The sequence below is a fragment of the Streptosporangium sp. H13245 genome, from assembly GCF_055690525.1.
The window spans coordinates 1-56,413 of the sequence record NZ_JBSZKT010000030.1 but is presented as its reverse complement, the minus strand read 5'-3'; the positions used below and the strand labels follow the sequence as shown (position 1 = coordinate 56,413).

Below are 56,413 nucleotides of genomic sequence, written 5' to 3'. Positions count from 1 at the left end.
ACGCCCGCGGCGTTGGAGGCCACGGTGACGATCGTCCCGCGGCCTCGGGGGATCATGCGGCGGGCGACGGCGCGGACGGTGTGGAAGACCCCGCCGGCGTTCACCGCGAACACGTGGGCCCAGTCGTCGAGGCCCGTCTCCGTCATCGCGCCGACGTGCAGCACGCCCGCGACGTTGACCAGGACCCCGATCGGTCCCAGCTCGTCCTCGATCCTTCCGACGACCGCGTCCACCTGTCCGGGGTCGGTGACGTCGGTGTGGTGGCGGGCCACCGGCTCCCCGAGGTCCTCCCAGGGCCCGTCGCGCACGTCGACTCCGGCCACGACCGCCCCGGCGCGGGCGAGGGTCGCCGCGACGGCGGCTCCGATGCCCCCGGCGGCGCCCGTGACGAGAGCCACCGTCCCGGGAAGCCCGGGATGGTCCTGCCTATCGATCACACGCACCTCACCATTAAAATTAGGTTAGCCTTACCTCACTTACCCTGACTGTCGACGGTGCGACGGGTAAGAGTCAAAGGTGATCTAGTCCCTGATGATCAGGCATCTTGACATTGCCGTCAATGGGGTGGATCTTAGGCTAGGCTTACCTAATAAGACGCCCTGTCCCAGTGGTCCCTCAGGCCACTCCCACAACGCCGTGACCAGGCACTTCATCGAGGTGCACGCAGTTATGCCATTTTCATCTGCCTTATTCCATGCCCGGATCTGTGGGAAAGCGACGCCCCCGCGCGCCGGTGGGAGAGCCCGTGCCGACCGTCGGAATCCATCGACCCGGGTCCGCCGCCCGGTCCACCCATGCTGGAGGTAACCGATGACCAACCCCTTCGACGACGAGGACGCGTCCTTCCTGGTGCTGGTGAACGCCGAGGGGCAGCACTCGCTGTGGCCCGCGTTCGCCGACGTCCCCGCGGGCTGGGAGACCGTCCACGGTGAGGACTCCCGCGCCGGTTGCCTGGCCTACGTCGAGAGCTCCTGGACCGACATGCGCCCCGGAAGCCTCGTCGCCGGGATGGGCGGCTGACCGCCCTTCCCCGGGCTTCTACGGGCCTTCTCAGGCCTTCTCAGACCTTCGAGGGCCGGTACGGGGCCGTCTCGCCCCGGTTCCCGTACCGGGGCCCTCGGGGAGGGGCGCTCCGCGCTCCTGCCGGTCCCTCCGGGGGGCACTCCCCGCCGGGGCCGGAACACGGCGAAGGGCGCCGTCGCGGACCGGGAGGTCTCGCGGCGGCGCCCTTCGAAGCCCTTCGAACGGGCCGGGACGAAGGTCAGCTGGCCCAGTCGAGCAGCGGACGGGTGTTGCTGGGGTGGCGGAGCTTGGAGAGCGACTCCTTCTCCAGCTGGCGGATGCGCTCGCGCGTCAGGCCGAGGTGCTTGCCGATCTCGTCGAGGGTGTGGGGCTTGCCGTCGACGAGGCCGAAGCGCAGGGCCATGATCTTGGCCTCCCTGGGGGAGAGGTTGCCGAGCACGCCGCGCAGCTGCTCGCCGAGCAGCTGGCGGTCGACGACCTCCGACGCCTCGGGCGAGTCGACGTCCTCGATGAGGTCGCCGATGGTGGTCTCGCCGTCCTCGCCGATGGTGGCGTTGAGGCTGATCGGCTGGCGGCTGGTGCGCAGCAGCTCCTCGATCTGGTCGGGGGTCTTGTCCAGCTCGACGCCCAGCTCCTCCGGCGTGGGCTCGCGGCCCAGGCGCTGGTGCATGTCACGCTCGACGCGCGACAGCTTGGAGAGCATCTCCAGCACGTGCACCGGCAGCCTGATCGTGCGGGCCGAGTCGGCGAAGCCACGCTGGATGGCCTGGCGGATCCACCACATGGCGTAGGTGGAGAACTTGTAGCCCTTGGTGTAGTCGAACTTCTCCACCGCGCGGATCAGGCCCAGGTTGCCCTCCTGGACCACGTCGAGCAGGGCCATGCCCCGGTCGGTGTACTTCTTCGCCACGGAGACGACCAGGCGGAGGTTGGCCTCCAGCATGTGGTCCTTGGCCCGGCGGCCGTCCTCGGCGATCCACTCCAGGTCGTCGCGCGCGACCGCGGACAGGCCGGGACCGGCCTCCAGCTTGGACTCGGCGTACAGACCGGCCTCGATGCGCTTGGCCAGCTCGACCTCCTGCGCGGCGGTGAGCAGGGTGCGGCGGCCGATCGACTTCAGGTAGGTGTGCACCGAGTCGCCCATGACGGAGGACTGGTCGTCGAGGTCGAGGGTCGGCTCGGCCTCCACCTCGGGCTCCTCCGGCGGGTTCCACTCGTCGTCGAGCTCGGCCGCGGCGTCCTTCGCGTCCTTCGCGGTGGTCTTGGCGGCGGCCTTGGTGGTCTTGGTGGTCCCGACGGTCTTGGCGGTCTTGAGGCCGCCCGGGGACTCCTCCCCGGTCGCGGCGGGCTCGGTCCTCGTCGTGGTCTTCCTCGCGGGGGTGGCCTTCGCCTTGCGCGCGGGGGTCTTGCGGGTGCTCTTGGCGCCGGACGCGGAGAGCGCGGGCTCGTTCTCGGCCGCCAGGCTGACACCGGCCTCGGTGAGCTCGCGCAGGATCGACCGGCCCTCGGCGGGGCTGATGCCCGTCTCGGCGAAGGCGTGGCGCAGCTCCGCGAGTGAAAGGTGGCCCTGGACTCGCCCTCGGTCAAGGAGCTGGTCGAGGGTCGTCGGGGCCTCAGATGAGGTCGCCACGGCGGTTGGGGGCATGAGGACACCTCCTCCATCACGGAGTCGTCTGAATTCACGGTCTGCTGGTCTTGGGGTGGGGCGGTCTGGGGGCCGCTCAGCGCACCAGTACCAATAACCCCGGTCAAGAACTTTCTGTTCCCGACTTGACTCGGAAAATATGATGGGTGGATCGCCGTCTCGGCGATCCACCCATCACGCGGGCGCCCGAGAGGGCCTATTCGATCACTTCCACGGGGCCCTCTTCCGGGTCCCCCTGCGCCGGGCCCGAGGAGCCGTCGAGCGGGCCGTCGACCACGGGCATCGGGTAGGGCTCGGCCTCTTCCAGCCGGTTCTTGCTCCAGTATTCGAGGACCTCGCCGGGGTCGGGGTTGACGTCCCTGGAGACCACGTAGTCCTCCGCGGGGGGAGCGGACGCGGTCGGCGACGGCTCCTGCGAGGATCGTCCGGGCTCGTGCGGGGCCACCGGCACCGGCTCGCCCGACGGTTTTTCCGCCCTCCCGATCCCGCCCGACGCGGCGGCCGCCGTGACGGAGATGCCGCCGGCGAGGACCAGGCTCACGATTCCGGCCGAGACCCATGTCTTCCGGGTGACGTTCATCGGGCTTGTCCTTCCTGCTTCGGCTATCTGTTGGACGTGTGGGAGCGCCTTCACGGTTCCCGGTCACGACCATAACGGAGAGCTTCGAGGTCCGGCTTGCCATTGGCCAAAAGCGGTATTTCGGTCACAACGATCAGCTCGGCGGGGGCCGCGTAGGCGGGCAGCCGCTCCTTGGCGAAGGCGCGCACCTCGGCCAGGGACGGCGGGGAGGGCGAGACGACGAAGGCCACCACCCGCTCGCCCCACTCGGGGTCGGGACGGCCGACCACCGCGGCGTCGGTGATCGCGGGATGCTCGGCCACCACGGCGGCCACCGCCGCGGCGACGACCTTCTCGCCCCCGGTGTTGATGACGTCGTCGGCCCGCCCCAGCACGCGCAGCCGCCCGCCCTCCAGGGCGCCCAGGTCCGAGGTGAGGAACCAGCCGCCGTCGCGGACCGCCTCGGTGAGGTCGGGACGGAGCCGGTAGCCGGAGAACAATACGGGCCCGCTCAGGCGGATCCGGCAGTCGTCGCCGACGGCGAGCCCCACCCCGTCGAGGGGCTCGCCGTCGTAGACGCACCCGCCGCAGGTCTCGCTCATGCCGTACGTGGTGACCACCCGGGCCCCGGCCGCGCGGGCCGCGGCGAGCAGCGCGGGGGGAGCGGCGGCACCGCCGAGCAGGATCGTCCCGAACATCGATAGGCGCGGCAGATCCCCCCGATCCACCTGGAGCAGGCGGCGCAGCTGGGTCGGCACCAGCGAGACGTGGTCGGCGCCGGCGGAGAGCACGGCCTCGGGGGAGAACCCGTCGTGCACGATCGGCTCGGTCCCGCCCAGCAGCGACCTGACCAGGACCTGCAGGCCGGACACGTGGGAGGGCGGCAGGCAGCACAGCCAGCGCTCGCCCGCCCCGGCCCCCAGGCGCCGCAGCGAGGCCGACGCGGAGGCGAGCAGCGCCCCGGCGGACAGCTGCGCGCCCTTCGGGGCGCCGGTCGAGCCGCTGGTGGCGATGACCACCGCCACCTCGGCGGGCACCCCGACGCCACCCTCGCGGCGTACCCCGTTCACGTGGGTCGGGCGCAGCGCGTCGAGCGTCGCCCGCAGCGCGGCGGCGGGCAGCGCGGGGGAGAGGGGCAGCACGGCGGGACCGCTGCCGTCCAGTGCCGCGGCCACGGCCCGGAACAGCTCCGGGCCCGCCGGAGACACCACTGCGTGCAATTCCCGTTGCACGGAAAGCCATACCTCGTGCACAGGAATGGTCATCACGGTCGTAAGGTTAGTGCCGGAAGCCGGACAACGGCCGGGGCGGCCCCGGCGCAGCGGAGAGGGTGAAGCCATCGTGGGCACGGAGCGGGTCGAGCCGGGCGTGGACGAGCGGGCGGCGGAGAAGTCCCCCGAGCGCGACGGCGCGGTCGACTGGAAGAGGTCCGGGCAGTACGAGGACATCATCTACGAGACGGGCGACGGCATCGCCAAGATCACGATCAACCGTCCCGAGCGGCACAACGCGTTCCGCCCGACGACGCTCTTCGAGCTCAAGGACGCCTTCAACGTCGCCCAGGAGGACGCGGAGGTCGGTGTGATCATCTTCACCGGCGCGGGCGAGCGGGCCTTCTGCTCCGGCGGTGACCAGAAGATCCGCGGCGACGACGGCTACGTCGACAAGTCCACCCCGCACGTCGGCCGGCTCAACGTGCTCGACCTGCAGGTCCAGATCCGCCGCTGCCCCAAGCCGGTCATCGCGATGATCGCCGGTTACGCCATCGGCGGCGGCCACGTGCTGCACGTGTGCTGCGACCTGTCCATCGCCGCCGACAACGCGGTCTTCGGCCAGACCGGCCCCAAGGTCGGCTCCTTCGACGGCGGCTACGGCTCCTGGCTGCTGGCCGAGACCGTCGGCCTGAAGCGGGCCCGCGAGATCTGGTACCTCTGCCGTCAGTACGACGCGCAGAAGGCCCTCGACTGGGGTCTGGTCAACGCGGTCGTGCCGCTCGCCGAGCTTGAGACCGAAACGGTCAAATGGGCCAGGGAGATGCTGGAGAAGTCGCCGCTGGCGCTGCGCATGCTCAAGGGCGCGCTGAACGCGGTGACCGACGGCGCCGCGGGGATGCAGCAGTTCGCCGGTGACGCCACCCTGCTCTACTACATGAGCGAGGAGGCGCAGGAGGGCCGCGACGCGTTCAAGGAGAAGCGCGCCCCCGACTTCGGCAGGTTCCCGCGCCGTCCCTAGGGACGGCGGAAGGCCTGCTCCAGCGCGGCCCCGGGCGGCGAGGACAGGTTCCCCCGCCGCCCCCACGGGCAGCGAGGATCCGAACGGGTTCGGTCCCGAGGCGTGCCGTCCCGCGTAGACGAGGTCGTTCTCGCGCGCCTCACGACGAACTCACCCCCGGGTGCGGAGTTAAGGAGGCGGTGCGGTGAACCCCGCGACCGCGCTCGCGACGGTGCTGGTCGACGAGCTCGCCCGCTGCGGTCTCACGGACGTGGTGCTCGCGCCCGGGTCGCGCTCGGCGCCGCTCGCCCTCGCCGTGCACGCCGACAGCCGCATCCGGCTGCACGTGCGGGTGGACGAGCGCTCGGCCTCCTTCCTGGCGGTGGGCCTCGCCCGCCGCAGCGGGCGCCCGGTCGTCCTGATCTGCACCTCCGGCACCGCGGCGGCCAACTTCCACCCGGCCGTCATCGAGGCGCACGAGTCGGGGGTGCCGCTGCTGGTGCTCACCGCCGACCGCCCGCCCGAGCTGCGCGACACCGGCGCCAGCCAGACCGTCGACCAGGTCAAGCTGTACGGCACGGCCGTCCGCTGGTTCAGCGAGGTCGGCGTGCCCGAGGACCGCCCCGGCCAGGTCGCCTACTGGCGGTCGACGGTCTGCCGGGCCTACCAGCGCGCGCTGGGCCCGTACGACCCCGGTCCCGTCCACCTCAACGTGGCCTTCCGCGAGCCGCTGATCCCGGACGGCGACCCGTCCTGGTGCGAGTCCCTGGAGGGCGACGCCGGAGGCCCGTGGGTCCGTGCCAGGGTGGCCTCCCCGCCGGTGGCGCTGCACCTGCCGCCGACCCGGCGGGGCGTGCTGGTCGTCGGCGACGGCGCGACCAACACGCGCAGATACGTGGCGGCGGCGGGCATGGCCGGGTGGCCGGTGTTGTCGGAGCCCAACGGGGGCGCCCGCTACGGCGACCACGCGATGTCGGCCTACCACTTCCTCCTCGGCACCCCCGAGTTCGCCGACCGGCACCGACCCGACGTCGTGGTCACCCTGGGCCGCCCCGGCCTGTCCCGGCCGCTGCTCAACTGGCTGAGGCACGCGGGCGAGCACATCGTGGTCGCCGCCGACATGACCCGCTGGCCCGACCCGACCCGCTCGGCCACCCAGGTCGCCCAGGTGGTGGAGATCCCGGTCGCGGCGGGCGACGACGCGTGGCTGCACTCCTGGCGCCGCGCCGAGACGGCGGCCAGGACCGCGATCGACGAGGTGCTGGACGGGACGGGGCTGAGCGAGCCGCGCCTGGCCCGCGACCTGGTGGACGCGCTGCCCAACGGGTCGCTGCTGTTCTCCGGCTCCTCCATGCCGATCCGCGACCTGGACCAGGCGATGCGTCCCCGGCGGGGCCTGCGGATCCTGGCCAACCGGGGAGCGGCGGGGATCGACGGCGTGGTGTCGTCCGCGATGGGCGCAGCCCTCGCCCACAACGGCCCCTCCTACGCCCTGATGGGCGACCTGACCTTCCTGCACGACCAGAACGGGTTGCTCCTCGGCTCCCGCGAGCCCCGCCCCGACCTCTGCCTGGTCGTGGTGAACAACGACGGCGGCGGGATCTTCTCGCTGCTTCCCCAGGCCGCGCTGCGCGACCCCTTCGAGCGGGTCTTCGGCACCTCGCACGGGGTGGACCTGGGCTACGTGGCCGCCGCCACCGGCACGCCGTACACCTTCGTGGACGAGCCCGGCCAGCTGGTCAAGGCGCTGCGCGGCGACGGGCTGCGCATGGTCGAGGTGCGAAGCGACCGGGAGTCCAACGCGATGCTGCACTCCATGATGCGCGACGCCGCCCACGCCGCCGTCCGCGACGCCATGGCGTGACGCGCCCCCACGGGGTCACGTCATGGCGTGCGAATCCGGGACCTCGCCGTACGACGCCGCCGTGACGTGACGTGGTTCGTACGGGTTCGTACTGATTCGTACGGAGAGGTCAGGTGATGTCGCGGCGGAGCGTCAGCGCGCGGGCGGTGAGCACGGTCGCCGCGACGTAGGCCGCGAACAGCAGTCCGCCCGCCCAGACGGGTAGCAGCTCGCCGCCCAGGGGCATGCCGCTCAGCGAGCGGGCCGCCCCGGTCGGCAGCCATCTGCCCAGGTCGGGCAGGAAACTGACGAGCAGGTAGTCGGCGTACATGAACCAGACCAGGGCCACCGCCACCGCCGCGACCTGGTTGCGGATCAGGGCCCCCAGCCCCACCCCGAGCAGGCCGTACAGGGCGACCGCGAGCGCCGAGCCGAGCAGGACCCCGGGCACCGCGGGGGTCCAGGCGGGGTAGCCGGCCAGGCCGAGCATGACCAGGCCCGCCACCAGCGTGACCAGCGCCGAGACCGCCGCGATCAGCAGGCCGACGATCCCGTACGCGGCGAGTTTGGCCGTCACCACCCGGCTCCGCCTCGGGCTGACCAGGAACTGCCAGGTGATCGTCTGGTGGCGGTTCTCCCCGGCCATGCCGAGCACGCCGAGCAGCAGGGTGAAGATGTAGGCCTGCTGGGTCATGCTGTAGACGTTCTCGATCTGCGGGCCGAGCGGCATCTCACCGCCCTGTCCCATCAGGAAGACCATCAGCCCCGCCCAGGCCACGCACAGCGGGGGCGCCAGGGCGGCCAGGATCCAGGTGGTGCGGTTCGCGCGTGCCTTGAGCAGTTCGGCGCGGATCAGGTTGTTCACGTGGTCACCTCCATGTAGAGGTCCTCCACGTCGGTCTCCGGGGTGAGCGGGCCCTGCCAGGCGAGGCGCCCGGCCCGCAGGACGACCATGTGGTCGGCGTGCCGGATCTCGGCGAGCACGTGGGTGGAGACCAGGACCGTGCGCCCCTGGTGGGTGTAGGCCCGCAGGAAGCCCCGCAGCCAGCGCATGCCCTCCGGGTCCAGGCCGTTGGCGGGCTCGTCGAGGATGAGGATCTCCGGGTCCCCCAGGAGGGCGGAGGCCAGGGCGAGCCGCTGGCGCATGCCCAGGGAGAAGCCGCCCACCTTGCGGCCGGCCGAGGCGGTGAGGTCGACCTGTTCCAGCACGTGCTCCACGCGCCCGGGATCCAGCCCGGCGGCGAGGCGGAGCGCCTCCAGGTGCGTGCGGGCGCTCAGGCCCGGGTGGAAGGCCGTGGCCTCCAGGATCGCGCCGACCGTGGAGACGGGGTTCTTCAGGTCACGGTAGGGCTCGCCGCCGATCGTCGCGGTGCCCTCGGTGGGCGTGACCAGGCCGAGGATCATGCGCAGGGTGGTGGTCTTGCCCGCGCCGTTGGGCCCGATGAAGGCCGTGAGTGTTCCCCGTTCCACGGTGAACGACAGGTCGTCGACGGCTCGTACCCCGCCGAACGACTTGCCGAGGTGGGTGACGCTGATTGCTGACATGGCCTCGACGATGCCCCCCGGGCGGGTGGGAGCGCACGGTCCCGGGGGTGGAGTCCGCGGGTTCCACCCGGAGAGGAGGCCGAGGCGGCCCGGGGTGGAGGCGATCTCCACCTCTGGGCCCATGGCTCGCCGCCGGGGGGTACGGATAGCTTGGCGTCGTGACGTTCCTCCGCCACCCCCTGGTACGCCGGTTACTCACCGTCGTGCTGGTGGGCTACCTCGTCTCCGGCCCGGTGATCGGCGCGGTCGAGATGGGCTGGCCCGGGCTGCTGGGGCTGATCCCGTTCGGCGCCGTCGCCGTCGGCTGCTGCCTGTGGGTCCTGCTGGGCCGGGACAGGCGGCACGACACCCGGCTGCTCGCGGCCACCCTGGCCGGGGGACTGGCCCTGCACGCGATCAGCCCCTACAGCGGCATGGGCTTCCTGTACGTCGTGATCTTCGTCGCGCCGTTCAAGACCCGCCTCTGGCCCGCGGTCTACCTGGTCGCGGCGGACATCGTCGGCACGACGGCCCTGTCCTTCCTGCTCGGGCGGCCGGTCGCGGAGGTGCTGGGCAACACCTCCGGCCTCACCTACGTCGCCGTCTTCACCTTCCTGATGCGGCACGTGAGGACGACCAGGGAACAGGCCGTGGCGCTCGCCGAGGCGCGGGCGGGCGAGGCCGTGCTGGCCGAGCGGGCGCGGCTGGCCAGGGAGATCCACGACATCCTGGCGCACTCGCAGTCGGCGCAGATCGTCCACCTGGAGGGCGCGCGGCTGCTGCTCGAACGGGGCGAGGACCCGGCGGCGGCCCTCGACAGGGTCAACCGCGCCGTGCGGCTGGCGCGGGCGGGGCTGGAGGAGACCCGCAGGGCGCTCGACGCGCTGCGCGGGGAGGAGCTTCCGCTGGCCGAGCGGCTGGAGCGGCTGGCGGTGGAGTTCCGGTCGGTGACCGGCTCGCCCTGCGCGGTCTCGGTGGCGGGGAACCTCGACTCGCTGAAGGCGGGGGCCAGGCTGGCGGTCGCCAGGACCGCCCAGGAGGCGCTGACGAACGCGCGCAAGCACGCGCCGGGCGCCGCGGTGTCGGTGGCGCTGCGCCGCGTCGGCCGCTGGTGCGAGCTGGAGGTACGCGACACCGGCGGCCCGCCGGGCCTGCTGGCGTCGTCGGGAGGGGGATACGGGCTGGTGGGGATGCGCGAGCGGGCCGAGCTGATCGGCGGGTCGCTCGCGGTGCGGCCGGGCACGGAGGGCTTCGAGGTCCTCCTGCGGGTCCCGGCGTGAGCCGCCCGCGGCGCGGCGCCGGCGCGGGGGTGGGCGCCGCGCCGCGGACGGTTCACACCGGTGCCGTACGGTGTCTGCGGTGTCTGCGGTGCCGTATGGTGTCGCCGCACGGGGGAGCGGGCGGGGGTGGGTCCGAGGGACGCGGGAGACAGTGGTGACCGTACGGGTGCTGGTGGTCGACGACCAGACGGTGGTGCGCGAGGGGCTGGTGCTGCTGCTGGGACTGCTGCCCGGCATCGAGGTGGTCGGGGCGGCGGCCGACGGGCGGGAGGCGGTCGGGCTCGCCGACTCCCTCAGACCCGACGTGGTCCTGATGGACCTGCGGATGCCCCGCATGGACGGGGTGGAGGCGACCCGCAGGATCAGGGCGGCCCACCCGGAGATCCACGTGGTGGTCCTGACCACGTACTCCGACGACGAGTCGGTCTTCGCCGCGCTGGCCGCGGGGGCGCGGGGCTACCTGACCAAGGACACCGACGCCGAGTCCCTGGCCTCGGCCATCGCCACCGTCGTCGAGGGCGAGGCCCAGTTCGACCCCGGTGTCCAGCGGCGGCTGGCCGAGGCGGTGACCGGGAGCCGCCGCGCGCCCGAGCCGCCCGACGGGCTCACCCGCCGCGAGAGCGAGGTGCTGCGGCTGATAGCGGCGGGCCACTCCAACGCGGAGATCGCCGGGGCGCTGTTCATCTCCGAGGCGACGGTCAAGACGCACATCAACAACCTCTTCGCCAAGGCGGGACTGCGCGACCGGGCCCAGGCGGTGACGTACGCCTTCCGGCACGGCCTGGTCCCCGACTGACCGGACGGCCCGGCGGCGAGGACTGTCAGGTCTGGGGATGTGGGGAGGTCGTCCCGGGGCGAGGGTGGGTCGGGTACGGATTCATCTCGCGGGTGCCCGTCGAAGGGAAGTGCCATGCGACCTGACGTCAGTTTGACCGGTCACGAGACGGTGGCGAGTTTCGGCAACTACGCCGAGGCCCAGCGTGCCGTGGACCGGTTGTCGGACCAGAAGTTCCCGGTCGAGCACACGATGATCGTCGGAGTCGGTCTCCGGCTCGTCGAGCAGGTGCTCGGGCGGCTGACCTATCTTCGCGCCGCGGGGATGGGTGCGGCGACCGGAGCCTGGTTCGGACTGCTGATCGGCCTGTTCTTCGCGATCTTCACCCCCGGACGCTTCCCCTTCGTCCTGGTCCTGTGGGGCCTGATCTGGGGTGCCATCGCCGGAGCGATCTTCGGACTGGTCGGCCACGCGCTCACCGGGGGCAAGCGCGACTTCCTCTCGTCGAGCGCGATCGTCGCCGACCGCTACGAGGTGCTGGCCGCGACCCCGCACGCCGCCGAGGCGCGCAGGCTGCTCAACGTGGGCACGTCCCAGCAGATGCACCAACAGATCTGACCGCTCCCCCAGACAGAGCCCGCACTGACGGCGGCGCGGGTGGAATCGCCCGCGCCGCCGTCCCGCGCCCGCCGCCGGGGCCGCCCGGATCCACCCGGCCTGTTCGAGACGCCGGGCCTGTTCGAGACGCGGGGTTTTGACGCCGGGCTTGTTCGGAACGCGGGGTTTTTGTCGAGACGCGGAACCACCGGGCCGGGGGCGCCGGGAGGTCGCGGGTGGGACGGCGGTGCCGTCCGGCGAGCGCCGGTGCCACAGCGCATAGGAGGGCAGCATGGCTAAAGCAGTCGGAATCGACCTGGGCACCACCAACTCGGTGATCGCCACCATGGAGGGCGACAAGCCCACGGTGATCCCCAACGCCGAGGGGGCGCGAACGACGCCGTCGGTCGTGGCGTTCACCGACACCGGTGAGCGCCTGGTCGGGCAGCTGGCCCGCCGCCAGGCGATCCTGAACCCCAAAGGGACGATCTACTCGGCCAAGCGCTTCATCGGCCGCCGCCACGAGGAGGTCTCCAGCGAGCTGACCGCCGTCTCGTTCGACGTCGTCCCCGGCCCCGACGGAGCCGTCCGCTTCAAGATCAACGAGAAGCTGTACGCGCCCGAGGAGATCGCCGCGGCCGTCCTGCGCAAGCTCGTGGACGACGCCTCGAAGTTCCTGGGGGAGAAGGTCACCGAGGCGGTCATCACCGTGCCCGCGTACTTCAACGACTCCCAGCGCCAGGCCACCAAGGACGCCGGGAAGATCGCCGGTCTGGAGGTCCTGCGGATCATCAACGAGCCGACCGCGGCGGCCCTGGCCTACGGGCTCGACCGTCAGGAGAGCGAGACGGTGCTCGTCTTCGACCTGGGCGGCGGCACCTTCGACGTCAGCGTCCTCGCCATCGGGGACGGCGTCGTGGAGGTCCGGGCGACCGCGGGCGACTCCCACCTGGGTGGCGACGACTTCGACCGGCGCGTCGTCGACCATCTCGCCGACGAGTTCCAGCGGGACAACGGCATCGACCTGCGCCAGGACCCGCAGGCCCTGCAGCGGCTGTTCGAGGCCGCGGAGAAGGCCAAGGTCGAGCTGTCGGCGGTCACCCAGACGCAGATCAGCCTGCCCTTCATCACCGCCGACGCCTCGGGCCCCAAGCACCTGAACACCACGCTCAGGCGCTCGACCTTCGAGGAGATCACCGCCGACCTGCTCGAACGCTGCAGGGGGCCCGTACAGCAGGCCATGGCCGACGCCAAGCTCACCGCCGACGACATCGACGAGGTGATCCTGGTGGGCGGTTCGACCAGGATGCCCGCCGTGCAGAACCTGGTACGCCGCATGACGGGCGGCAAGGAACCGAACATGACGGTCAATCCGGACGAGGTCGTGGCGCTGGGCGCCGCGATCCAGGCCGCCGTCATCAAGGGCGAGCTGAAGGACGTCGTACTGCTCGACGTGACCCCGCTCTCCCTCGGCATCGAGACGCTCGGCGGGGTGATGACGAAGGTCATCGAGCGGAACACCACCATTCCGGCCCGCCGTTCCGAGACGTTCAGCACCGCCGAGGACAACCAGAGCGCCGTGGACGTCGTCGTGCTGCAGGGCGAGCGCGAGCGCGCCGCCGACAACCGCTCCCTGGGCCGGTTCCGGCTGGAGAACATCCGGCCCGCCCCGCGCGGCGTGCCGCAGGTCGACGTGACCTTCGACGTCGACGCCAACGGGATCCTGAACGTCTCCGCCAAGGACAAGGACACCGGCGCCGAGCAGCGCATCACGATCAGCGAGAGCTCGAACCTGGACATGAGCGAGGTCGAGCGGATGGTCGCCGACTCCGAGCGGCACCGCGAGGAGGACCAGCGGATGCGGCAGGTGGTGGACGCGCGCAACGAGCTCGACAGCGCCGCCTACCAGGTGGAGCGCCGCCTGGCGGAGCTGGGCGAGTCGGTACCCGTCCACGAGAAGGCGCGGGCCGAGATGCTGGTGAACGACGCCCGCGACGCGATCAAGCAGGAGGCCCCGCTCGACCGGGTCCGCTCGCTCACCTCCGAGCTCCAGCAGGTCCACCAGGGCCTCGGCGCGACGGGCTCCGGCGTCCCGGGCGGCGGCGCCCCGGGGGCCGAGGGTGGTCCGGGAGGCGCGGGGGCGTCCGGCTCGCGGGGCGGCCGGGACGACGACGTCATCGACGCGGAGTTCACGACCGATGAATGAGACACCCGGGCGCGACCGGCACTCCCCGCCCACCGGCAGGGATCCGCGCGGCGGCCACACCCCGCCGGACCGGGAGCCGTACGACCACCCGGAGCCGTACGACCGGGAGCGGGAGACCGGCAGGGGGGCGCGAGCCCGGCCCCAAAACCGGCACGGAACCCAGGGAACCCAGGGCTCCGGGGACCGGCACGGAGCCCACGGAGTCCAGGGGCCCCAAGGAGCTCAAGAAGCCCAGGGAACCCAGGGACCTCAGGGGGCTGAGACGCGGCGCGGTGGCCAGAGTGGACAGGGGGAGGCGCGTGACCGGGGGCCGGACGAGGACATCCAGGACGTTCAGGGCGCCCAGGACGCTCCGGGCGGTCTCCAGGAGCGTGTCGTGGAACTCCAGGCCCTGGTGACCGACCTCCAGGACCGCAGGCGGCGCGCTCTCGCCGACCTCGACAACCTGCGCAAGCGCGTCAGCAGGGACGCCGTGCGGACCCAGTCCGAGGAGCGGGCCCGTGCCGCCAGGGAGTGGCTGCCCGTGCTGGACAACCTGGACCGCGCGCTGGAGCACGCGGAGACCGATCCCGCCTCCGTCGCCGACGGGCTGCGGGTGATCCGCGACCAGGCACAGGAGGTGCTCTCCCGCCTCGGCTACGCGCGCCGCGACGACACCGGGACCGTGTTCGACCCGGCCAGGCACGAGGCGGTGGGTGTGCTCCCGCAGGAGGGCGTACCCGACGGCACGGTCGTGAAGGTGGTGCGGCCCGGCTACGGGGACGGCGAACAGCAGCTGCGGCCCGCGCTGGTCGTGGTGGCCAAGGGGGCATGATGCCCCCCGACCGGGACTTCTACGAGATCCTCGGCGTGCGGAGGGGCGCGAGCCAGGACGACATCCAGCGCGCCTACCGCAAGCTGGCGCGGGCCAACCACCCCGACGTCAACAAGGACCCGTCCGCCGAGGACCGCTTCAAGGACGTCTCCGAGGCCTACAGCGTGCTGTCCGACCCCGACACCCGGCGCCGCTACGACGCGTTCGGGCCGGAGTTCCGCCAGGTGCCCGAGGACGTGGACCCCGAGACGTGGGCCCGCGCCAGGAGCCGTGGGGCCGGTCCCCGCAGCGGAGGCGGAGGCGGGGGCTTCGGAGGCTTCGAGGAGGGGGTCGATCTCGGCGACCTCTTCGAAGGGCTGTTCTCCGGCAGGAGGGGCCGGTCCGGCGCGAGCTGGGGGCCGATCCCCGGTGCCGACCAGGAGGCCGAGATCGTCCTGACCGTCGAGGAGGCCTACCGGGGCGGGCGCCGCTCCATCACGGTCGGGTCGCGCGGGCTGCAGGTCGACATCCCGCCGGGCGTCATCGACGGGCAGCGCGTCAGGCTGGCCGGGCAGGGCGGCAGGGGCGGCGACGGGGCCGCCGCTGGCGACCTCTACCTGATCGTCAGGATCGCCCCGCACCCCCGCTACCGGCTCGACGGGCGCGACGTCCACGTCCTGCTCCCGGTCACCCCGTGGGAGGCGGCGCTCGGCGCCTCCGTCGCGGTCGACACCCCCGGGGGCGAGACCAAGGTCAAGGTGCCGCAGGGAACGTCCGGCGGCAGGCGGCTGCGGCTGCGCGGCCGGGGAATGCCCAGTCGCCGCGACACGCCGGGCGACCTGTACGCCGAGGTGCGGATCATGGTCCCGGAGCGGCTGTCTGAGGAGGAGCGGCGGCTGTTCGAGCAGCTCGCCGCGGTCTCCACGTTCGACCCGAGGAGGCGGTGATGATCCACCCGTTCCCGGAGCGCGGGCCGTCCCATCCGGGCCCGCGCCCCGCCCAGCCGCGGGAGACCCGGCAGGAGGCCCCGCGACAGCCCTCGGGACAGACCCCGCGGCAGACCGCGCGGGAGGCGGGGAAGGCCTTTCAGCTGACCAGGCCCGCGCGCCTGGACCTGGAGACGTTCGCCAGGGCGACGGGAACCCACCCCGAGCTGGTGCGGCGCCTGGTCGCGCTGGGCGTGCTCGACGCCTGGGCCGACGCCGCCGGGCACCTGTGGTTCCCGCCCTCCCAGCTGCTCACCATGGCGCGGATCCGGCGGCTGCGGGCCGGGCTCTCGATCAACTACGCGGCGCTCGGCCTCGTCATGGACCTGCTGGACCGCATCGCCGACCTGGAGGCCGCCCAGCGCGGCCGTTCCCGACCCACCGGAGGCCCGCCGTGGACATGAACCTGCTGACGCAGAAGTCACAGGAGGCGCTGCACGACGCGCAGACCAAGGCCCTGCGCTTCGGGCACACCGAGGTGGACGGCGAGCACCTGCTGCTGGCGCTGCTCGACCAGCCCGAGGGGCTCATCCCCCGCCTGCTCTCGTACGCGAACGCCGACACCGACCGGCTCAGGGCCGAGCTGGAGGCCGAGCTGGGCCGCCGCCCCCGGGTGGGCGGCCCCGGTGCCGCGCCCGGCCAGGTCTACGTGACGCAGCGGCTCTCCCGCCTGCTGGACACGGCCAAGCGGGAGGCCGACCGGCTCAGGGACGAGTACGTGTCGGTGGAGCACCTGCTCATCGCCCTGCTGGAGGAGGGCAGCTCGACCGCCTCCGGGCGGCTGCTGCACGAGCAGGGGCTGACCAGGGACGGCTTCCTCAAGGCGCTCACCGCGATCCGAGGCAACCAGCGGGTGACGTCCGCGATGCCCGAGGTGGCGTACGAGGCGCTGGAGAAGTACGGCCGCGACCTGGTGGCGGACGCCGTGTCCGGCAAGCTCGACCCGGTCGTCGGGCGAGACGCCGAGATCCGCCGCGTCATCCAGATCCTGTCCCGCAAGACGAAGAACAACCCCGTCCTCGTCGGGGACCCCGGTGTGGGCAAGACCGCCATCGTGGAGGGACTCGCCCTGCGGATCAGCCACGGGGACGTGCCGGAGGGGCTCAAGGGCAAGACGGTCTTCAGCCTCGACATGGGCTCGCTGGTGGCCGGGGCCAAGTACCGGGGCGAGTTCGAGGAGCGGCTCAAGGCGGTGCTCAACGAGGTCAAGGCCGCCGAGGGGCGGATCCTGCTCTTCGTCGACGAGATGCACACCGTGGTGGGCGCCGGAGCCGCCGAGGGCGCCATGGACGCGGGCAACATGCTCAAGCCCATGCTGGCCCGCGGCGAGCTGCACATGATCGGGGCGACGACCCTCGTCGAGTACCGCAAACACGTCGAGAAGGACGCCGCCCTGGAGCGACGGTTCCAGCCGGTGATGGTCGACGAGCCCTCGGTCGAGGACGCCGTGTCGATCCTGCGCGGCCTGCGCGAACGCCTGGAGATCTTCCACGGGGTGAAGATCCAGGACAGCGCGCTGGTGGCGGCCGTCGTGCTGAGCCACCGCTACATCTCCGACCGCTTCCTGCCGGACAAGGCCATCGACCTGGTGGACGAGGCGTGCGCGATGCTGCGTACGGAGATCGACTCGATGCCCGCCGAGCTCGACGAGCTCACCCGCAGGGTGACGCGCCTGGAGATCGAGGAGGCCGCGCTCGCCAAGGAGGAGGACTCCGCGAGCGGGGCCCGGCTGGAGGAGCTGCGCAGGGAGCTCGCCGACCTGCGCGCCCAGGCCGACGCCATGCGGGCGCAGTGGGAGGCCGAGCGGCACGCCCTGCGCGCCGTCCAGGCCCTGCGCGTGGAGATCGAGCAGGTACGCGCGGAGGCCGAGCGGGCCGAACGCGACTACGACCTCAACCGCGCCGCGGAGCTGCGGCACGGCAGGCTGCCCGAGCTGCTGCGGCGGCTGGAGGCCGAGGAGGAGCGGCTGTACTCCAAGCAGGGGACGTCACGCCTGCTGCGCGAGGTCGTCACCGACGAGGAGATCTCGATGATCGTCTCCCGGTGGACGGGCATCCCGGTGAGCCGGCTGCGCGAGGGCGAGCGCGAGAAGCTCCTGCGGCTCGACCAGATCCTGCACGAGCGGGTGATCGGCCAGGACGAGGCGGTACGGCTGGTGGCCGACGCCGTCATCCGGGCCCGCTCCGGCATCAAGGACCCGCGCCGCCCGATCGGGTCGTTCGTCTTCCTGGGGCCGACGGGCGTCGGCAAGACGGAACTGGCCAAGGCGCTCGCGGAGGCGCTCTTCGACACCGAGGACAACATGATCCGCATCGACATGAGCGAGTACCAGGAGCGGCACACGGTCAGCCGCCTCGTCGGCGCGCCCCCCGGCTACGTCGGGTACGAGGAGGGCGGCCAGCTGACCGAGGCCGTGCGGCGCAAGCCGTACTCCGTGGTGCTCTTCGACGAGGTGGAGAAGGCGCACGCCGACGTCTTCAACACGCTGCTGCAGGTGCTCGACGACGGGCGGCTCACCGACGCGCAGGGCCGGACCGTCGACTTCCGCAACACCGTTTTGATCATGACCTCCAACCTCGGCTCCGTCTACCTCCTCGACGGTGTCACGTCGACCGGGGAGATCAAGCCCGAGGCCCAGCAGCGGATCATGGCCGAGCTGCGCTCCCACTTCCGCCCCGAGTTCCTCAACCGCGTCGACGACATCGTGATCTTCAAGCCGCTCACCCCCGAGGAGATCGAGCGCATCGTCGGCCTGATGTTCGTCGAGCTACGCGACCGCCTCGACCAGCGGGGCATCCGGCTGGAGGTCACCGAGGCGGCGCTGCGGCACATCGCCGAGCGGGGCTACGACCCCGTGTACGGCGCCCGCCCGCTGCGCCGGTTCATCGCCAGGGAGGTCGAGACGCGCATCGGCCGCGCGCTCCTGTCGGGGGAGGCGGACGAGGGAGCCGTGGTCCGGGTTGACCTCGCCGGGGACGAGCTCGCCGTGACCTGCGGGTGAGCCGTCATCGATGTGAGACGGCCTGTTCCAGGCATCGGCGAGACTTGGTCCCGGGCTTGTTTCAGGCCCAGGGGGCGGCCTCGTCCCTGGTTTCGGGCTCGGGCCCGGGTTCAGCCCCAGCCTCGGTTTTGGCCCGGGCCCCTGGCTGTACTGCCCACACTGGTTGGGGACGTGGCGACACGGATCGATGATCTTGTAATAGGTGAGGGCCTTCGGGCTCGGGCTCGTTTACGGACTCGGTTTTGGACTTGGGCTCGGGGTCGGGCTCGTTTCCGTTCCCGTGCTCGGCCCCAGACTCGTCTGCGGTCCCGGCTTCGAGCTTGGCCCCGGCCCAGGATCGGCCTCGTCTACGGCCCCGGCTCCGGGCTCGGGCTCGTTTCCGTGCTTGGCCCCGGCCTCGTCCGCAGGCTCGGTTCCGGGCTCGGTTTCGGCCCAGGCCGCAGGCTCGGGGCCGGTGAGCCTCAGAGGGAATGCCGGTGGCCGTGTTCCTCGGCCGCGAGCCTGGCCAGTTCGACCCGCGAGTGGATGCCCAGCTTGCGGAAGACCTGCCGCAGGTGGAAGGCGACGGTGTGCTCGCTGATGAACATCTGCTCGGCGGTGTGCCGGTTCGTCAGCCCCTGGGAGACCAGGTCGCAGACGGCCTGCTCGGTACCGGTCAGGCTGGCCCATCCCGACACGGGATGGTCGGTCCTGACCCAGTGGCGGCACCGCTCGCCCAGCAGCCGCAGCCTGCCCCGTACCCGTGCCGCGTCCCGGACGGCTCCCACGGACCCGTAGCAGGCCAGGGCGGTCTTCAGGTTCTCCACGGCCAGGTCCCTGCGCCCGCCGCCCGCGCCGAGCAGTACGCCGAGATCCTCCGCCGCCGAGGCCCTGGCCCAGGGGTCGGTGTGCCCGGCCACCGCGCGGACCAGTGCCTCGGCGTCGCGTTCCCGCAGGCCGCGCGCGTGGTCGGCGGACACCGACGGACTGGGCAGGCCCGGATTGCGCCGGGCGATGTCCTCGGCCGCGCCGACCACGGTGTCGGCCCTGCGCCGGTCGTCCACCGCCATCGCCACCCGTACCAGCCACGCGGCGGCGGTGGGTTCACCGGCCAGTGCCCCGATGTGGCGGGGCAGCGCGTCGTAGACGCCGCCGAGCGAGCTCATGCCGCCCGCCGCGCCGTCGCGCGCCTCGCTGATCCGCCCGGCCGCCAGCTCCGACCGCAGCCGCGTGCACGGCGGCATGCCCGGTGCCGACCTGACCAGGTCCCTCTTCATGTACCTGATGGCCCCCGGCAGGTCGCCGGAGCGCAGCGACGCGGTACCGAGGACCGACAGGGCGGAGGAGGCCAGGAGCGGGGCGTCCAGGGTCCCGGCGGCGGCCAGACCGGCCTCCGCGTGCTCGATCGCGCCGCCGAGCCGTCCCGCGGCCAGGTCCAGCCGGGCGCGCAGGACGGGGATCTCGGCGGCCCAGGCGTGATCCCCCTCGGCGTCGGCCTCCTCGGCGGCGCTCTCCGTCGCCAGTCCCGCCTCGTCCAGCAGCCAGAGGTCGATGAGCATCGAGGCCAGTACCGCCCGAGGCTGCCGGTGCGGGCCGCGGGCCGGTCGCTCCACGGCCTCCCGCGCCAGGTCCAGCCCGCGCGCGAGGCCGCCCTCGTCCCACGCGCGCAGGGCCAGGTCAACGAGCCTCCCGTCCCCGTCCTCACCATGCCGGAATGAGGAAGAGCGCGAGAAGTGAAGGTCAACGAGCCTCCCGTCCCCGCCCCCGGGCAGGTCGGCCCAGGCTCGCGGCGGCGCGGCCCTCCCGGCCCCGCCGTCGTCCCGGGGGGTTCCGGCGGAGCGCTCGACCTGCTCCCGCAGGGCCCGCCGCACCGGTGACGGCACCCCGTCGACGACCGACCGCCACACCAGTTCGTGACGGAACGCCAGCTCGTCGCGGGTGGCCACGAGCACCCCGGCCGCCAGCGCCTCCTTCAGCGGGGGAAGCAGCGCGGCCGGGGTCTCACCGAGCATCTCGGCCGCGTACGCCGGTGTGACCGAGCGTCCGAGCACCGCGATGGCCTCCAGCAGGTAGCGGGTCCTGGTGCCCAGCTCGTCCAGGCGCCGACGGACGGCGGCGTGCAGGCGCGGGGGCAGCACCGCCCCGGCGGGGGTGAGCCCGGCCAGCCGGGCGACGCCGTCCTCGACCAGGACGGCGTCCTCCTCGCGCAGCCCGGTGAGAAGCTCGCAGAGCAGGAGCGGGTTGCCGCCCGCCTGGGCGGCCAGCGCCGCCAGCTCCTCCCCGGGGGCCGCGCCCAGGATGTCGGCGGAGACCTCGGCCACCGCGTCCTCGCCGAGGGGGCGCAGGACGATCCGGGTGGCCCCCTCCTCCTCCAGCAGGTCGAACAGCCGTCCCGCGTCGCCGCGCGCCGGGGTGCTACGGCGGGCCAGCAGCCACGCCACCGGGTACGAGGCCAGCCGCGAGGGCATCGTCCGCAGGGCCATGACCGTGGCGGGGTCGGCCCACTGGAGATCGTCCAGCACCACCAGCAGCGGTCCCGAGGTGAGTCTTCTCTCCAGCGAGGTACGGACCTGCTCGGCCAGCCACAGCAGCAGTTCCGGCCCGTCGGGGGAGGAGTTCCTGGCCATGAGCGTCGGGGCCGTCGGCGCAGGCGACTCCTCAAGCGCGGACAGCAGCGGCCCCAGCGGGGTCAGCCGCCCCAGCTCGTCGGCCCGGCCGCTCGCCACCGGCGTCCCCCGCGCGGTCGCGGCCTTCGCGGCCTCGGCGAGCAGCAGCGACCTGCCTGTCCCCGGTTCGCCCTCGACGAGCATGACGTTCCCGGTCGTGGACGCGACGCCGCCCAGCAGGGCGAGGACCGCCGCCCACTCATCTCTCCGGCCGCGCATAGTCTTGTCTCGGATCTGGGGTCATACGGCGGGCTTCCTGAGCGGTGATTACGCATAGGACATCCCCAGGGGACGAATCATCACGCGTCGGGCACCCTCGTACGCGGGCGGTTTGGCCCAGATTTGACCTCGCAGACCCCCATCGCCCTCTGTTGTCCTTTGTCGCCCGGTCAGCGCTCGATGAGCGTGACCTCCAGGGAGTAGTGCGAGGCCCGGTAGACGTGGGAGCCGTGCTCGACGGCCCTGCCCTGGTCGTCGTAGGTGGTGCGGATCATCGTGAGCAGCGGTGCCCCGCGCCGCTCGCCGAGCAGCCTGGCCTCGGCCGCGGTGGCCGCCCGCGCCCCCATGCGCTGGTTCGCCACGCGCATCCGCACCCCGGAGGCGCGGAGCACCTCGTACAGCCCGCGTTCCTGGAGGTCCTCGGCGGTCAGCGGGGCGAGGCCGGAGGGCAGCCAGTTGTGCAGCAGGGCCAGCGGCTCCCCGGCGGCGTAGCGGATCCGCTCCAGGCGGAGCATCTCGGTGCCGGGCGCGACGCCGAGGACCCCGGCGACCTCCTCCCCCACCGGGGCCGGGGCCAGGAGCAGCACCCTGGTGGCCGGTTCCTGGCCGGCCCTGCGCAGGTCGTCGTAGAGGCTGGTCAGCTCGACGGAGCGCTTGACCTGGCCGTGTACCACCTGGGTGCCGACGCCTCGCTTGCGCACCAGCAGGCCCTTGTCGACCAAATACTGGATCGCCTGACGGACGGTCGGCCGCGACAGGCCCAGCCGGTCGGCGAGCAGGATCTCGTTGTCGAGACGCGACCCCGGGGGCAGGTCACCCCGGCGGATGGCCTCGGAGATCTGCTCGGCCACCTGGAAGTAGAGCGGGACCGGGCTGGACCGGTCGAGATCGATGGCGAACCGCGCCGTCATTCGACCTCCCGGTTGACACGCCGCGCCGTCAGGCTAGCGGACATCAGAATGTCCTGACAAAAACCGGCCAGGGCCGATGGGGGCCCGGTGCGCGCGTACGGGGCCGGTGTCCTCGTACAGGATGGGAGGGGGAGCGGGGGCGTCGCGGGCCCGCCTTCCGGCGACCGGAGCCACCTCGGCGCAGCCCGGACGCCGTCGGCGACCGGCGCTGTCGGATTCGGGCCGCCGAGGCTTGTGCCGCCGGGTTCGGGTCACTGTTCGCGCCACTGGAGGAAAGATGGATCAGAGCACCGCAGCAGAGCTCTCCGCCGTCGCGGTCGAGGCCGCCCGCGCGGTGGGCGACCGGCTCCGCGAGGCGTTCAGGTCGCGTCCCGTGGTCGAGACCAAGAGTGACTTCCACGATCCGGTGACCGAGCACGACCGCGCCGCGGAGGAGACCATCCGGGAGGTCATCGGCAGGCGCGTACCGGAGAGCACGATCATCGGCGAGGAGGGCGGCAGCACGGGCTCCGGCGAGATCCGCTGGTACGTCGACCCGATCGACGGGACCGCGAACTTCGCCGCCGGGCTGCCGTTCTTCTGCGTGTCGATCGCCGCCGCCGTCGGGGACGAGGTGGTCGCCGGGGTGGTGTACGACCCGGTGCGCGACGACGAGTTCCGGGCCGACCTGGGCGGATCCTGGTGCAACGGCGTGCGGCTGCGCAGCGCCGGTGCCGCGCGCGACCGGGAGGGGGTGCTGCTGACCAGCTATCCCACCCCCTGGGAGCTGGCCGAGGTCGGGGAGGAGGCGCTGCGCCGGTTCGGCAGGATGGTGGAGGCGTTCGCCTCCACGCGCCGTCCCGGCAGCACCGCGCTCAAGCTGGCACACGTCGCGGGCGGGTGGGCGGACGTCGCCTACGGCAGTAGGGTCAGTCCGTGGGACATGGCGGCGGGGTCGCTGCTGATCCGTCAGGCGGGAGGCGTCTTCATCCCGCTGGACGGATCGATCTTCGAGGCCGGCGGCTATCTCGCCCACGTCGGAGGCTTCGACCTCGCGGGGTCGGTCATGAGCGACCTCCTCCTCCGCGACCGCCCGGCCTGAGGGCCGGTGATCCAGGTGGGAGCGGTGGAAAAGCTCGCATGGAAGACCCTCTTCGCGGGCAGGTCCCGCGTGTCGGTCACCGCATTACCTATTGATCCTGTAGGAAATATAGGTAAAATGATTGTCTCGCCGTACGAAGGAGCCGCCATGAGCCTGGAGCCGGAGGCCGAGAGCCCGCTGGCCGCCGCGGTCGGGGCCGCGCGCTGGATCCGTTCCGCGGCCGTGGACGACGAGCGGGGGCGGCACTGGCTGGCCAACCCCGACCCCCGGGGCCGGGCCGCGATGCCCGACCACCCCCTGTCGCTGTACTCGGGGGCGGCCGGGATCATCCTGTTCTTCCTGGAGCTCGCCGCCGCCACCGGTGACGACGGCTACCTGGAGGACGCCGCGGGCGGGGCCCGCTACCTCGCCGCCACCTGGCGGGAGCAGGCCGACCTCTCCCTCCATCACGGGCTGTCCGGGGTGATGTTCGCCCTCGCCGAGGCCGGATGGGCCACCGGCGAGGGGGACTTCGAGGTCGAGGCCGCCGCCGTCGCCGACCGCGTCGTGCGCAGCGCCCGTCTCATCGACGGCGGCCTGGGCTGGACCGGAGACCCGGCGCAGCGAGGCGACGGCGGGATCATCCTCGGCCTGCTGCACGCCGCGGGCATCCTGGGGGTGCCCGCCTACCAGGAGGTCGCCGTCGAGGCGGGCGCCCGCATCGCCACGCTCGTCGTCCCCGGCCACCGCTTCGGCGAGGGCGCCTGCGCCGACCTGCCGCTGGACGCCGTCACCCCGGGCTTCCTGTCCGGCACCGCAGGGACCGCCTTCCTGCTCGCCCGCCTGTACGGCGTGACCGGCGAGAACGACTTCCTGGGCGCCTCCCGCAGGGGGGCCGACTTCGTCCGCGCGGTCAGCGCCGTGACCGAGCGGTGCGCGCTGGTACCGCATCACATCCCGCAGGGCCGCGACCTGCACTACCTGGGCTTCTGCTCAGGCTCCGCCGGGGTCGCCCGGATGTTCTACGAGCTGCACCGGGTGTCGGGCGACGCCGGGGACCTCGACTGGGCCGAGCGGCTGGCCAGGGGGATCGTCCGCAGCGGCGCCCCCGCCAACCAGAGCGGCGGCTCCTGGAACTCGGCCTGCCAGTGCTGCGGCACCGCCGGTCTGGTGGAGCTGTTCGTCGGGCTCTGGGCGGCGACCGGCCACGGCAGACACCTGGAGTTCGCCCGCACGCTGGGACAGAACCTGGTCGGCCGGGCCACCGGCCACGACGGCAAGGGCACCCGCTGGTACCAGGCCTACCGGCGGCTGCGCCCCTGGGAGGTCACCGCCGACACCGGCTACATGGTCGGCGCGGCGGGGGTCGGGGCCGCCCTCCTGCACCTGGACGCCACCGCCCGCCCCCAGGAGGCCCGGCGGCTCATCCTGCCGCCGGACAATCCGTTCCCCGCCATCCCGCTGCCGAGTGCGACGCTCCGCCGGTCCTGACGGTCCCGAACGATCGTGAAAGGCACGTCGCCGACGAACCGGCCGGTCATCGCGGGCGAACGTGACGAGCGGCCGTCGCGGCGAGACGGCACCTGGGGCGCAGTACGGGTGCCGCTGCCGCCGGACGGTGCGGAAGATCGCGGCGAGACGGCGCCGGGGCGTGGCACGGGTGCCGCTATCACCGGACGGTGCGAAAGATCGCGGCGAGGGGCCGCCGTGGCGAGACGGCGCCGGGGGCGCAGTACGGGTGCCGCTATCACCGGACGGTGCGAAAGATCGCGGCGAGCGGCCGTCGCGGCGAGACGGTGTCGCCGCCGGGCGGTGTGGGGGAGCGGGACGCGCGGGTCACCGCGACCCGCCGCGCCCGCGCACGTCCCCCCACCCTGTACGGTCGGGCATCGAGGCCTCCACCGGGCCCGGCGCCACGGACACGTCCCCCGGCGCCGTCCCGGCACTCCGGACCGTGTCACCCCCGGTACGCCCGATCGTGCCGATCCGGTCTGGAGGAGCGGCGGCCACCGGTGCCCCTCGCGCCGGAGGAAGCAAGGACGATATGCCCTTTGGCCGTCAAGGGGTGACAAAGCTCGTGATGACGATTGGTGATTCTCCGTGAGTGCTACCCAGGGCTTGCCTAATCTCGGTGTCGTGACAATCGAGGATTTCCTTCCCGACCCCAACCGTTCCACCGTCGCGATCGAACCGGCGCAGCCGGGTGCCGGTCACTGGGCCGGCGCCCCGAGCGCCGTGGCGAGCGACGGACTGATCTACCTCGCCTACCGGCTGCGCCGCCCTGTCGGCGAGGGCCGAGGCTACGCCGTCGCCATCGCCCGTTCCGTCGACGGTGAGCGGTTCGAGACCCTGCTCACGATCGGCAGGGAGGAGATGGACACCGAGTCCCTGGAGCGGCCCACCCTGGTCCGCACGCCGGAGGGGCGCTGGAGGCTGTACCTCAGCTGCGCCACCTACGACACCAAGCACTGGCGGGTCGAGGTGCTGGAGGCCGACGACCCGTCCGGTTTCCGGGCCTCACAGCGGCGGGTCGTGCTGCCCGGCGACCCGAAGACCGGTGTCAAGGACCCGGTGATCGTGCTGCGAGACGACGTGTGGCACCTGTGGGCCTCCTGCCACCCGCTGGAGGAGGCCCACGAGGCCGACCAGATGGTGACCGACTACGCCACCAGCGCCGACGGCATCGAGTGGACCTGGCAGGGCACCGCGCTCAGCGGCCGTCCCGGCACCTGGGACGCCCGGGGCGCGCGGGTGGCGGCGGTCCGCTTCCTCGGCGACAGGGTGGTGGCCTTCTACGACGGCAGGGCCACCGCGGCGGAGAACTACGAGGAGAAGACCGGTGTCGCGATCGGCACCGACCCGGCGGAGCTGACCCCGCTCGGCACCGAACCCGTCGGGTTCTCCCCGTACGCGGGCGGTGGCCTGCGCTACATGGACATCGTGGACCTGCCGGGCGGCGGGCGGCGGCTCTACTACGAGTACACCCGCGAGGACGGGGCGCACGAGCTCCGCACCGAGCTGCGCTGACCACGGCACGGCCGCACCGCCGCGCACGGACCGTGCCCCTCGGGCGCCGGGCGATCCCCGGCCGCGTACGGGCACGGTGACGGGCGCTGTGCGGTGCCGCCGGTGTCCCGGGCGGATCACGTACCGGACGACCGGGGTGCCCGGCACCCCGGCCGTGCTCGGCGGCGGGCGTTCCGGCTATGCCTGGGGGCGGCCGTTGCGCGCCTGGCGCTGGCCGTCGGGGCGGGTGCCCACCAGGCCGCCCGAGCGCTCGCGGGGGCGGAGCCAGTCGCTGAAGTCCTCGCCGGTCACCTTCTGCAGCAGTGCCAGGTCCTCGGTGAAGTAGGAGATCAGCTTCTCCCGCTGGTCCCAGGTCAGCGGCTGGCGGGAGCGGGCCCGCTCCTGCAGCCTGCGCTCCAGCGGGTCGGTCAGCGCCACGCTCACCCGCGACGGCAGGAACCGCCCCACGGACGATCCCACGCGCAGCGCCCGCGACAGCATCCGGTGTTCGAGGGTCGGCTCGGGGTGGGCGGTCACGTTCTCCCGGGGGACCTCGGTGACCACGCCGGTCTCCACGCCGAGGAAGCGGCAGATCCGGTCGAGGGTCTCGGCGGGGCGGTCGACCAGGTCGCGGTAGCGGTAGACGAGCACCTGCTCGCGGGGGAACAGGGTGAACAGGTGTTCGAGCTGCTCACCGTACTTGCCGAGCCCGAGATAGTGCCAGAACGGCGCCCAGCCCGCCCCGACCCGTCGTTCCTCCTCGGCGCAGGCCCGCACCACGTCGCCGATCGGCTCCAGCCCGGCCGACCACAGGTGGGTCCAGTTGGAGTGGGCGCGCTCCACCGGGTCGCGCAGCACCACGATGAGCCTGGCGTCGGGGATGGCCGCCCTGATGCGCCGCTGCGCCGCCAGGTCGTAGAGATAGAACGGGGTGGACTCGCCGGTGAGCGTGCCCGGAGGTGCCGCGCCGAACAGGGCCTCGTAGTCCTCGCGTCGCCAGACGTGCTCGCGGTAGGTCTGGGCGTCGCCAGGCCCTCCCTTCGTCGGTGGCGGGCCGTCGCTGAGGAAGAACTTCGGTTCCTTCACCGGGGACATGAACAGTCCCGGGTGCCGGGCCAGCGCGGCGTGCAGGGCGGTGGTCCCGGCTTTGGGAGCACCGATGGTGAGGAAGTTCGGCAGGGGCATCGCTATTACCCTTAATCCCTACTGTGATTATTGGTAAATATAGCCCCTTCTCGGGCGAAGGCAAGTCCCGGCCATGCGATCGCCGTGATCCAAGGGGCTTCCCGGTTGCGGGGATTTCGGTGGTCGACGCCTATCTCCAGGTCGTGGACGTGAAGGGTGTTGTCCCGTTCAGAGAACGCTGAGTTCTTTTCGGCTATTTCACTACCGCGGAGGAGTTTTGTTGCGCTGTGAATAAACAGGATACCTGTGCCGTATTCCGGATTCGATCTCGTCCGAGAGCGGTGTCCTCGCCGCCCTCGTTCTTCCACGATCCGGCCTGCATGCCCTTCCCCCTCAAAGCTGCCCCAAACGACTCCGGACGGCTCCAAGATGCTCCTCGCGGTGCGGTGACGTGCTACGTGGCGCCGGAGGGGGCGCCGCCGGGCCGTACGGTCACGTCGCGCCGACGACCGGTAAAAGCCCAGGCAACGGCGGGCGCGAATGTCATGGCACAAAGCTGAACCGGGGCCGGTAAGGGCCGTCGCCGCCGATTTCATAAGTCTTGATGTCACGACAAATCATTGACACACGAGTAATGGCTGGTTACAAACCAGGGATGAGGGAGATCCGGCGAGGCGACGCGCGGAGGTACCGATGAAGTGGACGACAGGGCTGGTCGCGGTGGCCGTGCTGGGCCTTTCCGCACTGACCGGCTGTTCGGCGGGGCAGCCCTCGGGAGACCCCTCGGGCGCGGCGAGCGGCCCCGCCCCGGCGGCCGGTGGCGGCACCTTCGCCGTCGTCACCCACGCGAGCGCGGGGGACGCCTTCTGGGACGTGGTCAAGAACGGCGCGGAGGCGGCCGGGAAGCGGTACGGCGTCACCGTGACCTACCAGGGCGACGGAGACCCGGCGAGGCAGTCCCAGCTCATCGACCAGGCCGTCAGCCAGAAGGTCGACGGCCTCGTGGTCTCCATGGCCAACCCGGACGCCCTGAAGGAGTCGGTCGGCAAGGCCGTGTCCGCCGGAATCCCGGTGATCACCATCAACTCCGGCGGCGACGTCTCCCGCGAGTTCGGCGCGATCACCCACGTCGGCCAGTCCGAGGACGTGGCGGGCCGGGGCGCCGGGGAGAAGCTCAGGGCCGAGGGCGTCACCAAGCTGCTCTGCGTGATCCACGAGGCCGGGAACGTCGGTCTCGACCAGCGCTGCAACGGCGCGACCCAGGGCCTGGGCGGCACCGTCGAGCGGCTCCAGGTGGACGTGGGAAACCTCGCCGACGCCACCTCCAAGATCAAGGCGAGGCTCCAGTCGGACACCTCGCTCAACGGCGTCCTCACCCTGAACCCCGCGGTGGCCGTCGCCGCCCGCGACGCCATCGCCGACGGCGGCTCCACGGCCAGGCTCGGCACCTTCGACCTGTCGGCCGACGTGGTCGCCGCGATCAAGGACGGCGAGATACTGTTCGCGGTCGACCAGCAGCAGTACCTCCAGGGATGGCTGCCGATCACGTTCCTGACCCTGCACCGGGAGAACCTCAACACCGTCGGCGGCGGGCTGCCGGTCAACACCGGCCCCGGCTTCGTCACCGGGGACAACGCGGAGAAGGTGGCCCAGCTGGCCGAGAGCGGCACCCGGTGACGGTGGCGGACGAGCGGCTGGCCGGGACCGGGGTCGCCCGCAGGCTGCTGATCCGGCCCGAACTCGGCGCCGTCGTCGGCGCCCTCGTGGTCTTCGCGTTCTTCGCCGGGCAGTCGGCGGTCTTCCGTTCGGCCGAGGGCGTGGCCAACTGGCTGGACCCGGCCTCCACCCTCGGGATCATGGCGGTGGCGATCGCGCTGCTGATGATCGGCGGGGAGTTCGACCTGTCGGCCGGGGTGCTCACCGGCACCGTCGGCCTGGTCACGGTGATCCTCGCCACCCGCTACGACCTGCCGGTGTGGGGCGCCATGCTCGCCGCCCTGGCCGTGGCGCTGCTGGTCGGCCTCCTCAACGGGCTGGTCGTGGTCCGTACCGGGCTGCCCAGCTTCATCGTCACCCTCGCCACGTTCCTGATGCTGCAAGGTGTCAACCTGGGCGTCACCAAGGCCCTCACCGGAACCGTGCAGGTCGGCGGCCTGCGCAGGGCCGAGGGGTACGAGGAGGTGCGGGCGGTGCTCGCCGGGACGATCCCGGTCGGCGGGACCGACTTCCGGGTGGCCATCCTGTGGTGGCTGGCCGTCACCGCCCTGGCCACCTGGGTGCTCACCAGGACCAGGGCCGGAAACTGGATCTTCGCGGTGGGCGGCGACGAGCGGGCCGCCCGCGCGGTCGGGGTTCCCGCCGAACGGACGAAGATCGCGCTCTTCGTGACCACCGCCGTGGCCGCCTGGCTGGTCGGCTCGATCATGGCGCTGCGCTTCACCTCGGTGCAGGCGGGCTCCGGCGTCGGCCAGGAGTTCGTCTACATCATCGCGGCGGTCATCGGCGGCTGCCTGCTGACCGGCGGCTACGGCTCCGCGATCGGCGCCTCCGTCGGCGCGGTGATCTTCGGCATGGCGGACAAGGGCATCGTCTTCGCCGGTTGGGACGCCGACTGGTTCACGTTCTTCCTCGGCGCGATGCTGCTGCTGGCCACACTCGCCAACCGGTTCGTCCGCCGGTACGCGGAGGAGGTGAAGCGGTGACGGGAGACGAGCCCCCGACAGGACGTGAGGCGACAATGGGAGACGAAGCCACGAGGGGCCGTGAGACGGTGACGGGGGACGAGACGGGCCGCGAGACGGGCCGTGCGGTGACGGCGGAGGGCGAGAAGGACGCGCCGCCCCTGCTGGAGGTCCGCGACGTGGGCAAGACGTTCGGCGGCGTGATCGCGCTGCGGGACGTCTCCATGCGGGTGCGCGCCGGGGAGGTGAGCTGCGTCCTCGGCGACAACGGCGCGGGCAAGTCCACGCTGATCAAGATCCTGTCGGGCATGCACGCCCCCGACTCCGGCTCGTACCTGGTGGACGGTGCTCCCGCCGCCTTCGCCAGCCCCCGCGACGCCCTCGACAAGGGCATCGCCACCGTCTACCAGGACCTGGCGATGATCCCGCTGATGTCGGTCTGGCGGAACTTCTTCCTGGGCTCCGAGCCCGTGCTCGGCCGGGGGCCGCTGCGCCGCTTCGACGTGGCGGGAGCGAAGCGTACGGTCCGCGAGGAGCTGCGCTCCATGGGCATCGACATCCGCGACGTCGACCAGCCCGTCGGCACCCTGTCCGGCGGCGAGCGCCAGTCCGTGGCCATCGCCCGCGCGGTCCACTTCGGCGCCCGCGTCCTCATCCTGGACGAGCCCACCTCCGCCCTGGGCGTCAAGCAGGCCGGAGTCGTCCTGCGCTACGTCGCCCAGGCCCGCGACCGGGGTTTGGGCGTCGTCCTCATCACCCACAACCCGCACCACGCCTACCCGATCGGTGACCGCTTCCTGCTGCTCAACCGGGGGGCGAGCCTCGGTGAGTACGCCAGGGCGGACATCACTCCCGAGGAGCTCACCTCCCTGATGGCGGGTGGCGCCGAGCTGGAGCGGCTCGCCCACGAGCTGGGCCGGGGCGGCCCCCCGCGGCAGCCGCCACCCCCGTGAACCCGCTCAGAAGTCGAACGACTCCACGTGGATGCGGCGGCTGGGCACGCCCGCGCGGCGCAGGGCGGAGCGCGCCGCGACGGTCATCCCGGCGGGGCCGCACAGGTAGACGTCGTGGACGGCCAGGCCGGGGATGAGGGTCCGCAGCGCGCGCCCGGTCAGCGGCACGTTCCGCTTACCGGACGATCCGGTCAGCTCGTCCACGGTGTAGTGGATCGTGGCACCGCGCGCGGCGGCGATGGCGTCCAGCTCGTCGCGGAGGATCAGCTCCTCGTCGCGGCGGGCCATGTAGACCAGGGTCACCTCGCCGGGCAGCGTCTCGAAGAGCGCGCGCAGCGGGCTGATCCCCACGCCGCCACCGACCAGCAGCACCTGCGGCCTGCGGCGCCGCGCGGCGGTGAGGGCCCCGTAGGGACCCTCGGCCCACACGCGGGTGCCGGGCCGCAGCCCGGCGAGCGCGCTGCTGTGGTCGCCGACGCCCTTGACGGTGATCCGCAGGAAGCGGTCGTTGGCGGGCGCCGACAGCGAGTACGGGTTGGCCGTCCACCACATGCCGGGGGCGAGGAACCGCCACCGGAAGAACTGGCCGGGTTCGGCGCCCAGCTCGTCCAGGTGCTCACCGGTCAGGTAGACCGACACCACGGCGGACGACTCCCTGCGGACCCCGGTGACCCGCAGCCGGTGGCGCAGCGCGCGGCGGACGGGGGTGAGGAAGCGGTACCAGACCAGCAGGGCGACGACCGACACGTACAGCGCGTACCAGAACACGCTCATGACGGCGCTCCCGGCGAAGTCCGGCCCGGTGAGCTGGTGGCCGAACCCGAGGAAGACGGCCCCGTAGGTGACGAAGTGCAGGTAGTGCCAGGTCTCGTACCGCATCCGGCGCCGCACCTCGCGCACCGAGACGACCGCGACGCCGGTCAGCAGCAGGAGGGCGGCCGTCGCCTCCAGCATGGCCGGTCCGTTCAGGATCAGCCCGGCGGTCCCCTCCAGCACGCCCGCGCCGGACCGCGCCACGTGGGCCGCGACGGCGAACAGCATGTGGGCCACCGACAGGACGATGGTGCACCGGCCGCCCATCGCGTGCCAGCGTGCCAGCCGGTCGGTTCCGACCCCGCGATCCAGCGCGGGAACGCGGGCCATCAACCCCAGCAGCACGGCGCAGGCGTAGCCCGCGAGCAGGCCGGTGAGCCTGCCCGCCCAGGACAGCAGCCCGGTGAACCCGGAGACCGAGGTCATGTCGGACCAGCACGTCGCGGTCGCCGCGACGGCTCCGGCGTAGATCAGGGCGAGGACCAGGGACGGCCGCGCCCGGCGCGCGGGCGGGCGGACCGGGGTCCTGCGCCGCCGCGCACGCGTGCCGGGGTGCGGGCGCGTCGCGGAATCGGGGGCGGGGGCGGCGCCTCTCACGGCTCCAGCCGGGGAAGCTGGCCGCTGTGGGTTTTCTCCAGGGCGGCGGCGAACGCCTTGGTCTCCTGGTCGGCGCCCGACTTCTGCTCGCTCTTCGCGACCAGGACGGACTGCGTGAGGTATTCGCGCGCGTCCTTGGTGAAGAGCCGGTCGAACGCGGCGCCGTCGGCCCGCTTCAGGGCCGCGAAGTCGTCGGGAATCACCATGCCCGGTATGTCATGCCCCTCGTGCTCGTTGCTCTCCGGCACCCCGGACCGCCGCAGCAGGTCGCGCAGCCCCTGGAGCGTCGTACGGCGATCGGCGACGTACTCCTCGGCGAACCGCTTGAGCTTCGGGTTCGAGGTCTTGCCGGGGGCCAGTTCCAGTAGGCGCACCGCCTGCTCGGTCATCGGGATCATCAGCTGCAGCCACGCGATGTCGGTGCCGTTGAAGGAGCCCGACGCGCTTCCGGTCGGTGTGGGAAGCGCGGCGGGACCGCTTCGCGACGGCGGGTGGTTCGCGGCCGAATGGGTCTGCGGCTCGGCGGCGACACATCGCGAGACCAGCAGCACGGTGAGTACGACGAGTACCGCCGCGCCGATCGTGGATGCCTTCATGTCGCTCCTCCGCTCGCCGGTGCCCTGGTGAGGCGAGGCCCGGTATGCCGGGCCTCGCCCCGTTCAGGGGAGACGGTACGCTTTCGCCCGAAGGCGGTCACCTGCCGTCTCAGGGGGTGCCGTCGGCCCCGCACTTGACGATCGGACGGATGCAGTCGCGCACGCGGCGCTCCATCTCGGCCTCGGGCCAGGCGTTGAAGAAGTCACCGTGCATGGTGAAGCCGGGACCCGACGAGAGCCGGAACTTGGCCGGGTCGCCGCTGACCGGGTAGCGCAGCACCTGGCGCAGCTTGGGCACGATCACCGGGTGCGAGGCGGGGCAGGCGCCGTTCACCGGGTAGGACATGTGGCTCTTGTGGTCGGGGGAGTCCAGGTCCTCGCCGTTCCAGCAGTGCGGGAAGTCCAGGTAGGACTCCAGCATCTTGCCTGCAGGGCAGTTGACGAAGTTCTTGGAGGAGCCCACCTCACCGGCGTGCAGGCACGACCAGCGCGCGTTGCTGGAGGCGTCGGGCTGGGTGGCCTTGGCGTTGCCCGCCACGATCCGCAGGCCCAGCGGCAGCGGCCGGGTCTGGGCCATCAGCTCGTCCTTGACGCCCTCACCCAGGTAGTAGAACGTGGTGCCGGTCGGCTCGACGGGCTTGTCGTCGCTGTAGAGGGTCGGCACCCAGTACGAGGAGATGTCGGTCTTCGGGCTGCAGCTGGTGCCGCCCTTCTGCAGGCTCTTCAGGTCGGAGTCGGCGTCCGTGGTGGTGTTGCCGAAGAAGCTGTGCATGTGCGATCCACCGGCGATGCCCGGCATCACGATCGGGTCGTCGGGCAGCCGGTGGGTGTAGGGGCACTCGGCGAGGAACTCCGCCACCCGCACCGCGCCGGGCGGGACCGGGCCCTTGGGCAGGTTGCCGCCGGGAGCCGGGGTGGTGCTCGGCTTCGGTGTGGTGCTGGGCTTGGGAGTGGTGCTCGGCTTCGGCGTGGCGGTGGGCGTGGCGCCGGGGGTGCCCGAGCCGGTGCCGTAGACCTCGAACTCCCACAGCGAGACCCCGTACTGGGAGGAGCGCTTGGTGGCGTTGAGCCGGACGTAGCGGCCGGTGGCCGAGACGTTCAGGGTCTGCACGCCGCCCTTGCCCGCGGTCGTGGTGTGGATCGTCTTCCACTGGCCGCCACCGGAGGAGGTCTGGATGGTGAAGGCCGTGGCGTAGGCGTTCTCCCAGTTCAGCACGATCTTCTCGATCGCCTTGGACGCGCCCAGGTCGACCTGGAACCACTGGGGGTCGCTGAAGGCGCTCGACCAGCGGGTGTTCTCCTTGCCGTCGATCGCCGCCGAGGCGGACAGACCGGCCCTCTCGGAGGAGGAGGCGGTGGCCGTGCCGCTCTGCGACAGCGGGACCTCGGCCGCGCTGGCCGGAAGGACGCCGTTCACCAGGGAGGCACCCAGGATGGTCGCGAGGGCACCGGCGAGTGCGAGGCGGTGGGCCCGCCCGCCCGATCTGCGACCGGGGGCCGTGGTGCTCGGAACGATCTCACTCATGTGGATGAGGTCCTTAGGGGGGTCGAGGTGTGGTGGACGTGATGCTCGACGGCGTCTCGGCCGGACCGGCTCGTGGCCCGGCGGGTCAGCGGACGGCGTCCCGCGGGGGAGGCGCTGGCACCGGGTGGCCGTGACCGCCCCGGCGAGGGCCGGGCGGGTGGGACTCGGGGTGGGGCCGGAGGCCGCCGACGGCGGCACGGGAGACGGCGAGGCCGTGCCGCTCGAACGAGGCGGGGGAGTGGGGGCGCGAACACCGCTGCCGTGCGGGGTGGTCCCACCCTGAACAGGACATATAGTCCTGTAACGGTGTCACCGTACGCCTCCCTGGTGCCATCGCCGCGAGCCTCCTTCGCCGTCACGCCCGGCGCCGGGCGTGTTCTGCTCCTGTACAGGAGACCGTCGCGAGGAGGGGCGACAACAAAAACTCGAAAAAAGGCGGGAGAAAATTTTCGTTGTCCATCTGACCTGCCGCCGGTCTCCGGAGAGGGGGCTCGTCGGTCTTCCGCTATGAGGAGTTATGGAGAGAATCATCCCTGCCCGGCGCGCGCGGACTGGTGCGGGGACGACGGACCGTGGACGACGACAGGAAGCGGAGTGCGATGCTCGGAACCGGCAGGGGCGGACCCGACACGGCGATGGTGACCGCCGCGCGTGACGGAGACCAGCGGGCGCTGGACGCCCTGGTGGCCGACTCCCTCCCACTCGTCTACAACATCGTCGGGCGAGCGCTGAACGGCCATACCGACGTCGACGACGTGGTCCAGGAGACGTTCCTCCGGGTCGTCCGCGCCCTGCCCGACCTGCGGGATCCGCAGGCGTACCGGTCCTGGCTGGTGGCCATCGCCGTCCGTCAGGTGCGCGACCACGAGCAGGACCGCAGGACCACCCAGCACCGCAGGGCCGACCTCGACAGCGCCGAGGAGGTGCCCGACCCCGCCTCCGACTTCGCCGCCGTGACCATCCTGCGGCTCGGGCTCACCGACCAGCGCCGCGAGGTCGCCGAGGCCACCCGCTGGCTGGACGGCGACGACCAGGCGCTTCTCGCCCTGTGGTGGCTTGAGGAGACCGGCGAGCTCGGCCGCGCCGACCTCGCCGGGGCGCTCGGCCTGTCGGGGCGCCACGCCGCCGTACGCGTCCAGCGGATGAAGGAGCAGGTCCAGACGGCGCGCACCATCGTGCGGGCGCTGCGCGCCGACTCCGGATGCTCCGAGCTGCACGCCCTCACCGCGAACTGGAACGGCGTCCCCAGCCCGCTGTGGCGCAAGCGCTTCGCCCGGCACATCCGCGACTGCGCCCGCTGCCAGGGGCGCACCGCGGGCCTGCTGCCCATCGACCGCCTGCTCAGCGGGCTGCCGCTGCTGCCCCTGCCGATCGGTTTCGCCCTGCACCACCTCCAGGCCGTTCCCCCCGCCGTCGAGGCGGTGGCGCACGCCACCTCCTGGGGCGCGGCCCACGGCGCGCACGCCCTTGAGCCGACGCGGCCGGGCCTGCTCGCCTCCCTGCCCCCCGCCCCGATCACGATCGGCGGCGCGGCGGCCGTCATCGTCACGGGCGTCCTGGTGTTCGGGCAGCTCACGGCCCCCGCCCCCGAGCCCGCCCCGCCGCTGGCCGTCCCCGCGCCGACGGCCTCGCCGTCCCCGTCGTCGTCCCCGTCCCCGTCGCGGACGCCCTCCTCGTCCCCGACCCCGAGCCGCAAGAAGGCCAGCCGCACGCCCACCCCCACGCCCAAGCCGACCCCGCCCCCCGCCGTCGCGACCTCCCCCAGGAAGGGCGTGGGCGTGTGGAAGATGCCCGGGGTCGGCTCGGCCTTAGCGAAGTCCGGCGCGAGCTGGTACTACACCTGGTCCACCCGCCGCGAGGGCGTCACCGGCCCCAAGGCGGACGGGTTCGTCCCGATGATCTGGGGATCGGGCAGCGTCACCCCGGAGAACCTCGCCCAGGCCAGGAGCGCCGGGCCCTACCTGCTCGCCTTCAACGAGCCCGACCTGCCCCAGCAGGCCAACATGAGCGTGGAGGAGGCGCTGTCGCTCTGGCCGAAGCTCATGTCCGCGGGCCGGGTGCTCAGCAGCCCCTCCGTCGCGTTCGGCGCCGACACCCCGGGCGGCTGGCTGGACCGCTTCATGTCCGGGGCGAAGGAGCGGGACTATCGCGTCGACTTCATCGCGCTGCACTGGTACGGGGCGGACTTCCGCACCCAGCCCGCGGTGAACCAGCTCAAGTCGTACATCCAGGCTGTCTATAAGCGCTACCGCAAGCCGATCTGGCTCACCGAGTACGCCCTGATCAGCTTCTCGAACGGCACCCGCTACGCCAGCGACGCCCAGCAGGCCGCGTTCGTCACCGCCTCCACCAGGATGCTGGCCTCCCTGCCGTACGTGCGGCGCTACGCCTGGTTCGGCCTGCCCTCCTCGGAGACCGAGCCCAACAGCGGGCTGTTCCGCAGCGACGGGACCGTCACCCGCGCGGGCCGCGCCTTCCAGGCGGCTCGCTGACCGTGCCCTCTGGATAACCTTGCCGGATGCCCGACCCGTACCTGACTCCGCAGGACACCACGGAACACGAGATCGAGATCAAGCGCTCCCGGTTCCTGTGCGCGGTCGGCCCGGCCCCCTCGGAGGAGGCGGCGAGGGAGTTCGTCGCCACCCGCAGGCGGCTGTACGGTGACGCCACGCACAACTGCTCGGCGTACGTGATCGGCGGCGACCGCCGGGTCCAGCGGGCCGACGACGACGGCGAGCCCGGCGGCACCGCCGGGACCCCGATGCTGGAGACGCTGCTGCGCCGGGGCGTCGCCGACGCGGTGGCGGTGGTCACCCGATACTTCGGCGGGGTGAAGCTCGGCGCCGGGGGCCTGGTCCGCGCGTACGGCTCGTCGGTCGGCAGGACGCTGGACCTCACGCCGCTGGTGGGGATGGTGCCCGCCAGGGTCATGACCGTGACCGTGGACCACGTCAGGGCCGGGCGGCTGGAGAACGACCTGCACACCTCGCCCTACGAGGTCAGGGAGGTCGTCTACGGCGCCGACGTCGGCTTCCGCGTCGCGGTGCGCGAGCGGGACCTGCCCGCCTTCCCCGGCTGGGTCGCCACGCTGACCGCGGGACGCGCCGAGATCGAGCCGGGCGAGGCGATCCACCTCAGGGACACCTGACCCCGCACCAGACTCGGCCGGGAGCCAGGAGCCAGGAGCCAGGAGCCAGGAGCCAGGAGCCAGGAGCCAGGAGCCAGGAGCCAGGAGCCGCAAAGGGTGGTCTTTCCCCTCGAAGGCCCCCGACACGCGTCGCCCCCGAAAATGACAAATGTGGGATGGGTCACACTCGATGCGGGGCGACGGCGCCGATCGGCGGCCACGCCCGCCCGTTCCCGAGCCGCGACGGGCCCGGCGGGCGCCGCCGCCATCCCCGCCCCGACCGCTCGATGTACCCGCTGACGTGCGGGGATCTCGGAAAACGCCCGGCCGTCACGGCCACGCGGCGGGCGGCTGTGGTTTTCCGCAGCCGCGCTCTGCGGCGCCCGCCAGGCGAAGCGGGGAGCGTTCCGCATCCACACCGTACGCAGCTCTCCGTAGCCTTGTCCCTATGAGTTCACCGAATGTCGACGGGATCGCCGGATGGGCGATCAACCTTATGGAAACCCTGGGCGCGCCCGGGGCGGGGCTGGCGATCGCACTCGAGAACCTGTTCCCGCCCCTGCCCAGCGAGGTGATCCTGCCGCTGGCCGGGTTCACCGCGAGCAAGGGGAACATGGGGCTGTTCGACGCCGTGCTCTGGACGACCCTGGGATCGGTGGTCGGCGCGCTGGCGCTGTACGGGGTCGGGGCCCTGCTGGGCCGGGAGCGCGTGGTGGCCATCGCCGCCAAGCTGCCGCTGGTCAGCGTCGCCGACATCGAGAGGACCGAGGCGTGGTTCGCCAGGCACGGCAGGAAGACCGTCTTCTTCGGCCGGATGATCCCCATCTTCCGCAGCCTCATCTCGATCCCCGCGGGGGTCGAGCGCATGCCGATCATGATCTTCACCCTCCTCACCACCCTGGGCAGCCTCATTTGGAACACGGCCTTCGTGATGGCGGGGTTCCTGCTCGGTGAGCAGTGGGACCTGGTCGAGCAGTACATGGGGGTCGTGTCGAAGGCGGTGCTGGGCATCGTGATCCTCGCCGTGATCGTCTTCATCGTGGTGAGGCTGTCCGACAGGCGCAAGGGCAGGCACCACGCGTAGTCGTGACCGCGCCGATCAGGGCCCGCCGGGCGCTGGAGGGCTCGCGCCCGGGGTCTCCCCGGCGCCCCCCTCTCCCGGCGGGCCCTTTTCGTTTGCCACACGCCCACCGGCGCCTTTTCACGCGGTACGGAGAATCCTCGCGGTACGGAGAACCGGGAAACGGCTCACGTACGCCGAAAGCCGGAAACCGTGCGGTGGATCAGGGCGATGTCGATCCGGCGCGTCGCAGGTAGCGTGAGCGGGCCAGATCGTGGGCCGTGCGCAGCAGTTCCCGGGCCGCCCGCTCCGTCCGCGGGCCCGGGTTCACCACGGCCAGCCAGCCCAGCGTGCCGTAGACGGGGTGCGCCATCACGGCGTCGGCCACGCTCGGGTCGGCCTCATCCGTGGCCGCGTCGCGCGGCTGCCGGCCGGTCCAGCTGACGAAGGCGTCCTTTCCCGCGGAGATGTTCAGGCGGAAGGTGCCCGGACGGTCCAGCCGCGACAGCTCGTCCTCCGGGTAGTTCTTCGTCACGATCGTCGCGAAGGGCTGGGTCGCCTTCGGGACCTCGCCGTCGGGGGCGTAGTAGAAGAACGCGTCACCCCAGCTGACCTCGGGCGAACCGTCGCCGGGGACCGGCCTGAGGGTCAGAACCCCGTCGAGGCCGGCGAGGAATTCGATGATCTCGTCGATACTCATGTGTTGTAGCGTGTCATTCATGTGGTTGTGGAGACTTTTCCCCAAGTATGCCCAGGTGGATGGGTGAGAAGTCGCAAGTCGGCGAACATGCGGACGGTCGATGTCGCGCGGCAGGCCGGGTGCTCCGTCCAGCAGGTGCGCAACCTGGAGCGTGACGGCGTGTTGCCCCCGGCGACACGCACCGGTACGGGATACCGGATCTACGACGAGGCGCATCTGCGCTCCGCGCTGGCCTACCGGGCTCTCGCCGACGGCACGGGGCCGGTCGAGGCCAGGAGGATCATGCGCGCGGCGCACACGCGTCCCGCCTCGGAGCTGTTCGCCCTGCTCGACGCGGCACACGCCCGGCTCGACGCGGAGCGGCGGGAGGTCAGGCTGGCCCGGGAGGCCGCCACGACGATCTCCGGGGAGTCGATCGACGACGTACGCCCCTCGGACGTCATGAGCGTCTCCGAACTCGCCGTCGCGCTCGGCGTGCGCCCCTCGACGCTGCGGCACTGGGACGCGGAAGGTCTCGTCGTGCCCCGGCGGGCCTCCCCGGGAGGGCCGCGGAGATACTTCCCGGACGATGTCAGGGACGCGCGGATCGTCTATCAGCTCCGCATGGCCGGTTACCGGATCGCCCCGCTCCAGGCCCTGGTGCCGGAGCTGAGACGCACCCGCCGCTGGGATGAGGTGATGGCCGCGCTGGCCGCCCGGGACGAGAGCATCGACGCCCGGTCGAGGGCCCTCCTCGACGGCGCCGCCGCGCTCAGCGCGCTGATCCCGCCGGGGGGCTGAGGCCGGTGGTGCGGTTTTCCGCACCCCCGGAACGGCCACGCGCCTCATTCCGCCCATGTCCCGAACGTCTATAACCTTTGGGGCATGTCAAATGGGCTGGTCAGGCCGATGGAAAGCCCCGGGACGCGAGGGCGTGCGGTCCCTCGTACCGCCGACGAGGGGTGGCATGCGTACCGTCGCTGAGGGGCTGCGGCTGCTGGGCGCGGTGGTCCTCGGGACGGTCACCGCCCTGCTCGACCTCGTGTTCCTGCTGCCCGCGCTGCCGTTCGCCGGTCATCCGGCCGTGCGGGGGGCGGCCCGGCGGCTGGCCGTGCTCGAAGCCCGCCGCCTGCGCCTCGATCCCGCCGCCCTCGGGCTCGACGCGGACCACGCGGACGGGCGGGAACTGCGCTACCTGGCGGCCAGGGTGCCGGTGGGCGTACTCGGCGGTCTGGTGGTCTTCCTGCTCGCCTGCGGCATCGGGGTGGCCGTCGCTCTCGCCTGGTCCTGGGGGTCGGGCCTGCCGTTCGACGGCATGACGCCGAGCGTGCCGCTGCTCGCCTACATCCTCCTGGGAGGTGTCGTCCTGCTGTTCCTGGCGCTGTCGGGCCTGGTGGGGGCGCACGCGCTGGAGCGGCGGCTGGCCGAACGCATGCTCGGCCCCGACCACACCGAGGCGCTGCGGCACCGCATCGCCGAGCTGGCCGAGAGCCGCGCGGGCGTGCTGGCGGCCGTCGACTCCGAGCGCCGCAGGATCGAGCGGGACCTGCACGACGGGCTGCAGCAGCGGCTGGTGGCCCTGTCCCTGCTGGTCGGACGGGCACGCAGAGGACGGTCGGAACTGCTCGCGCAGGCGCACGAGGAGGCGCAACAGGCACTGGCCGAGCTGCGCGAGGTGGCCTGGCGGGTCTACCCGTCGGGGCTGGACTCCCTCGGGCTCGCCAACGCGCTGGCCGGAGTGGCCGAGCGCTCCGGCGTACCGGTCAAGGTGGTCTGCGAGCTGCCCGTACGGCCGTCGATGGCGGTGGAGACGGCGTCGTACTTCGTGGTCAGCGAGGCGGTGACCAACGCGGCCAAGCACGCCCGCGCCACCGCGATCACCGTCGAGGTCCGCGCGCACGGCACAATGGTCGTCGTGCGCGTACGGGACGACGGTGTGGGCGGGGCGGACGCGGCGGGCGGAGGGCTGTCGGGGCTGGCCCGGAGGGTGGCCGCGCTGGACGGGCTGTTCCGCGTCGACAGCCCGCCCGGCGGGCCCACCACGATCACCGCGGAGCTCCCGTGCGGGTGATCCTGGCCGAGGACTCGACCCTGCTGCGCGAGGGGCTCGTCCGGCTGCTGCTGGAGGAGGGCCACGAGGTCCCGGCCGCGGTCGGCGACGGCGAGGCGCTCGTCGCCGCGGTCGCCGAGCACCGCCCCGACGTCGTGGTCGCCGACGTGCGGATGCCGCCGACCCACACCGACGAGGGGTTGCGGGCGGTGCTGGAGATCCGGCGCCGCCACCCGGGAACGCGCGTGCTGGTCCTGTCGCAGTACGTCGAGAAGCGCTACGCCGTCGAGCTGATGACCGGTGACGTGGACGGGGTGGGCTACCTGCTCAAGGACCGGGTGGCCCAGGTCGGCGACTTCCTCGACGCGCTCGATCGGGTCGGTGCCGGGGGAGCGGCCTTCGATCCCGAGGTGGTACGCCAGCTCCTGGCCAGGACCACCCACGCCGACCCGCTGAGCCGCCTCACCTCCCGCGAGCGCGAGGTGCTCGACCACATGGCCCAGGGCCTGACCAACGCCTCCACCGCCGAACGGCTGCACGTCTCCCAGAGCGCCGTCGAGAAGCACGTCAACGCCATCTTCGACAAGCTCGGCCTGCTGCACGCCACCGGCTACAGCCGCCGCGTCCTGGCCGTCCTGCGCTACCTCGGCTCCTGAGCCTCGGCCTCCGGCAGGTGGAAGATCGGTGGCGTCGTCGACCCGGCGCCCGTATGAACCTCCCTGGTCAGGCGACCCTGATGTCTGTCTGTTGTCGTGGGAGAGCGCTTGCCGGTAGGGAAACCTCACACCGGGGTCGGGTCTGGCGCCGAACATGAAGCCGAACCCGTACGTGCCGGACGGGGTGCGTCCGTCGCCCTCCCGTTTCTGGCCCGGCGGGGCGATGCCGTTCTCGCCGACGTGCGCCGTCCACGGCCCGTACGCCATCTTCCGGCCGAGCGCGGGAGAAGGGCGGACGCGTGCGTGGAAACCCGCGTCCGGTACCCATGCCGCGCGGCCGTCCGCTGGCGGGCATCCCCGCCAGCGGTGACCAGATCGTTCGTCGAGGCCCGGTGCGTGGTCACACCGGTTCGCCTTCGTGCCCCCGGATCTGCCCGGCCGGGGAAAGGGCGTTCCAGGCGGTCAGGTTGTGGTGGGGCAGGCGCCCGGTCCGGGCCAGCCGTCACACCAGTTCGCCCTCGGTCCCCAGATCTGCCCGACCGAGGCGACACCACCGGTGGTCAGGTCCTTCAGGGTGTAGCTGAGGAGATAAGGCACGTTACCGATTTTCCCCGGGTAGGACCCGCCGCCGATGGGTCCCTAGAACATCCAGCGCTCGTTCTTACCGGGGCTTGAGGGCTTGCCGGCGTCAACGTAATGATCGGCGACGAATATCCCCACGTTCTTCCTCTTGTAGTTGATGACCTGCAAGTGCATCGACACCGCGCACTTGGGGCCGACAAGATATCCGCGGGTTTCGAAGAAGGAGCCACCGATGGGCTCGCTGCCGGGCCTGGCGCCTTTCTGGCTCCAGTACCCCTGGAACCTGCATCTGCCGTTGCGGATGTCGACCAACCGCCCCGGATAGGTCACCGTGACCCACTGGTTCGCCGCCGCCGCCGCGATCGCCGCCTTCCCCACCGGGGCCGGGATCGCCGTGGCGCCTGTCACGGTGGCCGAGGATGTGGTGGTCATCGAGGTCGTGGCGTCCATCAGCGTGTCCACTCCCGGTGAGACGGTGGTGGCGGTCTGCAGGGTCCAGTCTTTCTCAGGGCTGTTGTCGGCCGCCCACTGGACCAGCTGGGCGCCGTCGGCGGTGCTGCCGCCGCCGGAAACGGACAGAAGCAGGGAGCTCTTGACGTTCATGAGATGGCTCTCCGCGCCCGCCGGGTCGGCCTGCAGGATCCACTGCTGCTCGGTGCCGGACCCACAGGGCATTTGGATGGCCTGCGCACCATTGGCGACGCTGCCGTCGCGGATCGCCAGGCACTTGCCGCTGCGGGTGTTCTTGAGCTGCCGCACTGTGGTCCCGTGCCAGGTCCACCGCTGTTCGGGACCGCTGCCACAGGTCTGCTGTACGGCACGGGCGGCGTCGGCGGTGCCGGCACCGTCGATCGCCACGCATTTGCCGCTCTTGATGTTGCGGATCTGGTAGCTGGGCGATGCGGGGTCGACAAGTTCCTGGTCACCGCCGCCGCAGCTGTCCGGGCCCAGCGGGACGAAGCCGTAGGTCTCGATGATCGCGGCGTTCTGGCAGATCAGCGAGGTGGCGCCGGTGAAGACCTCCCGCCACGGGCTGGTCCGCTGCTTGTCCACGGGGATCACGTTGTACAACCGGCGCACCAGCGGCTGGCTGTACTGCGTGTTGAGCACGAACGGCCGTTTCACCACCTTGTCGTCCTGGGCGATCCCGCCGAGCACGCGTCCATGGCGCTTGTCCGCGGCCACCCCGCTGTACCCGATCATCTGATGGATGTAGGCGTCGATGGAGTGGGGGATGACGTAGCTCAACCCCTGCGACGGCTCGTCATACAGCGGCTGCCCGTCATCGACCGGGATCGGGGAACCGTCACTCAGGGTGGTGCGGATACATGGGTACAGACCTGCGGTTATGTCGGCCTCGGTGATGTCCACACTCTTCAGCCACGCCGATCGTACCCAACTCGCCATCGGCAGCAGCGGCGTCGCCGGGATCCCGCGGACCTTCGTGATCCGGCACTGGTAAAGGTCCTTCACCTCACCGGAGGTCATATCCGGAAGGTTCGAGAGGGCATGGGTGGTGTAGCTGACCCCGTTGGGGAACGCCGTGGGGAATGCCGCGTTGTTGGGCAGCACGGGAGGTCCCCCATTTGGCTGGATACTCCCCATCCGGATGTCAGGCCACCCGTGCGCCACGAACTGCCCGATCGAGATCGGCATGATCGCGGCCTGGTCCGCCGCCACGAGCGAGACGTCGTTCTCGCGGTTCGGCACGCCCGCGATGGTGTCCCTGACGCACGGATACTTCCCGCCGCTCATGTCCTCCTCCCTGATGTCGAGAGCCGCCAGCCACTCACCGCGCAGTTGCGACCCCGATGCCGGCAGAAGAGGATGCCAGGTGGTCGCACCGGCACCACATGTGAAAACGTCACGCAGGAAATCCAGGCTCTTCCCGAGCAGGGCGCTCCTGCGGTTCGTCACGAATGTGATCCCGTCCAGCGCGTACGGCCGGTAGGTCACGTTGGCGATCGGGGAGATCGACTGCTTGGTCGGCTCGCCCGCCAGCCGGGCGAAATCCAGACACCCGTCCTGCACCCCTATCGAGTACCCCAGGGCGCTCTGCCCATCGGCGTCGCCCGCCGGGCGATTCAGCGTGCAGTCCGGATGCGTCGCGGGATTCTTGGTCGTGATCGTGCGCGACGCGCCCGGGTCGGCCTTGTACGAGGCCAGCACCTTCTGCCCGTTCACCGTCACCACATCCGACAACGCGTCCATCACATCCTGCGTCGTCGCCGACCCGACACCGGAGAGCGCTCGGTACACGGGCGCCCCGATTGGATCCGCCCGCGCGGGCTGGACGGGCAACCCGCTCAGCAGGCTCGCGAGCGTCGCCACGCCCAAGGAGGCGGCCAGCAATCCGAACCGGCCGGTCTTTCTGTCTTTTCGCCATAGGCCGTACAAGTGCTTTCCCATCTGCAGGATCCCCCGGAGCATCACGGCAGTGCCCGGTCAAGAGACGACCAGAGCACAGCCCACCGAAATGATCACTGGAGAACCAGTACGCTACGTGAACAGTTCGCCGGTTCCCGGAGAGCACTACCTGACATCCCGGTTACCATCCGCCCCCGAGTGAGGACCCAGGCGGGCACACCCACGTGGGCGGCTCGCCCTCGGTCTCACGATGTGAGAACGCGCTCAGCCCTGACACGCACGCGCCAACCCGGGCCGGACCCATCACACACAGTCACATGTCATGATCGTGAACGGTGATCAGGTGGCAGTACGACCCCGCTTGACTTTCAGGAACCGATCAGGTGGGGCGGGCCGTCGGCGTGCGCGCGCTCCAGCGCGGCCTTCAGTTCGGGTGCCCGATCTGTCGGGACATGAGGTCCTCCGCTCGGGTCGGTGTCATGGGACGCAAAGCAGGGGTGTATTTCGAGGTCAAGGCGTCGCGTCGGCATCTGTCGGAATCCACTCACCGAACCGTTCACCGACGTGGATTCTCGGCACGAGTTCTCGACGCTCACCACCTGCGACCTTGCGGCTTCCCGGCGGAGTGTCGACAGACGAGGGCCTGACAAACGGTTATACGGAGCTACTTCGCGCTTCATGGCGCCGACCCGAGCACCGGGTCATCGAGGCGGAAGCCGTGCCCGTCGAAGTGATCTCCGGGCGGAGGGCACCCTTTGATGCGCCTGCCACCGGTGCGCCTTACGCCGGCGATCGCAGCGGGCCCGTAGGCGGACATTGACCGGTTGCCGCACCTCGTCGACCTTGTCCTTGTGCATGTAGACGATCACGTGGTTCGGAGAGGAGAAGAGGCCGGTGATCTCGACTTTCAGGCCGGTCTCCTCCTCTGTCGCAGTACGTCGAGAAGCGCTACGCCACCGAGCCGATGCTCGTATGAGCCATCGCTCCTTGGTCAGGCGACTCTGATGTCTATCTGCGGGGAGTGCTTCGGGTCCATCCAGCGCAGCACCCGCAGCAGTTTGTCGACCGGCAGGCTGACGCAGCCGCTGGTGGGCCCGCCGGTGTTGACGTGGAGGAAGATCGCGCTACCCAGGCCGGGGGTGCGCTTCTCGGTGTTGTAGGCGATCACGGCGCCGTAGTCGTAGGCCGGGGGGTTCATCATGTCCTCGGGAGCCACCCCGGGATCGGCGTGGCGGGCGTCCACCCACGTGTTGTAGAGGGGGCTGGCGGAATCGTCGTTCCACTTGTCGTGGGAGAGCGCTTGCCGGTAGGGAAACCTCACACCGGGGTCGGGTCTGGCCCCGAACATGAAGTCGAACCCGTACGTGCCGGACGGGGTGCGCCCGTCGCCCTCCCGTTTCTGGCCCGGCGGGGCGATGCCGTTCTCGCCGACGCTCGCCGTCCACGGCCCGTACGCCTTCACCCAGCGGCCGTTCTCCGCGCTGTAGGCGACCAGCGTGGCGGTGCTCTTCTGGTAGGCGTCGGCCGTCACGGTGATGAGCTGCCGTCCCGGCGACGGGGGTGGCAGGGCGGCGGCCGTGGAGGCGGAGACGGCACGGGCCCCGAAGAGCCCGCTGAAAGCCATGACGAGCGCGAACAGGGCGGCGCCCACGAGGGAGGCCGTTCTCAAGCTCGCGGGCGCTCTCCGGTCAACGTTGTCCATACGTGCAGGTTAACCAGGTGGGAGGTGTGCTCGGCGCGGCCAAGGGCCAGGTCAGAGCCTCGCTCACGGTAGATACCCGGCTCGCGTACGCCGTACGGTGATGTCGGCCCCGGCTCGTATCCGGCCGGTGGTCCCAGGCCGCCGAAACGGCCGCCGGTGGCTCACGCCGCGAAGGTGTCACTGTCCGTTCTGGGAGAAGTGCTGGTAGTCCTTCGAGGTCGACCATGATCCACCCCAGACCCAGCCGATCTTCTTGAACGCGCGGACCACGTCGTCACCGGGGTTGATGACTCCCGGCCGGTCCAGGGGCCGCCGGACGTAGCTCTTCGCGTTCGGGGGATCGACGGTGCCACCCGGATAAGGGTGGATGTAGGGATTTTCCCGGGTGTTGATGTCGATCGCCAGGCCGTAGGCGTGCTGCGACCAGTTACTGGTGGTCCCGACGCGGCGGCAGTTGAAGGCCGAGGTGTTGTCCGCCGCCATGGAGGCGTCGTCGCTGCCCTTGTAGACCTCCACCGGCTCCATCCGCCGGATGGGAAAGCGCTGACCGTACAGCTTTCTGAAGACCGAGACGACCTGGTCGGCCACCGATTTGTTGATCACCATCTTCCCCGCGTGGGGCCTGCCGTCGAAACCCCAGTAGGTCATGCTGATCATCCTGAGGTCGTCGGGGTGCACCGGGCATCCCCGACGCCAAGAGTAGCGGAGCTGCCCCGGTGTCACCGGCGTCACCGTGGCGGTGAACGCCTGCGACGGGCCCGGGGCAGGGGTCACCGGCGGGGACGCCGCGACCGTCACAGTGGCGATGCCGGTCACGCTGAGCAGGGCGAGTGCCGCCGCGGCCGACCTGTGGCGTGGAATGAATGCCATCTCCCCAGACTATGACCCGCCATCTTCCTGTTCCCATCGATACCCCCACCTTGACGGCGCCCGCGAACACGCGGACGTGCCGAGCCCTTGCCGAGAACACTCACGTGGGCCGACACTTCCTTGGCTGAACCGGAACGGAAGGAGTCGACCTGTGGGAAGCAAAATGGTTCGTGTTGCGGGTGGTGCGCTGACCGCCGCGTTCACTTTCTTTCTGGGATTCGCGGTTCTGACGATTCTCCTGGGTGTGGTCGGTATCTACGCGGCGATGTGGGTGCTTCCCGGCCTCCTGATATGCGTTGGAATCATCATCGCGATGAAAGCGGAGCGGAGGATGTTCGCGGCGGGATGGGTGTTCTCTTCGGGCGTGGCCGCGCTTTATTTCGTGACCGCCTGGGGCTGACCAACGTGGCGACAGGTTTTCCTCCCAGACGGCGGTCTTCCTCGGCTCGGGTTTTTCGTGCCCCGGCCGCGCGCACCTCGAAACCGTGGCGAGTGGCCTGCGCGGGTAGCGGGTGCGGCAGCCCGGACCGGGGGCCGTGTTCTATGCTCCAGGGCCTATGAGCCGGTTGCCTACGCTGTCCGCCACGGAGATCTCCTCGGAACGACTCCTGCTTCGCAGAGCGTTGCGCGACGCCGACCGTGAGGGTTTTGTCGAGCTCTCGACCGATCCCGAGGTTCAGGCGTACATCGGTGGTCCCCAGCCTCGGAGTGACGTCGAGCGGCGCTTCGACGAGGCGATCGCAAACGCGACCTCCAGGCCCGGCAACTACGTCATCGCGGACACCGCGACGAACCGATTTGTCGGGACACTGATGCTCGCCCGCCGGTCGGCCGACGACCCCGGGCAGGTCACCGAGGACGGCGAGGAGCTCGAACTGGGCTACGCGCTCCGGCGCGGCGCATGGGGCGCGGGGTTCGCGTTCGAGGCCGCGACGGCCGCGTTGCGGGCCGCGGCCGACGAACTCCCCGACCAGCCGGTCCTGCTCGTGACCCAGACCGCGAACAAGCGATCCCTGAAACTCGCCGCCCGCCTGGGCTTCCGCCCCGTCGACACGTTCGAGGAGTACGGTGCCGAGCAGACCCTCTGCACGGTTCCCCTGTCCATGTTCCGAACCTGATCTCGGCAGTCGAACCCGCCGGGTGACAACGGGAACGCGACATGAGTACGCGCGACGGCACCGGCCGGGCCAGGCAGGTCCTCCCGGTGGCCGACGGCGTTCGGGCCGCACCGCCGGATCCGGGGTCCCGAGGAGGCCGTCACCTCCAGACGGTGAACCAGACGATCGTCGTGACGAAGAAGGGGAGCCCCAGTGCGCCCGTCCAGATGATCCCCTTCCTGGAGCGGTTCACGACGGCGGTGAGGAAGGCGATGAGGGCCACCGCGAACGGGAGCGCGATGAGCAGTCCGATCTGCCTCCACACGCCCCGCGCCCCCGTGGGCAGCGCCCGGTCCCCCTCGGGGGTCAACGCGGCCGGGAAGACCTCGCCCGCTTCCGTGTCCGGGATGGTGTCGACGACGATCGCCTCCTTCGACCGGTCGTCGAACACGAAGCGCGCGTCGCAGTCGTACTTCGCCCTGCCCAGGCGCACACACGACAGGACGGTCGCGGTGCCGGGCGTGCCCGTGTAGCCGAGCGCCACCCTCAGCTGCGGTATGACGCTGAGGACCACGAACGTCTGGAGGCAGGCGAACAGGACCGCCAGAAAGATCGCGAGCCGCGCCTCCTTGAGGAACACCTTGACCGTCAGACGCTCCGACGCCCCGGCGGAAGCCTGTCTCGGTACGCGCTCCGGCCCGGACCGCCGCCTGCGGGCCAGGGTCCTGCCGGAGGGCCGGTTGGCGATGCCCTTCGGGCGTCGTGTCTGTGTCAGGTTCCTTCGAGTACGGGCCACGCCACCCATGCTGGACACCGGCACTTGGAAGCCACCTGTGGCCGACTGCGCGGCGAGCGGAAGCCTCCACCAGGTCGCGCGCCACGGCTGTCCCACCTGTTCGCCGGTCCTTTGGCCTGCTTTGTTGCCGGGCGCCTGGGGCGGTTGCCGTTCGCGACCAATCAGCTCGACGTGGGAGGTTCGTGAGGGTATCCGTGTTTGGGGCAGGCGGAGACCGGCGAGCGGCGCGACGATGGGGTGGTGACCACCAACGGAGCGAACGATCTCGGCGGATTCCTGCGCAGCAGGCGTGAACGCCTGACCCCGGCCGAGGCGGGCATCCGGCCCGGCGTCACCCACCGGCGGGTCCCGGGGCTGCGCAGGGAGGAGCTGGCCGAGCTCGCCGGGGTCAGTGTCGGCTACTACACGCGGCTTGAGCAGGGCGTCGGCGACAGCGCCTCCGCCGCGGTCATCGACGCGCTGGCCACGGCGTTGCGGCTCGATCCCGCCGAGCACGAACATCTGCGGATCCTCGCCGCCCCGAGACGGCCGACCCGGCCTCGCGCCCGGCGGACCACGCTGCGGCCTTCGGTACGTGAGCTGCTCGCCGCGATGCCCGGGACCCCGGCGATCGTCGTCGACCACCGCGCCGACGTCCTCGCGTGGAACCGCCTCGGGCACGCCCTGCTGGCCGGTCACGTCGACTTCGACGCCCCGGACACGCGAGTCCGTCCGAACATCGCGCGAATGCTGTTCCTCGACCCGCACCACCGTGCGTTGTACCGCGACTGGACCGCCAAGGCGCAGGTCACCGTCGCGGCCCTGCATCAGGCGGGCGCACGGCACCCGGCCGACCCGGTGCTCGAACAGCTCGTCGGCCACCTCGCGGCGGGCAGCCCGGAGTTCGCGCGGATGTGGGCGCGACGCCCCGTCCGAACCTGCTCGTACTACCTGCGTGAACTCGACCATCCTGTCGTCGGGCGGTTGACCCTGGCGAACGAGACGGTCACCCTGCCCGACGACGACCAGCAGATGGGGCTGTTCTACGCGCCTGCGGGCACCCCTGACGCCGACGCGCTCACATTGCTGGCACGGACCCTCGATCGGCACCCCGCGCAGGAAACCCCGTCCCTGAGGGAGAACGCACGATGAGGATCATCGTCGTCGGCGGCGCCGGCACCATCGGACGGCGGCTGGTACCGGCACTGCGATCCAACGGCCACGACGTTGTCGTGGCCGGACGCGCCTCGGGTGACGTCCACGTCGACCTGCTCTCACCCGCGACCATCGAGGCCATGTACCGCGAGGTCGGGGCGGTCGACGGTGTCGTGAGCGTCGCGGCGCACGGCGCGCTCGACGAGTTCGGGACACTGACCTCGGAGGCGCTGTACGAGAACATGCGGGCCAAGTTCTTCGGGCAGGCCGATCTGGTTCTCACCGGCCAGCACCACTGCGCCGACGGCGCGTCCTTCACCCTGACGTCGGGAATCTTCGCCGACGAGGCCTGGCCGCACGTCACCGGCGGCGGCGTCATCAGCGGCGCGCTGCACAGCTTCGCCCTGTCGGCCGCGATCGAGCTGCCGAGGGGGATGCGGATCAACGTGGTCAGCCCCACGATGATCGGCGACTCAGTCACCACCTTCGACGAGCATTTCCCCGGAATGCGTCCGGTGGCGATGGACGAGCTCGTCGGCCACTATCTGCGCTGCGTCGAAGGCGACGGCACCGGCGGCGTCATCCGCGCGTACGGATGACCGTGCCACTCCTTTGAACGGGCACTTCGGACACGTCGTACACCGCCTCGGAACAGCGGCGCGGGCGGTTCACGGTGGCCGCCTTCGGCCGAAGGCCGGTGATGGGCGATGATGGTGGTTATGACGTTGTCGACGGCGTTCACGGAGTTGTTCGGTGTCCAGCACCCGATCGCACTGGCGCCGATGGGCGGGTCGGCCGGTGGTGCGCTGACGGCGGCCGTCTCTCGCGGCGGAGGGCTGGGGCTGCTGGGCTCGGGCGACGGGGATCGCGACTGGCTGGCCCGCGAGGTGCCGATCGTCACGGGTGGTACGGACAAGCCGTGGGGCATTGGTTTCCTGACCTGGGCGATAGACGTCGGCGCGGTCGAGCACGCGCTGGAGCACGACCCCGCGGCGGTGATGTTGTCCTTCGGTGACCCGAGCCCGTTCGCCGGACGCGTCCGCGAGGCGGGTGCGGCGCTGATCATTCAGGTCACCTCCCTGGACGAGGCCAGGCGCGCGGTGGACCTGGGCGCGGATGTCATCGTGGCGCAGGGCACGGAAAGCGGCGGGCACGGCGCCAGGTACGGGCGGTCCACCCTGCCGTTCGTGCCCGTGGTGGTGGATCTGGCGGCACCGGTGCCGGTGCTGGCGGCCGGGGGGATCGCCGATGGCCGAGGCGTGGCCGCGGCCCTGGCGCTCGGCGCCGCCGGGGCACTCATCGGCACCCGTTTCCACGTCACGACCGAGGCCCTCGTGGATCCCTCGACCACCAAGGCGATCATCGAGGGCGGCGGGGAGGACACCGAGCGCAGCAGCGTGCTGGATGTCGTCCGAGGCTCCCGGTGGCCGTCGGAGTACACCGCCCGCACGCTCGGCCACCCCTACCTCGACGAATGGCGGGGCCGGGAGGCCGAGCTCGCGGCCGACCCCGAGGCCAGGCGGGCCTATCGCGACGCCGTGGCGGGGGGCGAGGTGCCCCCGCTGCCGGTGTGGGCCGGTGAGGCCGTCGACCTCATCGGCGACCTGCCCTCCGCGGCCGATCTCGTCGCCGCTCTGGCCGCGCAGGCCGAGGACGCGCTGGCCAGGGCGGGAAGACGCTGAAGGGATCCGCCCCGCCCCGCTGAGAACGTGCCGACGCCTCCCCGGACGCCGCGCCATGGTCTACCCGCTCTGGGGAACGCGGTTCGGGGCGTTCCGGACACCGGCGGTGTGCCTGGCACGGCCCGCGGCGCCGAGGACCGGCAGGACGAGTACGGCGAGGCCGCCGCCGATCCACAGCACGCTGGCGGTGGCGATGTTGTCGACGGCCAGGCCGCCGAGAAGGGCGCCGAGCGCGATGGACAGGTTGAACATCGACACGTACAGCGAGGAGGCGGCCTCGGTGGCGTCGGGCGCGGCGTTGAGGATCCAGGTCTGGAAGGTGACCGGGACCGCTCCGTAGCCGAGACCCCACAGGGTGAGGATGGCTCCGGCGGAGAGGGCGTCGTTGTCGGTCACGGCGAGCAGCGTCATGGCCGCGGCGAGGATCACGGCGATGCCGAGGACGGTCTGCCGCAGCCGCCTGGTGACCAGGGCACCGGCGACGAAGTTGCCGCAGATGCCCGCGACGCCGAAGGTCAGCAGCAGGGCGCTGATCATGCCGTGGCCGACACCGTCGGCCAGCAGGATGGGACGGACGAAGGTGTAGGCCACGAAGTGACCGGTGATGACCAGGAAGGTCATCGCGATGCCCACTCGTACCGCCGTGTTGGAGCGGAAGACCTTCGGCAGGTCGGCGAAGGTGATCGTCTGCTCCGGTTCGACCTTCGGCATCAAAAGAACCATGCAGGCCAGCGAGGTCAGGCCGAGGACGCCGACGGCGGTGAAGGCGGTACGCCAGCCGCTGGAGTCGCCGATCAGGGTTCCGGCGGGCACGCCGAGGACGGAGGCGGTCTCCACGCCGCCGAAAATGACGGCGGTGGCGCGGGCGACGTGCCTCTCGGGTACGAGGCGCAGGGCGATGCCACCGGCCAGGGACCAGAAGCCGCCGACGCTGACGCCGATCAGGAACCGGGCGACGAGGACGACGGCGAAGCTCGTGGCGAAGGCGGAGGCGAGGTTTGCGGCGCCCACGATGCCGATGAGAACGGCCAGGACAAGGCGGCGGTCCACCTTGCCGGTGGTCACGGTCACCAGGGGCGCCGAGATGGCGGCCACCAGACCGGGGACGGTCACCATCAGCGCCGCGGTGCCCTCGGAGACGTCCAGCGCCGAGCCGATCGAGGTGAGCAGGCCGACGGGGAGGAGTTCGGAGGTCATCACGGCGAAGATGCCGAGGGTCACGGCGAGGACGGCGAGCCATCCCCTGACGGGTGACCGGCCGGGGCCGGTCGCCGCTGGCGGGGTTTGAGGGGTTTAAGCGGTGACGGTCACGTCGGGAATCCTTCGATCGGATGGTCGTTCGAGTGCTGGGTCTGGAATGGGTGGTGGCTGTGTTTGGGTGCTGGGTCTGGGATGGGTGGTGGCTGTGTTTGGGTGCTGGGCCTGGAACGGGGGCGGGTCGCCGCCCGTGGGGAGCTCGGTGGTGCGGCTAGTCGGTGCCGGGGGTCTTGCGCGTGGTGACGTTCATCCGGTTCCAGACGTTGACCGTGAAGATCAGCGCGATGAGCTGGGCCAGCTCCCTCTCCCCGAAGTGCTTCTCCGCCTCGGCGTAGACGGCGCCGGTCACGCCCCCGGGCAGCAGCGTGACCTCCTCGGTCAGTGCGAGGGCCGCGCGCTCCCTGGCGGTGTAGAGGCTGGACTCCTGCCAGGCGCTGAGCTGGTAGACGCGTTCCTCGCTCTCGCCTGCCTTGCGGGCGTCACTCGTGTGGTAGTCGATGCAGTACGCGCACCTGTTGATCTGGGAGGCGCGGATCTGGACGAGCTCAAGGAGGACCGGGTCGAGGCCGTCCCGGGCGGCGGCGTCCAGGGCGAGTACGGCCTTGAAGACCTTCGGGGCGATCCGGGCGAAGTTCATGCGTTCCGGAACCTGAATGGTGGTCATGGCACGACTCTAGGAACCGAATGGCCCCACGGTATGGTGCATTTCTGTGAGCGATTCATGGGGCAATTCTTCGGAGTCGGCGGCCGGGCCGGGGGTGGGTGCCGACCTGCACCTCGTGCTGACGGGCCCGGGGGGCATCCGGGTGAAGCTGATGCGCGCGCTGCGGGAGGCGATCGGTTCTGGCCTGCTGGTGTCCGGCACCCGGCTGCCCCCGCACCGGACCCTGGCCGCCGATCTCGGCATCGCCCGCAACACCGTCGCCGACGCGTACGCGGAGCTCGTCGAGGAGGGGTGGCTCACCGCCCGCCAGGGTTCGGGTACGCGTGTCGCGCAGCGCGTCACGCCCCTGGAGACGGGCCGGTCGCGTGCCCTGGCCCAACCGGCCCGGCGGCGTCCCGCCTACGATCTGCTGCCCAGCTCACCGGACGCGGCCGCCTTCCCCCGTACGGCCTGGATGACCTCGGCCCGGCGCGCGATGGCGGCCGCGCCCAGCGACGCCTTCGGTGTGGGGGATCCGCGCGGCCGGATTGAGCTGCGGCGGGCGCTGACCGAGTATCTGGCGCGCGCCCGAGGTGTGCGCACGGAGCCCGAGCGGATCGTCGTCTGTTCCGGTTTCGCCCACGGGCTGCGGCTGCTGTGCTCGCTGCTCCGCGGTCCCGTGGCCGTGGAGGCGTACGGCCTGGGCTTCCACCGGGAGATCATCACCGGGAGCGGGATCCGTACCGTTCCGCTGACGGTCGACGCGCACGGCGCGCGGATCGACGAGCTGCCCGCCACCGGGGCGGAGGCCGTGCTGCTCACACCGGCCCACCAGTACCCCACCGGGGACCCGCTGCACCACGAGCGGCGCGCGGCGGTCGTCGACTGGGCTCGGGCCAGTGGCGGGGTGATGCTTGAAGACGACTACGACGGCGAGTTCCGCTACGACCGCGAGCCGATCGGCGCCGTCCAGGGTCTCGATCCGGATCGCGTCGTCTATCTCGGCTCGATCAGCAAGAGTCTCTCCCCCGCGATGCGGCTGGGCTGGATGGTCCTGCCGGGGTGGCTCGTCGATGATGTGGTCGCCGCGAAAGGGCCGAGGGAGATGTGGTCGGCGGTCATCGACCAGCTCACCCTCGCCGACTTCATCGCCTGCGGCTCCTACGACCGGCATCTGCGCCGGATGCGCCAGATCTACCGGCGCCGCCGGGACCAGCTCACGGCCACGCTGGCCGAACGGGCCCCTCATGTCCGGGTGAGCGGCATCGCGGCAGGACTGCACGCCGTACTCGAACTCCCGCCCGGCACCGAGCAGGCCGCGCTGCGCGCCGCCCGGCGCCAGGGCCTGGCGCTGGACGGCCTGGCCCCCTACCGGCACCCCGACAGCGACATGCCCGCCCGCGACGGCCTGGTGATCGGCTACGGCACCCCGCCCGAGCACTCCTTCAGCGCCGGGCTCGACGCCCTGTGCCTGGCACTGCCCGATCCCCCCGCGGACCCGGAGGAACGGGTCCCGACCCGGCGCGGCGCGGCCTCGCGCCCCGCTTAGGGGGAGGTGAGGTCGATGCCGAGGGTGTCGCGCAGGCCCTGGTGGCCGAGGTCGGTGACGTGGACGGCGCGGGTGGCCTCGGTGCGTCGTATCCAGTCGGCCTGGGTGAAGTGGTCGAGCAGGCCGCGGCCGAGTGCTCCGGCGAGGTGGTGGCGTTGTTCGCTCCAGTCGACGCAGTAGCGGACGGGGCGTCGGCGTGCCGGTAGGTGCAGGCCGAGGTCGGCGATGAACTCGTTGCCGGATGGGGTGAGGGTGTAGTCGGCGTCGTGGCCGTAGCCGGTGGGCCGGTCGCGCTGGGCGTGTGTGAGGTCGAAGGTGCCGTCGCCGCCGGTCAGGTGGCCGCGTTCGATCATCGCGGACATGAGTTCGACGCCCAGGCGTCCGGCGAGGTGGTCGTAGCAGGTGCGGGCCTCGCGCAGCGCGCGGGCGCGGCTTTCCTGGCGTAGTGAGCGGATCGGTGCGGCGGGCGCGAGTTGTTGCAGGGTTTCGATGAGGTGGGCGACGGCGGGTCCGGCGAGGCGGTAGTAGCGGTGGCGTCCGCGGGCCTCGACGGTGAGCAGTCCTCCTTCGGTCAGCTTGCTCAGGTGG

51 protein-coding genes (1 of these 51 cut by a window edge) are annotated in these 56,413 nt (G+C 71.6%); 30 read left to right on the top strand and 21 right to left on the bottom strand.

The window, feature by feature from the left end:
* Positions 1-443 carry the 5' portion of a 2,3-dihydro-2,3-dihydroxybenzoate dehydrogenase gene (locus ACW9TB_RS30100; RefSeq protein ID WP_472751461.1) on the bottom strand. It extends 325 nt beyond the left edge of the window, so only the first 443 of its 768 coding nucleotides appear in the window; it begins with the start codon at positions 441-443; its stop codon lies off the left edge, out of view.
* A 367-nt stretch (positions 444-810) separates the two neighbouring features.
* On the opposite strand from ACW9TB_RS30100, the gene ACW9TB_RS30095 reads away from it, so the two are divergent.
* On the top strand, positions 811-1,020 hold the full coding sequence (locus tag ACW9TB_RS30095; protein ID WP_472751460.1) for an MbtH family protein: 210 nt from the start codon (positions 811-813) through the stop codon (positions 1,018-1,020).
* A gap of 241 nt (positions 1,021-1,261) precedes the next feature.
* Here ACW9TB_RS30095 and ACW9TB_RS30090 read toward each other — a convergent pair whose 3' ends face one another.
* From ACW9TB_RS30090 to ACW9TB_RS30080, 3 genes are all read right to left on the bottom strand, one after another.
* Positions 1,262-2,668, bottom strand: a complete 1,407-nt coding sequence (locus ACW9TB_RS30090; protein WP_472751459.1) for an RNA polymerase sigma factor — start codon at positions 2,666-2,668, stop codon at positions 1,262-1,264.
* 196 nt (positions 2,669-2,864) lie between these two features.
* Positions 2,865-3,248 carry a hypothetical protein gene (locus ACW9TB_RS30085; protein ID WP_472751458.1) on the bottom strand — a complete coding sequence of 128 codons (384 nt, stop codon included), beginning with the start codon at positions 3,246-3,248 and terminating at the stop codon, positions 2,865-2,867.
* 50 nt (positions 3,249-3,298) lie between these two features.
* Complete coding sequence (locus ACW9TB_RS30080) at positions 3,299-4,492, bottom strand: AMP-binding protein (RefSeq protein WP_472751497.1); 1,194 nt, start codon at positions 4,490-4,492, stop codon at positions 3,299-3,301.
* A 103-nt stretch (positions 4,493-4,595) separates the two neighbouring features.
* Between ACW9TB_RS30080 and menB the strand changes: the two genes are divergently transcribed.
* Together menB and menD are read left to right on the top strand one after the other, a co-directional pair.
* Positions 4,596-5,459: a 1,4-dihydroxy-2-naphthoyl-CoA synthase gene (gene menB / locus ACW9TB_RS30075; protein WP_472751496.1), complete on the top strand. Its 864-nt coding sequence runs from the start codon at positions 4,596-4,598 to the stop codon at positions 5,457-5,459.
* A 184-nt stretch (positions 5,460-5,643) separates the two neighbouring features.
* Positions 5,644-7,302 carry a 2-succinyl-5-enolpyruvyl-6-hydroxy-3-cyclohexene-1-carboxylic-acid synthase gene (gene menD, locus ACW9TB_RS30070; RefSeq protein ID WP_472751457.1) on the top strand — a complete coding sequence of 553 codons (1,659 nt, stop codon included), beginning with the start codon at positions 5,644-5,646 and terminating at the stop codon, positions 7,300-7,302.
* A 109-nt stretch (positions 7,303-7,411) separates the two neighbouring features.
* On the opposite strand, the gene ACW9TB_RS30065 is transcribed toward menD, so the two are convergent.
* Entirely contained in the window at positions 7,412-8,146 is a 735-nt protein-coding gene (locus ACW9TB_RS30065) for an ABC transporter permease (RefSeq protein ID WP_472751456.1), read from the bottom strand.
* Positions 8,143-8,826: an ABC transporter ATP-binding protein gene (locus tag ACW9TB_RS30060; protein ID WP_472751455.1), complete on the bottom strand. Its 684-nt coding sequence runs from the start codon at positions 8,824-8,826 to the stop codon at positions 8,143-8,145. The genes ACW9TB_RS30065 and ACW9TB_RS30060 overlap by 4 nt, the downstream gene beginning before the upstream one ends.
* Positions 8,827-8,984: 158 nt before the next feature.
* On the opposite strand from ACW9TB_RS30060, the gene ACW9TB_RS30055 reads away from it, so the two are divergent.
* The 8 genes from ACW9TB_RS30055 to clpB all read left to right on the top strand — a co-directional run bounded on the left by ACW9TB_RS30055 (position 8,985) and on the right by clpB (position 18,443).
* Positions 8,985-10,085 (top strand): sensor histidine kinase, encoded by a 1,101-nt coding sequence (locus tag ACW9TB_RS30055; protein WP_472751454.1) that lies wholly within the window; start codon positions 8,985-8,987, stop codon positions 10,083-10,085.
* A 154-nt stretch (positions 10,086-10,239) separates the two neighbouring features.
* Complete coding sequence (locus ACW9TB_RS30050; protein ID WP_472751453.1) at positions 10,240-10,881, top strand: response regulator; 642 nt, start codon at positions 10,240-10,242, stop codon at positions 10,879-10,881.
* A 114-nt stretch (positions 10,882-10,995) separates the two neighbouring features.
* On the top strand, positions 10,996-11,478 hold the full coding sequence (locus tag ACW9TB_RS30045; RefSeq protein ID WP_472751452.1) for a YflT domain-containing protein: 483 nt from the start codon (positions 10,996-10,998) through the stop codon (positions 11,476-11,478).
* Between the two features lie 271 nt (positions 11,479-11,749).
* Positions 11,750-13,663, top strand: coding sequence for a molecular chaperone DnaK (dnaK, locus tag ACW9TB_RS30040; RefSeq protein ID WP_472751451.1), 1,914 nt, complete (start codon positions 11,750-11,752; stop codon positions 13,661-13,663).
* Positions 13,656-14,477 carry a nucleotide exchange factor GrpE gene (locus ACW9TB_RS30035; RefSeq protein WP_472751450.1) on the top strand — a complete coding sequence of 274 codons (822 nt, stop codon included), beginning with the start codon at positions 13,656-13,658 and terminating at the stop codon, positions 14,475-14,477. The genes dnaK and ACW9TB_RS30035 overlap by 8 nt, the downstream gene beginning before the upstream one ends.
* Complete coding sequence (locus tag ACW9TB_RS30030) at positions 14,477-15,403, top strand: DnaJ C-terminal domain-containing protein (RefSeq protein ID WP_472751449.1); 927 nt, start codon at positions 14,477-14,479, stop codon at positions 15,401-15,403. The genes ACW9TB_RS30035 and ACW9TB_RS30030 overlap by 1 nt, the downstream gene beginning before the upstream one ends.
* Positions 15,403-15,846 (top strand): chaperone modulator CbpM, encoded by a 444-nt coding sequence (locus tag ACW9TB_RS30025; protein WP_472751448.1) that lies wholly within the window; start codon positions 15,403-15,405, stop codon positions 15,844-15,846. Before ACW9TB_RS30030 ends, ACW9TB_RS30025 begins: the two co-directional genes overlap by 1 nt.
* Positions 15,843-18,443, top strand: a complete 2,601-nt coding sequence (gene clpB, locus ACW9TB_RS30020) for an ATP-dependent chaperone ClpB (protein WP_472751447.1) — start codon at positions 15,843-15,845, stop codon at positions 18,441-18,443. The genes ACW9TB_RS30025 and clpB overlap by 4 nt, the downstream gene beginning before the upstream one ends.
* A gap of 461 nt (positions 18,444-18,904) precedes the next feature.
* Here clpB and ACW9TB_RS30015 read toward each other — a convergent pair whose 3' ends face one another.
* On the bottom strand, positions 18,905-21,307 hold the full coding sequence (locus tag ACW9TB_RS30015; protein WP_472751446.1) for a helix-turn-helix transcriptional regulator: 2,403 nt from the start codon (positions 21,305-21,307) through the stop codon (positions 18,905-18,907).
* Positions 21,308-21,477: 170 nt separating this feature from the next.
* Entirely contained in the window at positions 21,478-22,218 is a 741-nt protein-coding gene (locus ACW9TB_RS30010; protein ID WP_472751445.1) for a GntR family transcriptional regulator, read from the bottom strand.
* A gap of 277 nt (positions 22,219-22,495) precedes the next feature.
* On the opposite strand from ACW9TB_RS30010, the gene ACW9TB_RS30005 reads away from it, so the two are divergent.
* The 3 genes from ACW9TB_RS30005 (at position 22,496) to ACW9TB_RS29995 (ending at position 26,305) form a co-directional block, all read left to right on the top strand.
* Positions 22,496-23,299, top strand: a complete 804-nt coding sequence (locus ACW9TB_RS30005) for an inositol monophosphatase family protein (protein ID WP_472751444.1) — start codon at positions 22,496-22,498, stop codon at positions 23,297-23,299.
* A 147-nt stretch (positions 23,300-23,446) separates the two neighbouring features.
* Positions 23,447-24,769, top strand: coding sequence for a lanthionine synthetase LanC family protein (locus ACW9TB_RS30000; RefSeq protein WP_472751443.1), 1,323 nt, complete (start codon positions 23,447-23,449; stop codon positions 24,767-24,769).
* Positions 24,770-25,414: 645 nt separating this feature from the next.
* Positions 25,415-26,305: a glycoside hydrolase family protein gene (locus ACW9TB_RS29995; RefSeq protein ID WP_472751442.1), complete on the top strand. Its 891-nt coding sequence runs from the start codon at positions 25,415-25,417 to the stop codon at positions 26,303-26,305.
* A gap of 177 nt (positions 26,306-26,482) precedes the next feature.
* Here the strand turns inward: ACW9TB_RS29995 and ACW9TB_RS29990 are convergent, their stop codons facing one another.
* Positions 26,483-27,469: a sulfotransferase family protein gene (locus tag ACW9TB_RS29990; RefSeq protein ID WP_472751441.1), complete on the bottom strand. Its 987-nt coding sequence runs from the start codon at positions 27,467-27,469 to the stop codon at positions 26,483-26,485.
* Positions 27,470-28,102: 633 nt separating this feature from the next.
* On the opposite strand from ACW9TB_RS29990, the gene ACW9TB_RS29985 reads away from it, so the two are divergent.
* The 3 genes from ACW9TB_RS29985 to ACW9TB_RS29975 are packed head-to-tail and all read left to right on the top strand — an operon-like array spanning position 28,103 to position 31,043.
* Positions 28,103-29,086 (top strand): sugar ABC transporter substrate-binding protein, encoded by a 984-nt coding sequence (locus ACW9TB_RS29985; protein ID WP_472751440.1) that lies wholly within the window; start codon positions 28,103-28,105, stop codon positions 29,084-29,086.
* Positions 29,083-30,111: an ABC transporter permease gene (locus ACW9TB_RS29980; protein WP_472751439.1), complete on the top strand. Its 1,029-nt coding sequence runs from the start codon at positions 29,083-29,085 to the stop codon at positions 30,109-30,111. The genes ACW9TB_RS29985 and ACW9TB_RS29980 overlap by 4 nt, the downstream gene beginning before the upstream one ends.
* A gap of 35 nt (positions 30,112-30,146) precedes the next feature.
* Positions 30,147-31,043: an ATP-binding cassette domain-containing protein gene (locus ACW9TB_RS29975; RefSeq protein ID WP_472751438.1), complete on the top strand. Its 897-nt coding sequence runs from the start codon at positions 30,147-30,149 to the stop codon at positions 31,041-31,043.
* 6 nt (positions 31,044-31,049) lie between these two features.
* Here ACW9TB_RS29975 and ACW9TB_RS29970 read toward each other — a convergent pair whose 3' ends face one another.
* The 3 genes from ACW9TB_RS29970 to ACW9TB_RS29960 form a co-directional block, all read right to left on the bottom strand.
* Complete coding sequence (locus tag ACW9TB_RS29970) at positions 31,050-32,453, bottom strand: ferredoxin reductase family protein (protein WP_472751437.1); 1,404 nt, start codon at positions 32,451-32,453, stop codon at positions 31,050-31,052.
* Complete coding sequence (locus ACW9TB_RS29965; RefSeq protein WP_472751436.1) at positions 32,450-33,049, bottom strand: DUF305 domain-containing protein; 600 nt, start codon at positions 33,047-33,049, stop codon at positions 32,450-32,452. The genes ACW9TB_RS29970 and ACW9TB_RS29965 overlap by 4 nt, the downstream gene beginning before the upstream one ends.
* Positions 33,050-33,158: 109 nt before the next feature.
* Entirely contained in the window at positions 33,159-34,574 is a 1,416-nt protein-coding gene (locus tag ACW9TB_RS29960; RefSeq protein ID WP_472751435.1) for a DUF1996 domain-containing protein, read from the bottom strand.
* Between the two features lie 124 nt (positions 34,575-34,698).
* Between ACW9TB_RS29960 and ACW9TB_RS29955 the strand changes: the two genes are divergently transcribed.
* The 4 genes from ACW9TB_RS29955 to ACW9TB_RS29940 all read left to right on the top strand — a co-directional run bounded on the left by ACW9TB_RS29955 (position 34,699) and on the right by ACW9TB_RS29940 (position 38,785).
* Complete coding sequence (locus ACW9TB_RS29955) at positions 34,699-34,857, top strand: hypothetical protein (protein WP_472751434.1); 159 nt, start codon at positions 34,699-34,701, stop codon at positions 34,855-34,857.
* A 289-nt stretch (positions 34,858-35,146) separates the two neighbouring features.
* Positions 35,147-37,066: a sigma-70 family RNA polymerase sigma factor gene (locus ACW9TB_RS29950; RefSeq protein WP_472751433.1), complete on the top strand. Its 1,920-nt coding sequence runs from the start codon at positions 35,147-35,149 to the stop codon at positions 37,064-37,066.
* Positions 37,067-37,092: 26 nt separating this feature from the next.
* On the top strand, positions 37,093-37,722 hold the full coding sequence (locus tag ACW9TB_RS29945; RefSeq protein WP_472751432.1) for a YigZ family protein: 630 nt from the start codon (positions 37,093-37,095) through the stop codon (positions 37,720-37,722).
* A gap of 427 nt (positions 37,723-38,149) precedes the next feature.
* Entirely contained in the window at positions 38,150-38,785 is a 636-nt protein-coding gene (locus ACW9TB_RS29940) for a DedA family protein (RefSeq protein ID WP_472751431.1), read from the top strand.
* Between the two features lie 199 nt (positions 38,786-38,984).
* Here the strand turns inward: ACW9TB_RS29940 and ACW9TB_RS29935 are convergent, their stop codons facing one another.
* Positions 38,985-39,461, bottom strand: coding sequence for a DUF6194 family protein (locus ACW9TB_RS29935; protein ID WP_472751430.1), 477 nt, complete (start codon positions 39,459-39,461; stop codon positions 38,985-38,987).
* Between the two features lie 63 nt (positions 39,462-39,524).
* Between ACW9TB_RS29935 and ACW9TB_RS29930 the strand changes: the two genes are divergently transcribed.
* The 3 genes from ACW9TB_RS29930 to ACW9TB_RS29920 all read left to right on the top strand — a co-directional run bounded on the left by ACW9TB_RS29930 (position 39,525) and on the right by ACW9TB_RS29920 (position 42,146).
* A complete protein-coding gene (locus ACW9TB_RS29930; protein ID WP_472751429.1) occupies positions 39,525-40,241 on the top strand; it encodes a MerR family transcriptional regulator in 717 nt (238 codons plus the stop codon).
* A 166-nt stretch (positions 40,242-40,407) separates the two neighbouring features.
* Complete coding sequence (locus tag ACW9TB_RS29925) at positions 40,408-41,511, top strand: sensor histidine kinase (RefSeq protein WP_472751428.1); 1,104 nt, start codon at positions 40,408-40,410, stop codon at positions 41,509-41,511.
* Positions 41,502-42,146 carry a response regulator transcription factor gene (locus ACW9TB_RS29920; RefSeq protein WP_472751427.1) on the top strand — a complete coding sequence of 215 codons (645 nt, stop codon included), beginning with the start codon at positions 41,502-41,504 and terminating at the stop codon, positions 42,144-42,146. The genes ACW9TB_RS29925 and ACW9TB_RS29920 overlap by 10 nt, the downstream gene beginning before the upstream one ends.
* Positions 42,147-42,608: 462 nt before the next feature.
* On the opposite strand, the gene ACW9TB_RS29915 is transcribed toward ACW9TB_RS29920, so the two are convergent.
* From ACW9TB_RS29915 to ACW9TB_RS29900, 4 genes are all read right to left on the bottom strand, one after another.
* Positions 42,609-42,743: a hypothetical protein gene (locus tag ACW9TB_RS29915; protein WP_472751426.1), complete on the bottom strand. Its 135-nt coding sequence runs from the start codon at positions 42,741-42,743 to the stop codon at positions 42,609-42,611.
* Positions 42,744-42,785: 42 nt separating this feature from the next.
* Positions 42,786-45,137, bottom strand: coding sequence for an RICIN domain-containing protein (locus tag ACW9TB_RS29910; RefSeq protein ID WP_472751425.1), 2,352 nt, complete (start codon positions 45,135-45,137; stop codon positions 42,786-42,788).
* 949 nt (positions 45,138-46,086) lie between these two features.
* The gene (locus tag ACW9TB_RS29905) at positions 46,087-46,797 is read right to left on the bottom strand and encodes a L,D-transpeptidase family protein (protein ID WP_472751424.1); all 711 of its coding nucleotides are present in this window, start codon (positions 46,795-46,797) and stop codon (positions 46,087-46,089) included.
* 177 nt (positions 46,798-46,974) lie between these two features.
* Positions 46,975-47,667, bottom strand: coding sequence for a M15 family metallopeptidase (locus tag ACW9TB_RS29900; protein WP_472751423.1), 693 nt, complete (start codon positions 47,665-47,667; stop codon positions 46,975-46,977).
* Between the two features lie 151 nt (positions 47,668-47,818).
* On the opposite strand from ACW9TB_RS29900, the gene ACW9TB_RS29895 reads away from it, so the two are divergent.
* Entirely contained in the window at positions 47,819-48,067 is a 249-nt protein-coding gene (locus ACW9TB_RS29895) for a hypothetical protein (RefSeq protein WP_472751422.1), read from the top strand.
* A 157-nt stretch (positions 48,068-48,224) separates the two neighbouring features.
* Positions 48,225-48,785 carry a GNAT family N-acetyltransferase gene (locus ACW9TB_RS29890; protein ID WP_472751421.1) on the top strand — a complete coding sequence of 187 codons (561 nt, stop codon included), beginning with the start codon at positions 48,225-48,227 and terminating at the stop codon, positions 48,783-48,785.
* 139 nt (positions 48,786-48,924) lie between these two features.
* On the opposite strand, the gene ACW9TB_RS29885 is transcribed toward ACW9TB_RS29890, so the two are convergent.
* Positions 48,925-49,560: a hypothetical protein gene (locus ACW9TB_RS29885; RefSeq protein WP_472751420.1), complete on the bottom strand. Its 636-nt coding sequence runs from the start codon at positions 49,558-49,560 to the stop codon at positions 48,925-48,927.
* Positions 49,561-49,800: 240 nt separating this feature from the next.
* Between ACW9TB_RS29885 and ACW9TB_RS29880 the strand changes: the two genes are divergently transcribed.
* The 3 genes from ACW9TB_RS29880 (at position 49,801) to ACW9TB_RS29870 (ending at position 52,376) form a co-directional block, all read left to right on the top strand.
* Entirely contained in the window at positions 49,801-50,691 is an 891-nt protein-coding gene (locus tag ACW9TB_RS29880) for a helix-turn-helix transcriptional regulator (protein WP_472751419.1), read from the top strand.
* The gene (locus ACW9TB_RS29875; protein WP_472751418.1) at positions 50,688-51,293 is read left to right on the top strand and encodes a short chain dehydrogenase; all 606 of its coding nucleotides are present in this window, start codon (positions 50,688-50,690) and stop codon (positions 51,291-51,293) included. The genes ACW9TB_RS29880 and ACW9TB_RS29875 overlap by 4 nt, the downstream gene beginning before the upstream one ends.
* 120 nt (positions 51,294-51,413) lie before the next feature.
* A complete protein-coding gene (locus tag ACW9TB_RS29870; protein WP_472751417.1) occupies positions 51,414-52,376 on the top strand; it encodes a nitronate monooxygenase in 963 nt (320 codons plus the stop codon).
* Between the two features lie 60 nt (positions 52,377-52,436).
* Here ACW9TB_RS29870 and ACW9TB_RS29865 read toward each other — a convergent pair whose 3' ends face one another.
* Positions 52,437-53,573, bottom strand: coding sequence for an MFS transporter (locus ACW9TB_RS29865; protein ID WP_472751416.1), 1,137 nt, complete (start codon positions 53,571-53,573; stop codon positions 52,437-52,439).
* 271 nt (positions 53,574-53,844) lie between these two features.
* Positions 53,845-54,297, bottom strand: coding sequence for a carboxymuconolactone decarboxylase family protein (locus ACW9TB_RS29860; RefSeq protein ID WP_472751415.1), 453 nt, complete (start codon positions 54,295-54,297; stop codon positions 53,845-53,847).
* Positions 54,298-54,343: 46 nt separating this feature from the next.
* Here ACW9TB_RS29860 and pdxR point away from each other — a divergent pair, with 46 nt between their 5' ends.
* Complete coding sequence (gene pdxR, locus ACW9TB_RS29855) at positions 54,344-55,825, top strand: MocR-like pyridoxine biosynthesis transcription factor PdxR (protein WP_472751414.1); 1,482 nt, start codon at positions 54,344-54,346, stop codon at positions 55,823-55,825.
* Here the strand turns inward: pdxR and ACW9TB_RS29850 are convergent.
* The coding region (locus ACW9TB_RS29850; RefSeq protein ID WP_472751413.1) for an ArsR/SmtB family transcription factor at positions 55,822-56,413 on the bottom strand (592 nt) is incomplete at its 5' end. The genes pdxR and ACW9TB_RS29850 overlap by 4 nt on opposite strands.

Coding starts and splice junctions, on each gene's coding strand:
- ACW9TB_RS30000 (WP_472751443.1), top strand. CDS start 23,447: ATGAGCCTGGAGCCGGAGGCCGAGAGCCCGCTGGCCGCCGCGGTCGGG.
- ACW9TB_RS30095 (WP_472751460.1), top strand. CDS start 811: ATGACCAACCCCTTCGACGACGAGGACGCGTCCTTCCTGGTGCTGGTG.
- clpB (WP_472751447.1), top strand. CDS start 15,843: ATGAACCTGCTGACGCAGAAGTCACAGGAGGCGCTGCACGACGCGCAG.
- ACW9TB_RS30025 (WP_472751448.1), top strand. CDS start 15,403: ATGATCCACCCGTTCCCGGAGCGCGGGCCGTCCCATCCGGGCCCGCGC.
- ACW9TB_RS29965 (WP_472751436.1), bottom strand. CDS start 33,049: ATGAAGGCATCCACGATCGGCGCGGCGGTACTCGTCGTACTCACCGTG.
- ACW9TB_RS29945 (WP_472751432.1), top strand. CDS start 37,093: ATGCCCGACCCGTACCTGACTCCGCAGGACACCACGGAACACGAGATC.
- ACW9TB_RS29990 (WP_472751441.1), bottom strand. CDS start 27,469: ATGCCCCTGCCGAACTTCCTCACCATCGGTGCTCCCAAAGCCGGGACC.
- ACW9TB_RS29900 (WP_472751423.1), bottom strand. CDS start 47,667: ATGGCATTCATTCCACGCCACAGGTCGGCCGCGGCGGCACTCGCCCTG.
- ACW9TB_RS29985 (WP_472751440.1), top strand. CDS start 28,103: ATGAAGTGGACGACAGGGCTGGTCGCGGTGGCCGTGCTGGGCCTTTCC.
- ACW9TB_RS29960 (WP_472751435.1), bottom strand. CDS start 34,574: ATGAGTGAGATCGTTCCGAGCACCACGGCCCCCGGTCGCAGATCGGGC.
- ACW9TB_RS29890 (WP_472751421.1), top strand. CDS start 48,225: ATGAGCCGGTTGCCTACGCTGTCCGCCACGGAGATCTCCTCGGAACGA.
- ACW9TB_RS30015 (WP_472751446.1), bottom strand. CDS start 21,307: ATGCGCGGCCGGAGAGATGAGTGGGCGGCGGTCCTCGCCCTGCTGGGC.
- ACW9TB_RS30005 (WP_472751444.1), top strand. CDS start 22,496: ATGGATCAGAGCACCGCAGCAGAGCTCTCCGCCGTCGCGGTCGAGGCC.
- ACW9TB_RS29860 (WP_472751415.1), bottom strand. CDS start 54,297: ATGACCACCATTCAGGTTCCGGAACGCATGAACTTCGCCCGGATCGCC.
- ACW9TB_RS30035 (WP_472751450.1), top strand. CDS start 13,656: ATGAATGAGACACCCGGGCGCGACCGGCACTCCCCGCCCACCGGCAGG.
- ACW9TB_RS30010 (WP_472751445.1), bottom strand. CDS start 22,218: ATGACGGCGCGGTTCGCCATCGATCTCGACCGGTCCAGCCCGGTCCCG.
- ACW9TB_RS30090 (WP_472751459.1), bottom strand. CDS start 2,668: ATGCCCCCAACCGCCGTGGCGACCTCATCTGAGGCCCCGACGACCCTC.
- ACW9TB_RS30085 (WP_472751458.1), bottom strand. CDS start 3,248: ATGAACGTCACCCGGAAGACATGGGTCTCGGCCGGAATCGTGAGCCTG.
- ACW9TB_RS30080 (WP_472751497.1), bottom strand. CDS start 4,492: ATGACCATTCCTGTGCACGAGGTATGGCTTTCCGTGCAACGGGAATTG.
- ACW9TB_RS29940 (WP_472751431.1), top strand. CDS start 38,150: ATGAGTTCACCGAATGTCGACGGGATCGCCGGATGGGCGATCAACCTT.
- ACW9TB_RS29975 (WP_472751438.1), top strand. CDS start 30,147: ATGGGAGACGAAGCCACGAGGGGCCGTGAGACGGTGACGGGGGACGAG.
- ACW9TB_RS29870 (WP_472751417.1), top strand. CDS start 51,414: ATGACGTTGTCGACGGCGTTCACGGAGTTGTTCGGTGTCCAGCACCCG.
- ACW9TB_RS29875 (WP_472751418.1), top strand. CDS start 50,688: ATGAGGATCATCGTCGTCGGCGGCGCCGGCACCATCGGACGGCGGCTG.
- ACW9TB_RS29925 (WP_472751428.1), top strand. CDS start 40,408: ATGCGTACCGTCGCTGAGGGGCTGCGGCTGCTGGGCGCGGTGGTCCTC.
- dnaK (WP_472751451.1), top strand. CDS start 11,750: ATGGCTAAAGCAGTCGGAATCGACCTGGGCACCACCAACTCGGTGATC.
- ACW9TB_RS30030 (WP_472751449.1), top strand. CDS start 14,477: ATGCCCCCCGACCGGGACTTCTACGAGATCCTCGGCGTGCGGAGGGGC.
- ACW9TB_RS30060 (WP_472751455.1), bottom strand. CDS start 8,826: ATGTCAGCAATCAGCGTCACCCACCTCGGCAAGTCGTTCGGCGGGGTA.
- ACW9TB_RS29935 (WP_472751430.1), bottom strand. CDS start 39,461: ATGAGTATCGACGAGATCATCGAATTCCTCGCCGGCCTCGACGGGGTT.
- ACW9TB_RS29865 (WP_472751416.1), bottom strand. CDS start 53,573: ATGACCTCCGAACTCCTCCCCGTCGGCCTGCTCACCTCGATCGGCTCG.
- ACW9TB_RS30045 (WP_472751452.1), top strand. CDS start 10,996: ATGCGACCTGACGTCAGTTTGACCGGTCACGAGACGGTGGCGAGTTTC.
- ACW9TB_RS29910 (WP_472751425.1), bottom strand. CDS start 45,137: ATGGGAAAGCACTTGTACGGCCTATGGCGAAAAGACAGAAAGACCGGC.
- ACW9TB_RS29905 (WP_472751424.1), bottom strand. CDS start 46,797: ATGGACAACGTTGACCGGAGAGCGCCCGCGAGCTTGAGAACGGCCTCC.